This is a genomic window from Qipengyuania flava (assembly GCF_011762005.1).
GTDB classification, from domain to species: domain Bacteria; phylum Pseudomonadota; class Alphaproteobacteria; order Sphingomonadales; family Sphingomonadaceae; genus Qipengyuania; species Qipengyuania flava.
This window is the reverse complement of sequence record NZ_JAASQU010000001.1, coordinates 449,782-506,759: the sequence shown is the minus strand read 5'-3', so window position 1 is coordinate 506,759 and position 56,978 is coordinate 449,782. Positions and strand designations below refer to the sequence as shown.

At 63.1% G+C, this 56,978-nt stretch carries 52 protein-coding genes and 1 tRNA gene (2 of these 53 only partly in view); 24 read left to right on the top strand and 29 right to left on the bottom strand.

Features of this window, described 5'->3' with window-relative positions; all coding sequences use genetic code 11:
• The 7 genes from hflX to dusB form a co-directional block, all read right to left on the bottom strand.
• Window positions 1-669: the 5' portion of a GTPase HflX gene (hflX, locus tag FHS69_RS02480; protein WP_166776274.1), read on the bottom strand. Its footprint begins 627 nt before the window's first position; 669 of the gene's 1,296 nt are visible here — the first part of the coding sequence; it begins with the start codon at window positions 667-669; its stop codon lies off the left edge, out of view.
• Window positions 670-686: 17 nt separating this feature from the next.
• On the bottom strand, window positions 687-1,226 hold the full coding sequence (gene hfq, locus FHS69_RS02475; protein ID WP_166776272.1) for an RNA chaperone Hfq: 540 nt from the start codon (window positions 1,224-1,226) through the stop codon (window positions 687-689).
• 175 nt (window positions 1,227-1,401) lie between these two features.
• Complete coding sequence (gene ntrX, locus FHS69_RS02470; RefSeq protein WP_166776270.1) at window positions 1,402-2,787, bottom strand: nitrogen assimilation response regulator NtrX; 1,386 nt, start codon at window positions 2,785-2,787, stop codon at window positions 1,402-1,404.
• Between the two features lie 6 nt (window positions 2,788-2,793).
• Complete coding sequence (locus tag FHS69_RS02465; RefSeq protein ID WP_166776268.1) at window positions 2,794-5,025, bottom strand: sensor histidine kinase; 2,232 nt, start codon at window positions 5,023-5,025, stop codon at window positions 2,794-2,796.
• 83 nt (window positions 5,026-5,108) lie between these two features.
• Window positions 5,109-6,521: a nitrogen regulation protein NR(I) gene (gene ntrC / locus FHS69_RS02460; RefSeq protein ID WP_166776267.1), complete on the bottom strand. Its 1,413-nt coding sequence runs from the start codon at window positions 6,519-6,521 to the stop codon at window positions 5,109-5,111.
• Between the two features lie 10 nt (window positions 6,522-6,531).
• Window positions 6,532-7,593 (bottom strand): ATP-binding protein, encoded by a 1,062-nt coding sequence (locus FHS69_RS02455; protein ID WP_166776266.1) that lies wholly within the window; start codon window positions 7,591-7,593, stop codon window positions 6,532-6,534.
• A complete protein-coding gene (gene dusB, locus FHS69_RS02450) occupies window positions 7,590-8,609 on the bottom strand; it encodes a tRNA dihydrouridine synthase DusB (protein WP_067676408.1) in 1,020 nt (339 codons plus the stop codon). Before dusB ends, FHS69_RS02455 begins: the two co-directional genes overlap by 4 nt.
• Before the next feature lie 80 nt (window positions 8,610-8,689).
• Between dusB and FHS69_RS02445 the strand changes: the two genes are divergently transcribed.
• From FHS69_RS02445 to FHS69_RS02435, 3 genes are read left to right on the top strand one after another with little or no spacing between them, the layout of a single operon-like run.
• Entirely contained in the window at window positions 8,690-9,832 is a 1,143-nt protein-coding gene (locus tag FHS69_RS02445) for a bifunctional 2-C-methyl-D-erythritol 4-phosphate cytidylyltransferase/2-C-methyl-D-erythritol 2,4-cyclodiphosphate synthase (protein ID WP_166776264.1), read from the top strand.
• 4 nt (window positions 9,833-9,836) lie between these two features.
• The gene (locus FHS69_RS02440) at window positions 9,837-10,373 is read left to right on the top strand and encodes a hypothetical protein (protein ID WP_166776262.1); all 537 of its coding nucleotides are present in this window, start codon (window positions 9,837-9,839) and stop codon (window positions 10,371-10,373) included.
• Complete coding sequence (locus FHS69_RS02435; protein ID WP_067466619.1) at window positions 10,370-10,870, top strand: CinA family protein; 501 nt, start codon at window positions 10,370-10,372, stop codon at window positions 10,868-10,870. The genes FHS69_RS02440 and FHS69_RS02435 overlap by 4 nt, the downstream gene beginning before the upstream one ends.
• On the opposite strand, the gene FHS69_RS02430 is transcribed toward FHS69_RS02435, so the two are convergent.
• Window positions 10,867-11,322 carry a type II toxin-antitoxin system RatA family toxin gene (locus FHS69_RS02430; RefSeq protein WP_094063064.1) on the bottom strand — a complete coding sequence of 152 codons (456 nt, stop codon included), beginning with the start codon at window positions 11,320-11,322 and terminating at the stop codon, window positions 10,867-10,869. The two genes, FHS69_RS02435 and FHS69_RS02430, sit on opposite strands and share 4 nt — an antisense overlap.
• Window positions 11,322-12,263 carry a lipoyl synthase gene (gene lipA / locus FHS69_RS02425; RefSeq protein ID WP_166776260.1) on the bottom strand — a complete coding sequence of 314 codons (942 nt, stop codon included), beginning with the start codon at window positions 12,261-12,263 and terminating at the stop codon, window positions 11,322-11,324. The genes FHS69_RS02430 and lipA overlap by 1 nt, the downstream gene beginning before the upstream one ends.
• 99 nt (window positions 12,264-12,362) lie before the next feature.
• Between lipA and FHS69_RS02420 the strand changes: the two genes are divergently transcribed.
• Together FHS69_RS02420 and FHS69_RS02415 are read left to right on the top strand one after the other, a co-directional pair.
• Window positions 12,363-13,001 carry a carbonic anhydrase gene (locus tag FHS69_RS02420; protein WP_067676414.1) on the top strand — a complete coding sequence of 213 codons (639 nt, stop codon included), beginning with the start codon at window positions 12,363-12,365 and terminating at the stop codon, window positions 12,999-13,001.
• Window positions 13,002-13,037: 36 nt separating this feature from the next.
• Window positions 13,038-13,757, top strand: coding sequence for an NYN domain-containing protein (locus FHS69_RS02415; protein WP_166776258.1), 720 nt, complete (start codon window positions 13,038-13,040; stop codon window positions 13,755-13,757).
• A gap of 77 nt (window positions 13,758-13,834) precedes the next feature.
• Here FHS69_RS02415 and FHS69_RS02410 read toward each other — a convergent pair whose 3' ends face one another.
• Entirely contained in the window at window positions 13,835-15,127 is a 1,293-nt protein-coding gene (locus FHS69_RS02410; protein ID WP_166776256.1) for a tetratricopeptide repeat protein, read from the bottom strand.
• Window positions 15,128-15,431: 304 nt separating this feature from the next.
• Here FHS69_RS02410 and gyrA point away from each other — a divergent pair, with 304 nt between their 5' ends.
• Entirely contained in the window at window positions 15,432-18,269 is a 2,838-nt protein-coding gene (gene gyrA / locus FHS69_RS02405) for a DNA gyrase subunit A (RefSeq protein ID WP_166776254.1), read from the top strand.
• A 71-nt stretch (window positions 18,270-18,340) separates the two neighbouring features.
• Here gyrA and FHS69_RS02400 read toward each other — a convergent pair whose 3' ends face one another.
• On the bottom strand, window positions 18,341-19,009 hold the full coding sequence (locus FHS69_RS02400) for a lysoplasmalogenase family protein (protein ID WP_166776252.1): 669 nt from the start codon (window positions 19,007-19,009) through the stop codon (window positions 18,341-18,343).
• A 53-nt stretch (window positions 19,010-19,062) separates the two neighbouring features.
• On the opposite strand from FHS69_RS02400, the gene trmFO reads away from it, so the two are divergent.
• On the top strand, window positions 19,063-20,430 hold the full coding sequence (trmFO, locus tag FHS69_RS02395) for a methylenetetrahydrofolate--tRNA-(uracil(54)-C(5))-methyltransferase (FADH(2)-oxidizing) TrmFO (protein ID WP_166776250.1): 1,368 nt from the start codon (window positions 19,063-19,065) through the stop codon (window positions 20,428-20,430).
• Here the strand turns inward: trmFO and FHS69_RS02390 are convergent.
• The 5 genes from FHS69_RS02390 to FHS69_RS02370 all read right to left on the bottom strand — a co-directional run bounded on the left by FHS69_RS02390 (window position 20,427) and on the right by FHS69_RS02370 (window position 24,507).
• On the bottom strand, window positions 20,427-20,885 hold the full coding sequence (locus FHS69_RS02390) for an EF-hand domain-containing protein (protein WP_166776248.1): 459 nt from the start codon (window positions 20,883-20,885) through the stop codon (window positions 20,427-20,429). The genes trmFO and FHS69_RS02390 overlap by 4 nt on opposite strands.
• Window positions 20,886-20,917: 32 nt before the next feature.
• A complete protein-coding gene (locus FHS69_RS02385; protein WP_166776246.1) occupies window positions 20,918-21,583 on the bottom strand; it encodes a hypothetical protein in 666 nt (221 codons plus the stop codon).
• Between the two features lies 1 nt (window position 21,584).
• Window positions 21,585-22,982, bottom strand: coding sequence for a pyruvate dehydrogenase complex E1 component subunit beta (locus tag FHS69_RS02380; RefSeq protein WP_166776244.1), 1,398 nt, complete (start codon window positions 22,980-22,982; stop codon window positions 21,585-21,587).
• Window positions 22,983-22,985: 3 nt separating this feature from the next.
• The gene (gene pdhA / locus FHS69_RS02375) at window positions 22,986-24,062 is read right to left on the bottom strand and encodes a pyruvate dehydrogenase (acetyl-transferring) E1 component subunit alpha (RefSeq protein ID WP_166776242.1); all 1,077 of its coding nucleotides are present in this window, start codon (window positions 24,060-24,062) and stop codon (window positions 22,986-22,988) included.
• A gap of 130 nt (window positions 24,063-24,192) precedes the next feature.
• On the bottom strand, window positions 24,193-24,507 hold the full coding sequence (locus FHS69_RS02370) for an FtsB family cell division protein (RefSeq protein ID WP_067466583.1): 315 nt from the start codon (window positions 24,505-24,507) through the stop codon (window positions 24,193-24,195).
• 171 nt (window positions 24,508-24,678) lie between these two features.
• Here FHS69_RS02370 and hppD point away from each other — a divergent pair, with 171 nt between their 5' ends.
• The 5 genes from hppD (at window position 24,679) to FHS69_RS02345 (ending at window position 29,447) form a co-directional block, all read left to right on the top strand.
• The gene (gene hppD / locus FHS69_RS02365; RefSeq protein ID WP_130586610.1) at window positions 24,679-25,800 is read left to right on the top strand and encodes a 4-hydroxyphenylpyruvate dioxygenase; all 1,122 of its coding nucleotides are present in this window, start codon (window positions 24,679-24,681) and stop codon (window positions 25,798-25,800) included.
• Window positions 25,797-26,369, top strand: coding sequence for a VOC family protein (locus FHS69_RS02360; protein WP_166776240.1), 573 nt, complete (start codon window positions 25,797-25,799; stop codon window positions 26,367-26,369). Before hppD ends, FHS69_RS02360 begins: the two co-directional genes overlap by 4 nt.
• A gap of 61 nt (window positions 26,370-26,430) precedes the next feature.
• Window positions 26,431-27,309, top strand: a complete 879-nt coding sequence (locus FHS69_RS02355) for a mechanosensitive ion channel domain-containing protein (protein WP_166776238.1) — start codon at window positions 26,431-26,433, stop codon at window positions 27,307-27,309.
• A gap of 48 nt (window positions 27,310-27,357) precedes the next feature.
• Complete coding sequence (locus tag FHS69_RS02350) at window positions 27,358-28,272, top strand: haloalkane dehalogenase (RefSeq protein WP_166776236.1); 915 nt, start codon at window positions 27,358-27,360, stop codon at window positions 28,270-28,272.
• Entirely contained in the window at window positions 28,269-29,447 is a 1,179-nt protein-coding gene (locus FHS69_RS02345; protein ID WP_166776235.1) for an MFS transporter, read from the top strand. The genes FHS69_RS02350 and FHS69_RS02345 overlap by 4 nt, the downstream gene beginning before the upstream one ends.
• Before the next feature lies 1 nt (window position 29,448).
• On the opposite strand, the gene FHS69_RS02340 is transcribed toward FHS69_RS02345, so the two are convergent.
• The 4 genes from FHS69_RS02340 to grxC form a co-directional block, all read right to left on the bottom strand.
• A tRNA-Arg gene (locus FHS69_RS02340) sits at window positions 29,449-29,525 on the bottom strand.
• 37 nt (window positions 29,526-29,562) lie between these two features.
• Window positions 29,563-30,027 carry a DUF1178 family protein gene (locus FHS69_RS02335; RefSeq protein ID WP_166776233.1) on the bottom strand — a complete coding sequence of 155 codons (465 nt, stop codon included), beginning with the start codon at window positions 30,025-30,027 and terminating at the stop codon, window positions 29,563-29,565.
• Between the two features lie 9 nt (window positions 30,028-30,036).
• Window positions 30,037-30,855: a carbon-nitrogen hydrolase family protein gene (locus FHS69_RS02330; protein WP_166776231.1), complete on the bottom strand. Its 819-nt coding sequence runs from the start codon at window positions 30,853-30,855 to the stop codon at window positions 30,037-30,039.
• On the bottom strand, window positions 30,855-31,118 hold the full coding sequence (grxC, locus tag FHS69_RS02325; protein WP_166776229.1) for a glutaredoxin 3: 264 nt from the start codon (window positions 31,116-31,118) through the stop codon (window positions 30,855-30,857). Before grxC ends, FHS69_RS02330 begins: the two co-directional genes overlap by 1 nt.
• Window positions 31,119-31,283: 165 nt before the next feature.
• On the opposite strand from grxC, the gene FHS69_RS02320 reads away from it, so the two are divergent.
• The gene (locus FHS69_RS02320; protein ID WP_166776227.1) at window positions 31,284-31,763 is read left to right on the top strand and encodes an Hsp20 family protein; all 480 of its coding nucleotides are present in this window, start codon (window positions 31,284-31,286) and stop codon (window positions 31,761-31,763) included.
• Window positions 31,764-32,095: 332 nt separating this feature from the next.
• On the opposite strand, the gene FHS69_RS02315 is transcribed toward FHS69_RS02320, so the two are convergent.
• The 3 genes from FHS69_RS02315 to tpiA all read right to left on the bottom strand — a co-directional run bounded on the left by FHS69_RS02315 (window position 32,096) and on the right by tpiA (window position 35,045).
• On the bottom strand, window positions 32,096-33,730 hold the full coding sequence (locus FHS69_RS02315) for a CTP synthase (RefSeq protein WP_067466554.1): 1,635 nt from the start codon (window positions 33,728-33,730) through the stop codon (window positions 32,096-32,098).
• Window positions 33,731-33,836: 106 nt separating this feature from the next.
• On the bottom strand, window positions 33,837-34,205 hold the full coding sequence (gene secG, locus FHS69_RS02310) for a preprotein translocase subunit SecG (protein WP_166776225.1): 369 nt from the start codon (window positions 34,203-34,205) through the stop codon (window positions 33,837-33,839).
• 78 nt (window positions 34,206-34,283) lie between these two features.
• Window positions 34,284-35,045, bottom strand: a complete 762-nt coding sequence (gene tpiA / locus FHS69_RS02305) for a triose-phosphate isomerase (RefSeq protein ID WP_067502965.1) — start codon at window positions 35,043-35,045, stop codon at window positions 34,284-34,286.
• Between the two features lie 196 nt (window positions 35,046-35,241).
• Between tpiA and FHS69_RS02300 the strand changes: the two genes are divergently transcribed.
• From FHS69_RS02300 to lexA, 8 genes are all read left to right on the top strand, one after another.
• Window positions 35,242-37,176, top strand: coding sequence for a peptidylprolyl isomerase (locus FHS69_RS02300; protein ID WP_166776223.1), 1,935 nt, complete (start codon window positions 35,242-35,244; stop codon window positions 37,174-37,176).
• The gene (trpE, locus tag FHS69_RS02295; protein WP_166776221.1) at window positions 37,130-38,683 is read left to right on the top strand and encodes an anthranilate synthase component I; all 1,554 of its coding nucleotides are present in this window, start codon (window positions 37,130-37,132) and stop codon (window positions 38,681-38,683) included. The genes FHS69_RS02300 and trpE overlap by 47 nt, the downstream gene beginning before the upstream one ends.
• Entirely contained in the window at window positions 38,680-39,510 is an 831-nt protein-coding gene (locus tag FHS69_RS02290; protein ID WP_166776219.1) for a phosphodiester glycosidase family protein, read from the top strand. The genes trpE and FHS69_RS02290 overlap by 4 nt, the downstream gene beginning before the upstream one ends.
• Window positions 39,507-40,469, top strand: coding sequence for a prolyl aminopeptidase (gene pip, locus FHS69_RS02285; RefSeq protein ID WP_166776217.1), 963 nt, complete (start codon window positions 39,507-39,509; stop codon window positions 40,467-40,469). The genes FHS69_RS02290 and pip overlap by 4 nt, the downstream gene beginning before the upstream one ends.
• A gap of 91 nt (window positions 40,470-40,560) precedes the next feature.
• Window positions 40,561-41,175, top strand: coding sequence for an anthranilate synthase component II (locus FHS69_RS02280; protein WP_166776215.1), 615 nt, complete (start codon window positions 40,561-40,563; stop codon window positions 41,173-41,175).
• Window positions 41,172-42,164 (top strand): anthranilate phosphoribosyltransferase, encoded by a 993-nt coding sequence (gene trpD, locus FHS69_RS02275; RefSeq protein WP_166776213.1) that lies wholly within the window; start codon window positions 41,172-41,174, stop codon window positions 42,162-42,164. The genes FHS69_RS02280 and trpD overlap by 4 nt, the downstream gene beginning before the upstream one ends.
• Before the next feature lies 1 nt (window position 42,165).
• On the top strand, window positions 42,166-42,951 hold the full coding sequence (gene trpC, locus FHS69_RS02270) for an indole-3-glycerol phosphate synthase TrpC (RefSeq protein ID WP_166776211.1): 786 nt from the start codon (window positions 42,166-42,168) through the stop codon (window positions 42,949-42,951).
• Window positions 42,952-43,095: 144 nt separating this feature from the next.
• A complete protein-coding gene (gene lexA / locus FHS69_RS02265; protein ID WP_166776209.1) occupies window positions 43,096-43,791 on the top strand; it encodes a transcriptional repressor LexA in 696 nt (231 codons plus the stop codon).
• A 19-nt stretch (window positions 43,792-43,810) separates the two neighbouring features.
• Here lexA and FHS69_RS02260 read toward each other — a convergent pair whose 3' ends face one another.
• Entirely contained in the window at window positions 43,811-45,898 is a 2,088-nt protein-coding gene (locus FHS69_RS02260; protein ID WP_243844506.1) for a ComEC/Rec2 family competence protein, read from the bottom strand.
• A 121-nt stretch (window positions 45,899-46,019) separates the two neighbouring features.
• Between FHS69_RS02260 and gltX the strand changes: the two genes are divergently transcribed.
• Window positions 46,020-47,468: a glutamate--tRNA ligase gene (gene gltX / locus FHS69_RS02255; RefSeq protein ID WP_166776205.1), complete on the top strand. Its 1,449-nt coding sequence runs from the start codon at window positions 46,020-46,022 to the stop codon at window positions 47,466-47,468.
• Window positions 47,455-48,765 carry a citrate synthase gene (locus FHS69_RS02250; protein WP_067466517.1) on the top strand — a complete coding sequence of 437 codons (1,311 nt, stop codon included), beginning with the start codon at window positions 47,455-47,457 and terminating at the stop codon, window positions 48,763-48,765. Before gltX ends, FHS69_RS02250 begins: the two co-directional genes overlap by 14 nt.
• 100 nt (window positions 48,766-48,865) lie before the next feature.
• On the opposite strand, the gene FHS69_RS02245 is transcribed toward FHS69_RS02250, so the two are convergent.
• Genes FHS69_RS02245 through FHS69_RS02235 form a run of 3 tightly spaced genes read right to left on the bottom strand, consistent with a single transcriptional unit; the run spans window position 48,866 to window position 52,424 of the window.
• Window positions 48,866-50,266: a sensor histidine kinase gene (locus tag FHS69_RS02245; protein ID WP_166776203.1), complete on the bottom strand. Its 1,401-nt coding sequence runs from the start codon at window positions 50,264-50,266 to the stop codon at window positions 48,866-48,868.
• 2 nt (window positions 50,267-50,268) lie between these two features.
• Window positions 50,269-51,225, bottom strand: coding sequence for a hypothetical protein (locus FHS69_RS02240; protein ID WP_166776201.1), 957 nt, complete (start codon window positions 51,223-51,225; stop codon window positions 50,269-50,271).
• 41 nt (window positions 51,226-51,266) lie between these two features.
• A complete protein-coding gene (locus FHS69_RS02235; protein ID WP_166776199.1) occupies window positions 51,267-52,424 on the bottom strand; it encodes a hypothetical protein in 1,158 nt (385 codons plus the stop codon).
• Window positions 52,425-52,679: 255 nt separating this feature from the next.
• Between FHS69_RS02235 and FHS69_RS02230 the strand changes: the two genes are divergently transcribed.
• The gene (locus tag FHS69_RS02230; RefSeq protein WP_166776197.1) at window positions 52,680-55,304 is read left to right on the top strand and encodes a coiled-coil domain-containing protein; all 2,625 of its coding nucleotides are present in this window, start codon (window positions 52,680-52,682) and stop codon (window positions 55,302-55,304) included.
• On the opposite strand, the gene FHS69_RS02225 is transcribed toward FHS69_RS02230, so the two are convergent.
• Entirely contained in the window at window positions 55,305-55,583 is a 279-nt protein-coding gene (locus FHS69_RS02225; RefSeq protein ID WP_166776195.1) for a DUF1467 family protein, read from the bottom strand. It abuts the gene before it with no gap.
• 11 nt (window positions 55,584-55,594) lie between these two features.
• Window positions 55,595-56,978, bottom strand: partial view of a ribonuclease J gene (locus FHS69_RS02220; protein ID WP_166777035.1) — the 3' portion only. 254 nt of this gene lie beyond the right edge of the window; only the last 1,384 of its 1,638 coding nucleotides appear in the window; its start codon lies off the right edge, out of view — the gene reads right to left on this strand; the stop codon is at window positions 55,595-55,597.

Sequence of the window (56,978 nt, the reverse complement as noted above, 5' to 3'; positions counted from 1 at the left end):
GCCGGTCAGTCGATTGAACAAGGTCGATTTTCCGGCATTGGTATAGCCGACGAGCGCGACCACCGGCCACGGTGCGCGTTCCCGACGCTCGCGATGCAGGCCGCGCGTCTTGCGAACCTGCTCGAGCTCCTTGCGTAGCCGCCCCATCCGCTGGCGGATCATCCGGCGGTCGGCCTCGATCTGAGTTTCACCCGGACCACCGAGGAAGCCGAAGCCGCCGCGCTGGCGTTCGAGGTGGGTCCAACTGCGTACAAGCCGGCTCTGCTGGTAATCCAGGTGCGCCAGTTCGACCTGCAACCGGCCCTCGGCAGTTGCTGCCCGTTCGCCGAAAATCTCCAGGATCAACCCGGTACGGTCGATCACCTTTCGCGCCAGCTTGTCTTCTAGGTTGCGTTGCTGGATCGGGGTCAGCGCACCGTCGACAACGACCAGTTCAGCTTCGTGCTGCTCGCAGGCAATCCGGATGTTGTCGACCTGGCCTGCGCCGAACAGCAGGTTCGGTCGTACATCGCGCACTGGCAGCACGAAGCTATCGGCGATGACCACGCCGATTGCCAATGCGAGCCCTTCCGCTTCGGACAGGCGCGATTGCGCATCGAGATCATAGGCCATCCCGCGGATGTCCGGACACACGACGAGTGCCCGCGCACCGCGAGTGACCTCGCCCATCAAATCATCGTCGAAGCTCAGTTGTCGTCCTCTTCCCACTCTTCGGTCAGGTCGACCGGGGTGGCGGGCTGGATCGTCGAAACGGCGTGCTTGTAGGCGAGTTGCACGTAACCGTCGCGCTCGAGCAGCATGCAGAAGAGATCATAAGCCGCGATACGGCCCTGCAGCATCACGCCGTTGACGAGGAACATCGTCACCTGCGCTTCGGCCTGACGCACACGGCTCAGGAAGACGTCCTGCAACAGGCGCTGCTTGGCGTTCGATCCCTGGCTCGAAAACTGTTCCGTATCGACCGGTTGGGCAGGCATGATTGTGCTGATCGCGTGCTTGTAGACAAGCTGCGACTGGCCGTCGCGGCGCAAGAGGATCGAGAAATTGTCGAACCAGGTCACAATCCCCTGAAGCTTGACGCCCTTCACCAGGAACATGGTCACTGGCGACTTGTTCTTGCGCAGAAGATTGAGGAAGGCGTCCTGCAGATTGACGGGACGGCTCTCTGCTGCGGGTTCGGGCGGCTTGGGTCGTGGTCGTGCCGAAAGTGTTCTTTCACCGGACATTGCTGTTTTCCTGTTTCTTGGCGACACCGCTAAGTGCCGCAATCTGGGCGCCCACCGCGCCCGAATGCATCCGCATCGCTGTACGGATACCTTTAATGTGGGATATTATTTCATACGACGCAATCCATTCCTTGTTTTGTCAGGAAATGCGCAACTTTCGTGATCGTGCCCCGGCCTATTTCTTGCCATCGCCCGGTTTGCGTTCGACCATGCCAAGCAGTTTCAGCTTCCGATGCAATGCAGAGCGTTCCATGCCGATGAACGTCGCGGTTTTCGAAATGTTGCCCGAGAAACGACGGATCTGGACGGTGAGATACTCGCGTTCGAAATTCTCGCGGGCCTCGCGTAGCGGCGCGCCCATCATGGCGCCGACACCCCCATTGCCTCCGTGCTTGCCTCCCAGAACCTCCTCCGGGAGCATTTCGACCTCGATCTTCTCGAGCTTGTCGCGCGGCGTGAGGATGATCGTGCGTTCGACGACGTTGCGCAGCTGGCGGACGTTGCCAGGCCAATCATATGCCTGCAGCGCGGCCATGGCTTCATCGGTGATGGTCGGCGGACGCAGACCCTGTTCGGTCGCATAACGCGCGAAGAAACCGTCCGCGAGCGTGGGAATGTCGTCGCGCCGCTCTGCCAGCGACGGCACCTCCACCGGGACGACGTTGAGCCGGTAGAAGAGATCCTCGCGGAAGCGCTTCTCTTCCATCTCATTGGCCAGATTGCGCGAGGTGGAGGAAACCACACGCACATCGACGCCGATATTGCGCGTTCCTCCGACGCGCACGAAGCTTTGTTCGGTCAGGACGCGCAGTATTCGTGCTTGGGTCGACAATGGCATGTCGGCGACTTCGTCGAGATAAAGCGTGCCCCCATCGGCGGTTTCGAGCAGTCCGGGGCGGATCAGCTTGCCGTCCGACTCCTCGCCGAAAAGTTCTTCTTCGAACCGCTCGGGCGTGATGCGCGCCGAATTGACGATCACGAACGCCTTGTCGGCGCGAGAGCTCCAGCTGTGCAGCAGCCGCGCGGCGACTTCCTTCCCCGCCCCTGCCGGTCCGGTCACGAGCACGCGGCTGCCAGTGCCCGCAACGCGCTTCAACGTCGCGCGCACTGCATTGATCACGGCCGAATTGCCGGTGAACTCATCCCCCTGCACCTGATTTTCGCGGAGCCGGGTGTTCTCACGCCGCAAGCGCTCGGTCTCGGTCGCACGCTCGACCAGATGCAGCAGGCGCTCTGCCTCGAACGGCTTTTCGATGAAGTCGACCGCCCCGCGGCTGACCGCGCTGACCGCGGTATCAATATTCCCGTGGCCCGAGAAGATGATCACCGGCAGGTCGGGCTCGCGCACCTTGATGGCATCGAGCACTTCGAGCCCGTCCATCGCGCTGCCGTGCAGCCACACATCGAGAAGGACCAGGCTTGGCCGTTTCTCGTCGACCGCCGCCAGCGCGGCATCGCTATCCGCCGCAGTCCGGCAATCATAGCCCTCGTCGCTCAAGACGCCGGCGACCAGTTCGCGAATGTCGCGCTCGTCGTCGACGATCAGAATATCCAGCGCCATGCGTCCCTATCCTTCGTTCTTCAAGCTTGGTTGCGCGTCGCCATCTGCGGCGAGCGGATCGCGCGCAAACCGCATGGTCACGCGCGTGCCCCCGGTTTCAACCGAGGTGAAAGTCATTTCACCGCCGTGTTCCTCGACGATCTTGTTCACGATCGCGAGCCCCAGTCCGGTGCCCTTTTCGCGGGTCGTGACATAGGGCTCGAGGATGTTCACGCGGTCCTGCGGCAGGCCGATGCCGTTGTCCTCTATCGAAACCGAGACATTCTCGTCGGCTTCCTCGATCCGGACGGTGATCCGCCCGCGATAATCCTCGCCACCCGACTGGGCCTTCGCCTCAATCGCCTCATAGGCATTCTTGAGCGTATTGGTGAGCGCCTGTCCCAATTGGTGCCGGTCGCATTGCAAGCGCAGCGGGCCACCTTCCGGCGCGATCAGTCGATAATCGACCGCCGGATGCGCGACTTCCTGGAGGAAAAGCGACTGGCGCACGAGGTCGAGCGCGTTCTCGGGGCGGAAGGTCGGCTTGGGCAGGCGTGCAAAACTCGAGAACTCGTCGACCATCTTGCGCAGGTCGCCGACCTGCCGGACGATAGTGCTGGTGAGCTCGTCGAACAGCTCTCCGTCCTTTTCGATCTGCTTGCGATAGCGTCGCTTGAGCCGCTCGGTTGCCAGCTGGATCGGGGTCAGCGGGTTCTTGATTTCATGCGCGATACGACGCGCAACATCCGACCACGCCGCCTGCCGCTGGTCGAGCAATTGGCGCGTGATATCCTCGAAGGTGATCACATGGCCATCGCTTTCAGGACCGATCTTGACCGCGAAGGTAAGCAATTCTCCGTTGCGACTGTGCGAGATCACGCCCTGCGACAAGCCGGCACGCACCATGGCACCGATCTGCGGGGCCAGGTCGTCGAGGGTCACCGGCGCTTCCGCGGGATTTGCACCGCTGCCGAGCATCGATTGTGCGGGCGCGTTCATCAGCAGGACGTTCAGATCGGCATCGACCGAGATGATCCCCGCGCTGACCGATTCCAGCACCGCTTCGATGAAACTCCGGCGCTCCTCGAGTTCGGTATTGGCCGATAACAGTGCATCGGTCTGTTTCTCGAGCTGCGCGGTCATGCGGTTGAAGGCGCGATTGAGCAGGCCGATCTCATCCGCTCCCGTGCGCCCCTCCACCCGCAAGGCGAAATTACCCGCGCCAACCTTGCGCGCTGCGGCCACCAGGTCGGTCAGCGGCTCTACCTGCCGGTCGGCGAAGCGCAGCGCGAACCAGACCGCCACACCGACAAGCGCCAGCGACACGAAGAACAGCGCGAGGTTGAACCGCAATTGCAACGCGCGCGCACGCTTGGTCAATTCGTCATAGGCGGTCGAGATCGACCGGGCAGATTGCCAGCTTCGGAAGGTCGCTGCCTCGGCATTGCGCGCGGTATACAGATAGATTCCCGCAGTCCGGTCGATCGGTGCGACCGCTTCGATCCGCTCGGGACTGCCGCGTACCGCCACCTGTTCGCCCTGCGACAGCCGTTCGAGCGAGGCTTGCGCGAAAGCGCGCGGATCGCTCGCCTCGCTCAATCCGTAGACCACCGCGGTACGCATGCTTTCATCGGGCATCGCCTGCAGGATGGCGCTTTCGATCACGTCGCGTGGTTCGGCCTGATATTGATAGACCAGCGCGAAATTGGGATCGGTGACCTCGACCCGCGCGAGTATCGCGCGCATGTCCATCGCCATCGAGATCGTCTCATTGGCGAGATCGAGCTGGTTTTCCTCGTAATAGCCCTCGGCAAGCCGATTGGCATTCTCCATCAGGCCACGTGAGTTGTCCGAGAACCAGAAGTCGACCCCCGACTGGAACAGGAAAGCAGCAAAGCCGGCCACCAGCAGCGTGGGTACCGCGGCGATCATCGAGAAGAAGAACACGAGTCGAACGTGCAGGCGCGCGGTGCTGCCCGCTGCACGTCTGAGCGCTATGCGGCGACCCGCGAGCACCAGCAGGGCCATTGCGGGGATCAGGGTGCCGATCAGCAGCGCGGCAACCTGGCGAGACGGCAGCAAAGCGCCGTCCGGGGGTGCATTGGTAAAGGTCGCCCAGGTGCTTGCCACCATGACAAGGAAGGCAATCGCAGCGAATACCTCGATATAACCGACGATGTTCTCTCGTCGCGAAGTCACGATGAAGCGGCGCCACCACCGCGGCGCCTGTCGCCGTGCTTCTGCTATACCTGTCGCCATCGTGACATGCTTACAACGCCACTGTTGCAGATATGCAAGAGGAAATTCGACCAGCGGAGCCCCACGGCCGCCAGTGCGATAGCCTATCCGCGCCGACTGAACGCTTCGGGCGCGATGTCCAACTCGGACAAGCGCTTGCGCAAAGTGTTGCGATTTATACCCAGCAGGCGAGCCGCACGCAACTGATTGCCTTCGGTCCGGTCGAGCGCGAGCTCGAACAAGGGCTTCTCGAAGGCGGCCAGCGCCGCGTGGTAGACTGCGCCATCGGCCGGACGTGCCTCCGCAATCCAGGTTTCGACAGCGGTTTCGAACCCATTCCCCGTTCGCTCGGCGTCAGTCTCGCGTATCGGCGGCAGGATGTCCTCTACCGCTACGCGATCGATCACGTCCTCGCGTGCCATCAACGCAAGCCGGAAGACCGCATTGCGCAATTCGCGCACGTTACCCCGCCAGTCGCGCGTCTCGAGTGCGGCGATTGCATCGCGATTGGCCTGGCGCGCGGGCAAACCCTCGTTTGCGGCCTGCCCCAGAAAATGCCGCACCAGAGCGCCAATATCCTCGTGTCGCTCGCGCAAAGGCGGGAGATGGATCGGCACGACATTGAGGCGGTAATAGAGATCTTCGCGGAACCGGCCCTCGGCGATCATCGGGGCGAGATCCTTGTTTGTCGCCGCGACGATCCGCACGTCGACGCCGATTTCCTGCCGCCCTCCGACCCGCCGGATGCGCCCCGACTGCAGCGCGCGCAACAGCCTGGTCTGCGCTTCGGCCGGCATGTCGCCGATTTCGTCGAGAAACAGTGTCCCCCCATTCGCCTGTTCGAACTTGCCGATTTGCTGGCCGACCGCTCCCGTGAAGGCACCGCGCTCATGGCCGAAGAGCTCGCTTTCGAGCAGGTCGTGCGGGATCGCCGCCATATTCACCGCGACGAAGGGGCCGGTCTTGCGCGAACCGAGCTGGTGGATCGCCTCGGCGACCAGTTCCTTGCCGGTGCCGCTTTCACCGGTAATCAGCACGGTTAGATCGTTGCGCAGCACCCGTGTGATCATCCGGAACACGCCCTGCATGGCGGGACTGCGTCCGATCAGCGGCAAAGCGCTGTCTTCGTTTTCCCCCGCGCCTTCGACCTGCGGACGACTGGCCACGGCTTGCGAGACTGCCTGCGTCAGTTCGTCGAGATCGAACGGCTTGGGGAAATATTCGAAAGCTTCGCTATCGCTAGCGCGCACCGCCGTATCGAGCGTGTTCTGAGCCGACAGCACGATTACCGGCATGTCGGGAGCCATTCGTCGGACCGCGTCGATCGACGCCAAACCGTCGCCATCGGCAAGCATGACGTCGGTCAGCATCACATCGAAAACGCCATCGCCGAGAAGAGCGTCTCGCCGCGCTATCGTGTCGCAGGAAACGACTTCGAACCCTTCTTCGCGCAACGCCTCGGTGATAACCGTCGCGATGCTCCGGTCGTCTTCGACCAGTAAAACCGATTGTGCCATTCTGAGCCCCCTACCCTGCGACCGGCAGGTTGATACGGAAATGGGTTTCGCCCGCGCGTTCATCGCGCTCGTGCGAGATGCGTCCGCCCATGTCGCGCACAAGCTTGCGCACCAGCGCCAGTCCAAGTCCCTGTCCATGCGGTTTGCTCGAAACGAAGGGTTCGAACACGTGATCGCGCAATGCCGGGTCGATCCCGGGCCCGCGATCGGTCACTGTAATCTCGATCGGCAGCCGCGTCGCCTTGCCCAGTCTGATTGTGTTGAAGACCAAGCCGCTGACGAAACGCGTGCGCACGGTCACACTGGCGTGTTCCTGCGCCATGCCGGCATCGCAGGCGTTTGCGATGAGGTTGATCAGAACCTGCTCGAGGGCGCCCTGCTCCGCCGCCACCGCTGGCAGTGACGGATCGAATTCCTCGACCAGTTCGCAGGGATCCTCGCGTCCGGCACGAACCGTGGCCATCGCGTTGCGGATCGCTTCGTGGAGGTTGCACGGCCCGGTAATCTCGATCGGCTTGGCACCCAATTGCTGCATGCGATCGATCAATTGCGCGATCCGGTCGACCTCGGCGGAAATCATGCGCGCGAGCGGCTTGTCTTTTCCCGCCACCCGCCGTGTCAGCAGTTGGCTGGCCCCGCGGATAGCGGACAGGGGGTTCTTGATCTCATGCGCCAGCACCGCGGGTGCGCGCAATTCGACGCGCTGGTCGTCATCGTCGTCATTCTCAGACTGGCCGGCGTCGGAGAGCGTGACCACGCGCCAGCCCGGATTGCCATGCATGGGCGAACTGCTGATGTTCACGCGCCTGTCGCCGATAGCGGTGGCAATCGTAACACCCCGCGCGATCACTTGCGCGTCAGATAGCGACAGCCGGTCGCCCAATCGATGGTCGGCGATACCGACAACGTCCCAGAAACGCTTCTCTGCAAGTTTGCGAGCGCTGCGCCCGAGCATTTCCTCTGCCGCGTGATTGGCCTCGACGATCCGATCGTCCTCGTCGAGCAGAAGAACGGCGAAGATAAGCGCCGCGAGTTGCGCACGCGCATCGGGTGCGCCGGCGATCGTGTTCACGCAGCCCGACGCCGCAAGAACGGTTCGTAGAAACGCTCGATCTCTTCAAGCACCTTGCGCGGATCGTCGATGAAGTTGACGAAATTGCGGAAGTCTGCGGATCCATGAAGGCCCTTGGTGTACCAGCCCAGATGCTTGCGCGCGATCTTGGTCCCGACCCCTTCGCCGTAATGGTCGAGCATCGCCGTATAGTGTTCGACCAGCACGTCATATTGCTCGTCAAAGCTGGGCGTATCGAGGACCTCGCCAGTGCGCCACCAATGCATGATCTGGCCGAGCAGCCACGGCTTGCCATAGGCACCGCGCCCGATCATGATGCCGTCCGCGCCCGATTGCTCCAGCGCCTTCGCCGCATCGTCGACCGTGCAAATGTCGCCATTGGCGATGACCGGGATCGACACCGCATCCTTTACCTTGCGGATGAAGGCCCAGTCCGCGCTACCCTTGTACATCTGGTTGCGCGTGCGCCCGTGGACGGTGACCATTTTGATCCCGAGATCTTCGGCGATCCGCGCCAGTTCGGGTGCGTTGAGATCGGCATGATCCCAGCCCATGCGCATCTTGACCGTCACGGGGACGTCGACCGCCTTGACCGTGGCTTCCATCAGCTTGGTCGCCAAGGGCACCTCACGCATCAGCGCGGAGCCGGCCAACTGTCCGACGACCTTGCGCACCGGGCAGCCGAAATTGATATCGATGATCGCTGCACCATTGTCCTGCTGCAGCTTGGCGGCATCGGCCATGCTCTGCGGATCGCAGCCTACCAATTGCATCGATACCGGTTCTTCGATGGCGTCCCAGGCAGCCTTCTGTACGCTCTGTCGCGTCTCGCGAATTGCTGCCTCGCTGGCGATCATTTCGGTGACGTTGAGACCCGAGCCATAGCGGCGCACCAACTTGCGGAACGGAAGGTCTGTTACCCCAGTCATCGGCGCAAGCACGACCGGCGTGTCGATCGACACATCGCCGACCTGGATCGGCTGCGGCGCAACCGGAGGGAGAGGAGGGTTCGTCATGCTGATATCAATGCCTAAATATTGGGCAGCCACATAGTGCGTTGCAGCGTGATCGGCAAGCCGCTAGCGCGCTGCACGCCATGTCGACCACCCCTCCCCTTCCCGCATTCGCTGCAGTGGTCGTGGCGGCGGGCAAGGGTCTGCGCGCCGGGCAGCCGTTACCGAAGCAATTTGCGATGTGGCGCGGCAAGCCGGTGCTGCGTTATTCGGTCGAGGCATTGCTCGCCTCCGGAGCAGAACCTCTGATCGTGGCGATTCCCGAAAATGGCGAAGCAGCGGCAAAGCAAGCGCTCGAAGGTCTTACCGGCTACGAATTGGTAACCGGCGGGGCGACCCGGCAGCAATCGGTCGCGCGCGCCCTTTCTGCCATCGGATCGGCCGACCGCGTACTCATCCACGATGCCGCGCGGCCAGACTTGCCCGAAACCGTGATCGCCCGGCTCCTGGATGCGCTTGACGATGCACCCGGCGCAATTCCAGTCCTTCCCGTCGTCGACAGTCTCTCGCGCGACGAGAACGGCTTGATGGTCGGCACCGCCAGGCGAGAAGAACTGCGACGGGTCCAAACCCCGCAAGCCTTCCGCTTCGCCGATATTCGCGGCGCGCACGCGGCATGGGAGGGCGACCCGGTGGCGGGAGACGATGCACAGGTGCTGCGTGCAGCCGGTGGCGACGTAGCGCATGTCGCGGGTGACGAACGTCTCGCCAAACTGACTTTCGCGGAGGATTTCATGATTGCCTTGCCCCCCATGCGTGTCGGGATGGGATATGACGTCCATCGCCTCGCTGAAGGCGAAGAACTGTGGCTCGGCGGAATCCGGATCGAACACGATCGCGGCCTTGCAGGTCACAGCGATGCCGATGTCGCGTTGCATGCGATTGTCGACGCGTTGCTCGGCGCGATCGCCGATGGCGATATCGGCAGCCACTTCCCGCCCAGCGACCCGCAATGGAAAGGAGCGAGCAGCAACCGTTTCCTGGCCCATGCCGCCAGGCTGGTAACCGATGCCGGATATGCGGTCGGCAATATCGATCTCACGATCATCTGCGAAGCCCCCAAGATCGGTCCGCACCGGCAAGCCATGCGCGAACGCATCGCCGACCTGCTCGGCGTTGACATCAACGCGATATCGGTAAAGGCCACCACTACCGAACGGCTCGGCTTTACCGGCCGCGGCGAAGGCATTGCTGCACAGGCGATCGCCTCGGTCATCAGGGAGTAAACGTATGGCCACGAAACGGCACCACAAGTTGAGTACGGCACTGGTGGCCGCAATTGCGCTGTGCCAGGCGCAGGTCGCCCAGGCACAGGCGTGTCTCGCTCCCGACGACGTGACCGATGCCGACATCTATGCGATCCCCGTCGTGGCCGACGGCTTCCGCGCATCATGCGCGCCGCATCTTGCCGCAGACGGTTTCTTCGCGACGCAGGGCGCGGACTTTGTCGCTCCCTACAGCGCTATGCAGAACGAACGCTGGCCTGGTACGCTGCGCGTCTTCTTGGCATTGGCCGCCGGCGGCGGGGCCGATGAGCAAGCCGATGCGCTGGGCGAGCTACCCGGCGACGCGCTCCGACCGATCGTCGACGCGTTCTTTGCGCAGAAGATCGGCGAGGAAATCAAGCCGCAGGACTGTTCGAAAATCGAGCGGGCGATGGAACTCCTTGCTCCCTTGCCGCCCGAAAACCTCGGCGGCCTGCTGACCTTCATCCTCGACGTTACCGACGTCAAGGAACCGGCGATCTGCGAAACGGAAAACCCATGAGCGACGCCCTCCTGCCGCCCGAGATCGAAGACCTTGCAAAACGCGTGGTCGACGCGAACCGCGCAGCGGGCCGCAAGGTGACGGTGGCGGAAAGCTGCACCGGCGGTCTGGTTGCCGCCGCGCTGACCGAGGTACCCGGGTCCTCCGCCGTGCTCGATCGGGGTTTCGTGACCTATTCGAACGAGTCGAAGATGGAGTGTCTCGATGTCTCGCTCGAGATCATCGAGACATTTGGTGCCGTTTCGATCGCCTGCGCTTGGGCAATGGCGAAGGGTGCGCTCGAAAAAAGCCACGCCGATGTCGCGGTCGCGATCAGCGGTGTCGCCGGTCCCGGCGGGGGCACAGATCTCAAGCCTGTGGGAACCGTGGTGTTTGCCAGGGTGACTCGTGGTGACGGCACCGAACCCGAAGGCGAACTGAAGCGCTTCGAACCGACATCGCGCGCGGATATCCGCCGCGAGGCGACCATCTGCGCGCTCGAACTGCTGCTGCCCTAGAGATTTGCGGCGGCGTTCTCGCGGCCGTAAAGTTCGTCTGCACGGTCTTCGAAGGCCTGCACCATCTTGCGGAACGCGCGGTCGAAATACTGGCCTGCCAGCGCTTCGAAGACGGCATTGCGGAATGTGAAATCCACACAGAAATCGACCTCGCACCCGCCATCCTCGGTGGGCGTGAAGGTCCAGTTGTTGTCGAGGTCCTTCAATGGGCCGTCGACATAGAACACTTCGAGATGTTCGGGTCGTTGCTTCACCACGCGCGAAGTGAACTTTTCGCGGATGGCCTTGAACCCGACAAGCATGTCCGCGACCATTTCGGTTTCGCTATCGCTACGCACACGGGTCGCGACGACCCACGGCAGGAACTTGGGATAATTGGCGACGTCCGCCACCAGATCGAACATCTGCTGCTGGCTATAGGGCAGCCGCCGTTTCTCGCGAATGCCGGGCATCAGGCGCCTTGCTTGGTGAGCTTCGCTTCGCGCGCGGCGCGCATTTCGGCGAAATCGTCTCCGGCGTGATAGCTCGAACGGGTCAGCGGGCTGGACGCGACCTGCAGGAACCCCTTGGCCCGCGCGATCGAGCCATAGGCCGCAAACTGCTTGGGCGTGACGAATTCTTCGACCTTCGCGTGCTTCGGCGTCGGCTGCAGATACTGGCCCATGGTGATGAAATCGATGTCCGCGCTGCGCATGTCGTCCATCACCTGATGCACTTCGAGGCGCCCTTCGCCCAGTCCGAGCATGATGCCGGATTTGGTGAAGATCAGCGGGTTGTGCACCTTCACCTCTTCGAGCAGCCGCAGCGATGCATAGTAGCGCGCGCCCGGTCGGATCGTCGGATACAGGCGCGGCACCGTCTCGAGATTGTGATTGAAGACATCGGGACCGGCTTCGCAGATCTCGGCGATGGACTGCTTCATCCGTCCCTTGAAGTCGGGCGTGAGGATCTCGATCGTGGTATTGGGCGTCTCGCGCCGCAAAGCATTGATTACCTTGACGAACTGCCCGGCACCGCGATCAGGAAGATCGTCGCGGTCGACACTGGTGATCACGATATGCTCCAGCCCCATCGCCGCCGCAGCGGTCGCCGTATGTTCGGGTTCGAGCGGATCGACGGGCATCGGCATACCCGTCTTGATGTTGCAGAACCGGCAGGCGCGGGTGCAAGTATCGCCGAGGATCATCACCGTCGCATGCTTCTTGGTCCAGCATTCGCCGATATTGGGGCAGGCAGCCTCTTCGCACACCGTATGGAGGTTGAGCTCGCGCATCAATTTGCGCGTTTCCTGATAGCCTTGGCTTACAGGTGCCTTGACCCGGATCCAATCGGGCTTGCGCTGCATCTTGGGGCGTTCGCCCTCGGGGCGGGGAGCGGAAGAGAGGTCGTTCATGTCGCCGCCCATCTAGGCCCCCTGCCCCGCCGCGGCAACCCGCATAGCAATGCGCGCGGGCACTTGCATCGCTGCGCAATTCGGGGCAGCGGATTTGTCATGAAGACATTCGAACAGATGATCGAAGGCTACGCCCGCTTCCGCCAGGGCGACTGGCAGAAACAGCACGACCGCTGGGAACAGCTCAAGGAAGGGCAGTCACCGCAGGTCATGGTGATCGCGTGCTCGGACAGCCGTGTCGATCCGGCGCAGATTTTCGACGTCGACCCGGGTGAGATTTTCGTCGTGCGCAATGTCGCGGCACTGGTGCCGCCGTTCGAGACCACGCCCGGCCAGCACGGCGTTTCGGCGGCTCTCGAATTCGCTGTGCAATTCCTCAAGGTCCGCGAAGTCGTGGTAATGGGGCATGGCATGTGCGGCGGTTGCAAGGCCGCGCTCACGCAGGACCTGCACGGCAATGCGTTGGGCGAAGGCGGGTTCGTCGCCCACTGGATCGACATGCTCGACGAGGTGCGCGAACCGATCGCGGCGCAGCAGGGCACGAGCGGTCGCGAGGCGGAACGCGCGATGGAACTCGCCGCGGTGAAAGTAAGCCTCGCCAACTTGCGGACCTTTCCCTGCGTCCAGGAGAAGGAAGGCGATGGCAGCCTGAAACTGCGTGGCGCCTATTTCGCTATCTCCGACGGCGTGCTGCACCTGCTCGACGAAAGCAGCGGCGAATTCGGCCCAGCTTCCTAGCTTGCGTGGGCGGCTTGGGGCCGCCATGTCGGGCGTATGTCGAACAACGAACAGCGCAACATCGCCCTCCTCATCGATTCGGATAACGCCAGCCCGGCGGGGATCGACCCGGTGCTGACCGTGCTGGCAGAACTCGGCCAGGTGAACATCCGCCGGGCTTATGGCAATTGGCGCAAGGCCAGCCTCAAGGGCTGGGTCGATCTGATGCACCGGTACGGAATCGAGCCGCAGCAGCAATTCGATATCACCAAGGGCAAGAATGCCACCGACATGAAGATGACCATCGATGCGATGGATCTGCTCTACCGCGGCCGGGTGCATGGTTTCGGGATCATGAGTTCGGACAGCGATTTCATGCCGCTCGCCATGCGCATTCGTCAGGATGGCTTTCCGGTTTACGGTTTCGGCGGCGCGAAAACGCCCGAGGCCTTCCGGCAGGCATGCACGCGGTTCATCGACGTCAATGCCCTGATCAAGGCAGAGAAGGACACCCGCAAGGAAGGCGGGCCGAGCAAGGAATCGAATGTCCTCGACGAGTCGCTGCTCGACTTGCTGTTCGATGCCTATGCCGCCAGCAAGCGCGATGAGAACGGCTACGCCAAGCTCTCCGAAGTGGGCCAGCGCGCGGGCAACAGGTCGAGCTTCGATACGCGCAACTACGGTTTCGCAAGGCTCACCGACCTGATCGAGACCATCCCGAACTTCGCGATCGAACGCCGCGCCAACGGGCAGATTTTCGTCAAACGCCTACGCTGACCGGCTGCCATTACACAAGAAAAGGGCGCGAACCCGTGGTCCGCGCCCCTTCGTGAGTTTGCTGTAGGCCGGAACGCTTACATCGCGGCGCCGCCGTCCTGCTGGGTTGCATAGATCGCCCAGAGATTGGCGATCGGTGCGCGGGGCCCCTCCACCTTTTCGAAGGTCGCTTCGGCCTCGGCGAATTTGCCCTGGTCGAATTGTGCAATACCGAGGCGGGTCTGGACCATCTGACGATCGGCTCCCGACATGCTCAGCGCCTTCGTGTAGAATGGTTCGGCATCGGCCGGGCGGCCCATCGCAAGAAGCGTATCCGCTGCCGCGAGTACCGTGTTGATCGAGGCGCCCGACGCGTTCGCATCGGCGATCAGGCCATCCATGTCCGCGCGGTCACGTGCAGTACGTTCGGCTGCCTGCTTGCGCGTGTCGGTCACATAAGGGTCGGTCTTGTCGAGCATGCCCTTGGCGTAACCTTCGTCGATGATGGTGACGACTTCTGCGGGAAGGCGACGATAATCGGCAGCATCGACGTATTCGAGATACAGCTTGCTATCGCGCAATACGCTCGCGCGCTGGCCAAGGCGCAGAAGGTCTAGAATCTCGGGATTCTGATATCCCCCCGTGTTGAGGAGGACCGCGATCGCATCACCCCAACTGGATTCGCCCGGATACTCCGACGCATACCAAGCGGCATACTTGTTCGCTTCGGTGTTGATGTTGTTGTTGTAAGCCTGCGCAAGACCACGCTTGAGCCAGGCCTCATCGACCTTCTCGCCTGCCGCTAGCTTGGCGCTGATCAGTTCGCCGAGATAGGTGAGACCCTGCTGAGGCTGGCTTTCGGCGAAGTAGCTTTCTGCCACAAACAGCAGCGGATCGTTGTCCGCGTAACCAGCGTCGGCCGAAGCCTGGAAATATGGGCGGGCCTTAGCGTATTGTTCTGCATTGTAAGCAAGCTGGCCGGCCACGAAGTTGAACTGACCGACGTTCTCAGCCGGGACCTTGCCGCTTTCGAGCATCATCTCCATGCCCTGCAGTGCAGTGGGGAAATCCTGCTGCTTCGCAGCGTTCGCATAGATGAAGCTGCCCGCGGCATAGCGGTCGTCGACATTCTCGCTGGCCGCGATGAGGCCCTGAAAACCAGCCTTGAGCGACGCGTAATCGACAGGCTCGGTCGTCGCGACAACTTCAAGCGGCTGATAGGCCGCGATAAAGGCCTTCGAGTAGTTCGGCTTCGACTCTTTTTTCTTCTTCTGAGCGAGCGCGGGCGCTTCGAGCGCCGCTGCGCCGATCATGCCGCCGGTCGCAAGCGCAATCGCGAGAGCGAAGGTGGATGCCGCGCCGTTCTTGCGTGCGAGACGAGTGAAAATCATGTGTAGAACTCCCAAGAGTGAAAAGGGGGTTGAGCGCTACGGGCGCTGTTGAACAGGGCTGCGCGGCACATGCCGCGTGTGGGCACTCATTGCAAATTCTTCTACCGGACGCGGGCTGAACAGGTATTGAATGCCACACCGAGGTGGTGGTTTGCGGTTACCTTCGCGATCCAGCGTACCCATATGTGGAAAAGCGCGCCAAACGGCGCATTGGTTCCCGCGCGCGAGTGGCGCTTTGGCGCCCCATGTCCTAGGGTTCCCAATTAGAAAATTATAAGCTTTTCGCAGCACGGAATTACACGTTTTGTCCGACGATATCGACATTCTGGATACCCCCGCCCCCGGCGGTGACGATTACGCGCGCATCGACATCGTCGATGAGATGAAAACGAGCTATCTCGATTACGCCATGAGCGTAATCGTCAGCCGCGCGCTGCCCGATGTACGCGATGGCTTGAAGCCCGTTCACCGGCGCATCCTGTTCTCCAGCCAGGAAGGCGGCTTCGTCGCCGGACGCCCCTATCGCAAGAGCGCCAAGATAGTCGGCGACGTGATGGGCAACTACCACCCGCATGGCGATGCCGCGATCTACGATGCGCTGGCGCGCATGACGCAGGACTGGTCGCTGCGCGTCCCGCTGGTCGACGGCCAGGGCAACTTCGGTTCGATGGACCCCGATCCCCCCGCCAGCATGCGCTACACCGAGGCACGTCTGGCCCGCGTTGCAAACGCGCTGCTCGACGATCTCGACAAGGATACGGTCGATTTTAGCGACAATTACGACGGTTCGCGGCAGGAGCCGACCGTTCTGCCTGCGCGCTTCCCCAATCTGCTGGTCAACGGCGCGGGCGGCATTGCCGTGGGCATGGCGACGAACATTCCGCCACACAATCTGGGTGAGGTCATCGACGGGTGTCTCGCTTACATCGAGAACCCGGCGATCACCTCGGAAGAACTGTTCGAGATCATCCCGGGTCCGGACTTCCCCACTGCCCCCCTGATCCTCGGCAAGTCGGGCGCCCGAGCCGCCTACACTACGGGACGCGGATCGGTGCTGATGCGCGCGCGGCACGAGGTGGAGACCAAGGGCAATCGCCAGTCGATCGTACTGACCGCCATTCCGTATCAGGTCGGCAAAAGCGGGCTGGTCGAGAAGATTGCCGAAGCCGCCAAGGAAAAGCGGATCGAAGGTGTCTCGGATATTCGCGACGAGTCGAGCCGCGAAGGGGTTCGCGTCGTCGTCGACCTGAAGCGCGATGCCTCCCCGGAAGTCGTGCTCAACCAGATCTGGCGCTACAGTCCGGCGCAGGCGAGCTTCCCTGCAAACATGCTCGCCATCCGCGGCGGCCGGCCCGAGGTCCTCACGCTGCGCGATTTCGTGCAGGCTTTCATTTCATTCCGCGAAGAAGTGATCACGCGTCGCACCAAGTTCGAACTGAACAAGGCGCGCGAACGGGCGCACATCTTGCTTGGCCTCGTGGTCGCCGTGTCGAACCTCGATGAGGTCGTGGCGATGATCCGCGGATCGTCCAATCCCGCCGATGCGCGCGCCAAACTGCTCGCGAAGGAATGGCCGATCGGCGACATCGCGCAATATATTGCTCTGGTCGAAGCGATCGAACCGACCGACGAGCAATCGGGCGGAACCTATCGGCTGTCCGAACGGCAGGTGAAGGCGATCCTCGACCTCCGCCTCCATCGTCTCACCGCTCTGGGGCGGGACGAAATCGGCGACGAGCTCAAGGAACTGAGCATCGCGATCGAGGAGTATCTCTCGATCCTTGCCGATCGCGTGAAGCTGTATGGCGTCATGCGCGAGGAGCTTGAGGACATCCGCAATACCTATGCGACGCCGCGCATTACCGAGATTGCGCCCGCCTGGGACGGGATCGAGGACGAGGACCTGATCGAGCGCGAGGAGATGGTCGTTACCGTCACCCATAGCGGTTACATCAAACGGACCCCGCTCGACGCATTCAGGGCGCAGGCGCGCGGGGGCAAGGGCCGCAGCGGCATGGCGACCAAGGACGAGGACGCCGTGGTCGAGATGTTCGTCACCTCGACGCACAACCCGGTGCTATTCTTCACCAACACTGGCCGCGTTTATCGCCTGAAGGTCTGGAAGCTGCCCGAAGGCGGTCCGCAGACCAAGGGGCGTCCGATGGTCAATCTGCTGCCGCTGGGCAACGACGAACGCGTTACCAATGTGCTGCCGCTTCCCGAAGACGAAAACGAGTGGAGCGCACTCAACATCGTTTTCGCCACCGAGCAAGGCATGGTCCGCCGCAACTCGATGGATTCCTTCACCAATGTTCCCAGCAACGGCAAATATGCCATGGGCTTCGTGGAAGGCAGCGGCGACCGCCTGATCGGCGTGCGGCTGCTCAAGGAAGACCAGGAAATCTTCCTCGCCTCGGATGCGGGCAAGGCGATCCGCTTTTCCGCCACCGATGCGCGCGAAACCAAGAGCCGTACGGGCATCGGGGTGCGCGGCATGAAGCTCAAGGACGGCGAGAAGGTCGTCTCGATGGCGGTGCTGGAAACGGGGGAGCGCGACACCGAAGTGCGCGATGCCTATCTGCGTGCTGCGGAATGGAAGAACAACGAAAATATCGCGACGCTCGACCACGCAAAGGTCGATGAGATGGCGGAAGCGGAGGAATTCATCCTCACGCTGACCGCAAATGGCTATGGCAAGATCTCGTCAGCCTATGAATACCGCACCACCGGTCGCGGGGGCCAGGGCCTCACCAATATCGGCGAGCCGACCAGCAATCCGGATCGCAACGGTCCGGTGGTCGCCAGCTTCCCCGTCCGTCACGGCATGCAACTGATGCTGGTGACCGACCGTGCCAAGCTGATCCGGCTGCCGCTCCAGTTCCGCCACCTGGTCGAGAACGGCTTCGAATCGCATGAAGGCTATTCGATCTCGGGACGCGGGTCCTCGGGTGTGCGTATCTTCAATGTTTCCAAGGGCGAGCAGATCGTCGGCGCCGCGCGGATCGACGAAACCGAGGAACCCGAAAACCTCGCGGAAGAAGCAGTGGCCGACGAAATCGCCGAGCGTGGCGGTCTCGACAAGACCGAGCCTTATACGACGCCGCATTCGGACAAGAACATCGACGGCGAAGCCGGCGGCTGACCGATTGGCCGCACATGTCCGGCCTCATGGCCCGGGCATGTGCGCGCCTGGCGTTCTAATTGCCTGTCGTTCTAATTGACGGTCAGACCGCGGTCACTGCGGAGCGTCTGCACGACGCCCGTGGCGATGAGGAACTGCCCCCCGTAATAAAGCGGCCAGATGAGCCAGTCGCCGACCAGATCGGGCACGACCCCGCCTTCCCGGCCGAATATGATGAGATCGCTGACGACGAACAGCACCGCGCCCGATCCCACTTGGTAACGAGGGAAGCGGCTGGTCCATGCCGCGGCAGCCATGGCCCCCACCACGCCGGAATAGACTGCCGCGACTTGCCAATTCTCGACCGGATAGGTGAGCAAGGCCGCGATCAGCGGTGTTATCAACAACAGGCTTGCCCCAGCGAATTTCTGGCTGCCCGTGCTGCTTGCGCGTCGGTTGCGCAGGTAAAGCGCGATTGCCAGTCCATGACCCGCTGCAAAGAAGCCACCGCCGATCAGGAAGCTGATTTCGAGCGTCACGTCCCCGAGCGCGCACAGCGTCAGAGCCAGGGCGATGAGCAGCCCGTCGAACCCGCGCGTCCGGAATGCGGCGTAAATCGCGAGAAAGCCGACCCCCGCCCCCTTCCAGAGCATCAGCCACGCCCCGCCGATGGGCGCGTCGGACACGAAGAAATAGCTTATCCCCGCGACGAGGCTTGCGAGCAACCAGGGGCGGTGCTTGATGAGAGCGCGATGAGGCATCGGAAGACGCTAGGCCTTGTCGAAGCCCCCATGCAAGCACTAGGGCGCGCGCGATGACCCACGATATCCACATCATCGGCGGCGGCCTCGCTGGCAGCGAAGCCGCTTGGCAACTCGCGCAGCGCGGCTTCCGCGTGAAACTGTCGGAAATGCGCGGCAGCGGCGAGATGACGCCGGCACACCAGACCGATGGCCTCGCCGAACTGGTCTGTTCGAACAGTTTTCGTTCGGACGACGACACCAAGAACGCGGTGGGTTTGCTTCACCATGAAATGCGGCGGCTGGACAGCATCGTCATGCGCGCCGGTGAGGTCGCACGCGTGCCTGCAGGTTCGGCGATGGCGGTCGATCGCGACGTCTTCTCGGCCGAAGTGCAGCGCACGCTGTATGAGCATCCCAACGTCAGCGTGGTACGCGAACGCGTCGACGCGCTGCCCGCCGATGGTCCTGCTATCGTCGCCACGGGGCCACTGACTGCGCAATCGCTGGCCGAAAGCATCGTCGGCGCGACCGGACAGGACCGGCTCGCCTTCTTCGATGCCATCGCGCCAATCGTGCATCGCGACAGCATCGACATGAGCAAGTGCTGGATCCAGTCGCGCTGGAACAAGCGCACCGAGGCCAGCAATGAGGATGGCGATTACATCAACTGCCCGATGACCAAAGAGCAGTATCTCGCCTTCCACCGAGGCCTGATCGAGGGTGACAAGACCGAGTTCAAGGAGTGGGAAGCCGACACGCCCTATTTCGATGGCTGCATGCCGATTGAGGTAATGGCCGCGCGCGGTGTCGAGACGCTTCGCTACGGGCCGATGAAGGGCGTCGGGCTCGATAATCCCTACGACACCAGCGAGGAACACCCGCAGGGGCGCTGGCCCTATGCGGTGGTCCAACTGCGACAGGACAACAAGCTGGGCACTCTGTGGAACATGGTCGGGTTCCAGACCAAGCTGAAATATGGCGCTCAGGTCGAACTGTTCCGCACCATTCCCGGGTTAGAGAATGCCGAATTCGCGCGACTGGGCGGCTTGCATCGCAACACTTTTATCAATTCGCCGCTGGTGCTCGACCGCCAGCTGCGGCTCAAGAATGGCGAGCGTATCCGTTTTGCCGGGCAGATCACCGGCTGCGAGGGCTACGTCGAAAGCTCGGCAGTGGGGCTGATGGCCGGGCTGATGGCGGCGGCAGAGCTCGGTGGGCGAGAATGGACGGCGCCGCCGCGTACGACCGCTTTCGGCGCGCTCCTGGCGCATATCACCGGCGATGCCGAAGCTTCGACATTCCAGCCCATGAACGTGAATTTCGGGCTCTTTCCGCCGTTGCATGACGTCGGCAAGAAGGTTCGCAAAAAGGCCTATACCAATCGCGCGAAGGAGGATTTCGGCGAATGGCTCGGGGCAATGGAAGCAGTGCCCGCCTAGCAGGCGCAGCGCGGTTTGCGGCGGGGCTTGGGCGCGGTCGTTGCGAATTCCGCTGGTGTCAGACGGTTGTCGCCATCGGCGTCCGCACCTTCGAACTTCGTGACCGTGGCCACGGCCCATTCCTCGAAATCGAGCAGATTATTGCCGTCCTTGTCGAGCTTGCGGAAAGCATCCGTCCGGCTCGACAGCATTTCAGTACGCGTAATGCGCCAGTCACGGTTCCGATCGTAGCGAAAGAAGCGCCGTTGCTCCTTGGTCAGCTCGCTGGCTTCGGGTGGTGCGGGACCGACCATGTCGCCGGGCTCCGATGGTGGAAGTTCGGGCAGTACCTCGGTCGTTGCCAGCGGTTCGGGTGGCGGGGCTGCGCGTTCGACCTGCGCCCGGCCTTCCCACCAAAAGGTGCCGAGACCGGCCAGCGCCAGCGCGACGAGTGCTCCGAGTACCATCCGGTTCATGGCCCACGCTCCCCCGAGTGCAGGCTTGCAGTCTAACGCCCGAACAGTCCCAATCGCAAGGCCACCAGCGGACTGAACCGGTCACCCACCATTGGCACCCCGCCTCGGCGCAGTGATCGCCCAGCCAGACCGCCCACGACCGACAGAGGACGCAGCTCGCGTGGAAGGCGCGGCAATGACGCAGTTACGGAAAGCGCGTGCTCGCGCTCGGAAGCGTCCCCGGCATAGGCGGCGAGATCCGCCCTCGCCCAAAGACGTGACGCCTCCGCAGCCGGTTGGGCGCTTTCGGGTTGCAGCAGGCGTTGGGCCACCCCGGACCCAAGCGCCCCTCTTCCATTGAGGAACCTCTGCATCGCCGGTTCCGACAACGGGCGTTCGCCCAGCAGCGCCTCCCAACCGTCGACGAGGTCGCTCAAGGCGCGCTCGTGCCCGGCCCATTCGGTCCCGATCAGGTCGAGCAGCGGATCGCCCTGCGGGCGTGCCGATCCCGGCACTGCAAGCTGATCGCGCCACCAGGCGAGCCGCATCTGCCCGAGCAAAGGGTCGCTCGCGCCGAGCACCATCCGGCCAATACGACCATCGAGTGCGAAGGCGGCCAGCCAAACTGCGCGATTGCGCCCCGCGCTGGCCAACGCAATGCGGGCCACCTCGGTGCATTCCTCGAGCAGGTCCTCCGCAGGCGCGGGAGCCGAAGCCATGTCAGTCGCGATAGCAGACCTTCTTCGCCGCGGCGACGATGCGCGGCGTGTCGATCAGCGCCAGCTTCTCGAGATTTGCGGCATAGGGCAGCGGAACATCCTCGTTGCACACGCGCGTGACCGGTGCGTCGAGATGGTCGAACCCCTCTTCCATGCAGATCGCTGTCACTTCGGAGGCGATCGAGCAGGTCGGCCAGCCTTCTTCGGCAATGACGAGGCGATTGGTCTTCGCCAGCGAGGTCAGGATCGCTTCCTTGTCGAGCGGGCGCAACGTACGCAGATCGATGACCTCGGCGTCGATGCCCTCGCCTGCCAGTTCCTCGGCTGCCTCGAGCGCGAGCCCGACGGCGATCGAATAAGCGACGATCGTGACGTCCGAACCCTCGCGCATGATCCGCGCCTTGCCGATCGGCAGGACGTAATCGTCGAGATCAGGGACGTCGAAGCTGCGGCCATAGACCAGTTCGTTCTCGAGGAAGACCACCGGGTCCTCGCAGCGGATGGCGGCCTTCATAAGGCCTTTCGCGTCCGCCGCATCATAGGGTGCGATCACCACCAGGCCGGGCACGCTCGCGTACCACGGGCCATAATTCTGGCTGTGCTGCGCGCCGACACGGCTGGCCGCGCCGTTGGGGCCGCGGAAGACCACCGGACAGCGCATCTGGCCGCCCGACATGTAATTGGTCTTCGCTGCCGAGTTGATGATGTGATCGATCGCCTGCATGGCGAAATTGAACGTCATGAATTCGACGATCGGACGCAGGCCGCCCATTGCGGCACCCGTCCCGATCCCGGCGAAACCGTATTCGGTGATAGGCGTGTCGATCACGCGCTTGGGCCCGAATTCGTCGAGCAGTCCCTGCGTGACCTTGTAGGCCCCCTGGTATTCGGCGACTTCCTCGCCCATCACGAAGACGCGATCGTCCGCACGCATTTCCTCGGCCATGCCATCGCGCAGCGCCTCGCGCACACTGGTCGAAGTGAAACCGGTGCCTTCGGGAACCTCGGGGTCCTTCACATCGGTCTTGCGCGCGGGCTTGGTGATTTCCGCTTCGCTCGTCGCGTCGCTATCCGGCCGTCCGACATTCTTGCCCTCGCCGGGCACGTCCGCGACCGGTCCACCGTCGGCAGGCGCCTCGATATCGGACGCATCCTCGCCTTCACCGGCGAGCATGGCGATCACGGTGCCGACCTTCACGCCCTCGGTGCCCTCCTCGATCAGGATCTTGCCAAGCGTGCCCTCGTCGACCGCTTCGAATTCCATGGTCGCCTTGTCGGTCTCGATCTCGGCGATGATGTCACCCGCGACGATCTCGTCACCCTCGGACTTGAGCCACTTGGCGAGCGTACCTTCTTCCATGGTAGGCGAAAGCGCGGGCATTTTGAGTTCGATAGCCATGACTCAATACTCCTCCACCAGCACGTCGGTGTAGAGTTCAGACGCCTCGGGCTCTGGCGAATTTTCTGCGAAATCAGCAGCTTCGGTCACGGTCTTGCGAATGTCCTTGTCGATCGCCTTGAGCTCGTCCTCGGTCGATCCGTTTTCGAGCAGCACCTTCTTGATCCCTTCGATCGGATCCTTGTGTTCGCGAATGTCCTGCACCTCCTCGCGCGTGCGATACTTCGCCGGGTCCGACATCGAGTGGCCGCGATAGCGATAGGTGTTGCATTCCATCAGCACCGGTCCCTTGCCGTCGCGCACATGCTTGAACGCGATTTCGGCTGCCTGCCGCACTTCGAGCACATCCATGCCGTTCACATCCATGCCGGGGATGCGGAAGGCGGTGCCGCGCCGATGGAACTCGGTTTCGGCCGAACTGCGACCGACCGCGGTGCCCATCGCGTACTGGTTGTTCTCGACCACGAACACGATCGGCAGCTTCCACAGCGCCGCCATGTTCATGGTTTCGTAGACCTGTCCCTGGTTGGCCGCGCCGTCGCCGAAATAGGCGAGGCACAGTCCGCCGTCGTCGTTGTACTGGTGTGCAAGCGCGAGCCCGCCTCCCAGAGCCACCTGCGCGCCGACGATACCATGGCCGCCGTAGAACTTATGTTCGGTCGAGAACATGTGCATCGAGCCGCCCTTGCCCTTGGAGATCCCCGCCTCGCGACCGGTGAGCTCGGCCATGATGACCTTGGGGTCGATGCCATAGGCGAGCATGTGGCCATGGTCGCGGTAGCCGGTGATGACGCTGTCCTTGTCGCCGTCCAGCGCCGACTGCAGGCCGATCGCGACCGCTTCCTGCCCGATGTAGAGGTGGCAGAAGCCGCCAATAAGGCCGAGCCCGTAGAGCTGGCCGGCGCGCTCCTCGAAACGGCGGATTAGGAGCATCTGCTCGTAAAAATGGAGCAATTGCTCCTTGCTGGCGCCGTAACGCCGATCCTTCTCGAGCGCGTCCTGCAGCGAGTGGAGGATGAAATCGCTATCCTCGACGGGCGACTTCGAGGGGGCTTTCTTGCTCCGGGGGGCTTTGGCCAAGACTTCGGATCCTTGTTCTTCCGGGGAGGAATGATGGTTGCGCCTATAGGCACAGCCGCACTCGTGGCGCAACGCCGGAGCGCCTGTGCATACGAAAACCCTTACGGAACACAGCGGTTTCCGCGAGAGGTCAGTCTTCGAGCTTGATCACCACCTCATCGGGGTGGACGACATTCAGCTGACTGCGCAGCAGTTCGCCGACCATATCGGGATCGGCATGGTTCGGATCCAGCAGGGCCACGCGGTTCTCAAGCGCTTCGCGTTCCGCCTCCAGCGTGGCGAGCTGCGCTTCGCGCTGGTCGAGCAGGCGCAAGTTCTCGCTCCAAGCGAGCAGGCCCGAAGGCCCCGCGATGGCAAGCCCACCCATCACGAGCAGAGCCGCAAGCGCCGCATGCTGCGTCACTTTCGCCCGTTGAATCGCCGTGGTGGGAGCCATCATTCGCATCGTGGTACAGAATCACAGTTAACCCCCTCGCGCAAGGCAATTCTTCGCGGCTCACGACCGATCGCACTGGCGCCACGGCACATGGATTGACGCCCCCGATTTCTTGACATGCCTCGCGCAAAAGCGTAATTAGTTTCCATTGAAACCAATCGCAAAATCCTGAGGACTGCCATGCCCGATCTCTTTGAAAATCCCATCGGCCTCGACGGCTTCGAATTCGTCGAATTCTGCGCTCCCGAAAAGGGCGTGGTCGAACCGGTCTTCAAGGCGATGGGCTTCACCCATGTGGCATCGCATCGCTCGAAGGACGTCGACCTGTGGCGGCAGGGCCAGATCAATCTGATCCTCAACTACGAACCGCGCAGTGCCGCATGGTTCTTTGCCCGCGAACACGGGCCCTCCGCATGCGGCATGGGTTTTCGCGTTCGCGACGCGCGCAAGGCGTATGACGAGTTGATCGAACGCGGCGCCGAGCCTGTCGCGGTCGAGACCGGTCCGATGGAACTGCGCATACCCGCCATCCGTGGTATCGGCGGTGCGATCGTCTATCTGATCGATCGCTATGCCGACGAGAACGGCGACGGCCTTTCGATCTACGACATCGATTTCGAATATCTCGACGGGGTCGAACACTGGCCCAAGGGCGCGGGCTTCGACGTTATCGATCACCTGACCCACAATGTCTACAACGGCCGGATGAAGTACTGGGCGGACTATTACGAGACGCTGTTCAACTTCCGCGAGATCCGCTTCTTCGACATCAAGGGCGAGTACACCGGCCTGACCTCGAAGGCGCTGACCGCGCCCGACGGCAAGATCCGCATCCCGCTCAACGAAGAAGGCGAAGGCGGCAAGGGCCAGATCGAAGAGTTCCTGCGCGAATTCAACGGCGAAGGCATCCAGCACATCGCGCTGATCTGTGACGACCTGGTGAAGTGCTGGGACAACCTGAAGCAACTCGGCGTGCCCTTCATGACCGCCCCGCCCGAGACCTATTACGAAATGCTGGCAGAGCGTCTGCCGGGCCATGGCGAGGACGTAAACGAACTCAAGATGCGCGGCATCCTGCTCGACGGCACCACCGAGGGCGGACATCCGCGCCTGCTGCTGCAGATCTTCGCCGAGGCGCAGGTTGGTCCGGTGTTCTTCGAATTCATCCAGCGCAAGGGCGATGAAGGCTTCGGAGAGGGCAATTTCAAGGCGCTGTTCGAAAGCATGGAGCGCGACCAGATCAAGCGCGGCGTGCTGAGCGTGGAAGACGCGCAGACCGTCGAAACGGAGCCTGCGGAATGAGCGCGACCACCAATCATCCCGTCAAGTTGGGCGGCGTCCACCACGCCGCTTACCGCTGCAAGGATGCCAAGGAGACCGTCGAATGGTACGGCAAGGTCCTCGGCATGGATTACACCACCGCCTTCGCCGAGGATCACGTGCCCTCGACCGGTGATTACGATCCCTACATGCACGTCTTCCTCGACGCGGGTAACGGCAATATCCTCGCGTTCTTCGAACTGCCCAACCAGAAGGACATGGGCCGCGACGAAAACACGCCGGCATGGGTGCAGCACCTCGCTTTCAAGGTGGACAGCGAAGAAGAGCTGCTCGCCGCGAAAGACCATGTCGAGAGCCTCGGGATCGACGTGCTGGGTCCCACGCACCACGGTATCTTCAAGTCCATCTATTTCTTCGATCCCAATGGCCACCGCGTCGAACTGGCGACCGATATCGGCACGGACGAACAATATGCCGAGCTGAAGCGGGTCGCGCCGATCATGCTCGAAGAGTGGAGCAAGACCAAGACGGCCCCGCGCCACGCGGACTGGCTGCACGAGATCGCGCGCAAGGAACACGGCGCCGCATAAGCGTTGCACAGCGGAACTTCGGCCTTTGTGTTGCGTTGCAGCGCAAAGGAGTTCCACAAGCGTGAATTATATCGAGACGCTGCGCGATCAGCTGCAGGACATGGGGGAGGGTTTTGTTGAAAGCCTCCCCAGCCTCGCCATCGCGATCTTCATTGTCTTCCTGACGTGGATCGTCGCCCGCTTCGGCGCGCGTATCTCGGACATGATCGTAGGGCGCACCGAACTGCGCGCCAGCCTCAAGACGCTGATCGATACGCTGGTAAAACTCGGAGTCTGGCTCGCCGGCCTGTTCATCGCAGCGATCGTCGTCATGCCCGGACTGACCGCCGCCAGCCTGCTGGCTGGCCTCGGCATCGGCGCGGTCGCAATCGGCTTCGCCTTCCAGGACATCTTCGAGAACTTCCTTGCCGGCGTGCTGATCATGCTGCGCGAGAAGATGCGGATCGGTGACGTCATCGAATGCGAAGGGATCACCGGCAAGGTGGAGCACATCACCCTGCGCGAGACGCATGTCCGCAAACTGTCCGGCGAGTTGACCGTCGTGCCAAATTCGATCCTGTTCAAAAACCCGGTCGAGATCCTCACCGATGACAGTCAGCGCCGCCACGAGGTCGTGGTTGGCGTGTCCTACGATACGCAGCTCGATCGCGCGGCGGAAGTGATCCGCCAGGCGGTCGAGGATGTCGAGGACGTACTCGCCAGTAAGGGCATCGACATCTTCGCGCAGGAGTTCAATTCGAGCTCGGTCGACTTCCTTGTTCGCTGGTGGGCGGGTTCGACCCCGCGCGACGGTTGGGAAAGCAAGGACAAGGTCGTGCGCGCGGTCAAGGCGGCGCTGGACGAAGCCGGGATCGAAATCCCGTTCCCCTATGTCACGCATACCTTCAAGGAAACGGTACCGGTCAGCCACTTGGGTGACACCAGTCGCTCGACGCCTTAAGGTTTCGAATCAGGACCGGAAATATCGGTCGTCTGAGAGGAGAGACCGATGCAGATCCTGCGTACACCGGCCGAACGGTTCGCCGACATTCCCGAGTATCCCTTCGCCGAGAACTGGTTCGAAATCGATCTCGGCGATGGGCTTAGCGCACGCATGCACTATATCGACGAAGGCCCTCGCGATGCGCCCCCCGTGCTGTTATTTCACGGCGAACCGAGCTGGTCGTTTCTCTATCGCAAGATGATTCCGCTGCTGGTCGATGTCGGGTTCCGAGTGCTGGCGCCCGATTTGATTGGATTCGGCAAGAGCGACAAACCCGACGATATCGACTTCTATACCTACGCGCGCCATGTCGACTGGCTGCAGCAATGGCGCCACGCAGTCGAGCCGCGGCCTGCCGCGTTGTTCTGCCAGGACTGGGGCGGCCTGCTTGGCCTGCGCATGGTCGCGCACGACCCCGACCTATTCTCCTGCATCGTGGCAAGCAACACGTTCCTGCCTGCCGGCGGTAAGCCTAGCGAGGCATTCCTCGCCTGGCGCGAGTTCGCGCGTAGCTCTCCCGAATTTCGTATCGGTCCGCTGCTCGACCGCTCGACCTCCACCCCGCTCAGCGAGGCCGAGATCGCGGCCTATGACGCCCCCTTTCCCGACGAAGCCTCGAAAGCGGGCGCGCGCGCATTCCCCGCGCTGGTACCGATCGAGGACGGCATGCCCGGGGTCGAGGAGAACAAGCGTGCCTGGCCCGCGCTCGCGGCCTTCGACAGGCCTTTCCTCACACTGTTCGGCGAAGACGATCCGATTACCAGGGGAAGCGAGAAATTCCTGATCGAGCGGATAGCGGGCGCCAAAGGCCTGCCGCATGCGACGCTGCCGACCTGCGGGCATTTTTCACAGGAAGACCAGCCCCAAACGCTCGCACAGGGCGTTATAGACATGGCGCGCAAGGCAGGCGTGCTCGCTTGAACCCTGCCCGAAGACTGACCCCGGCGCAGGAAAACTCGCTCGCCATCGCCGCTGCGGTGGTGACCGCCAATGCCTATTATATCCATCCGATCATCGCGCTGGTGGCGGATCACTTCGGGGTCAGCCATGCACGCATCGGGCTGGTACCCGCGCTCAACCAGCTTGCGCTCGCGGTCGGCATTTTCCTGCTACTGCCACTCGGCGATCGTTATTCGAACCGTCGCCTCACTATCCTGTTCGCCAGCGGACAGACGGTCTCGCTCGCGCTCATGACGCTGGCCTCGGGCTTCGGCGCCTTCGTGCTGGGTTCTACGCTGCTCGGATTTTTTACCATCGCGCCCTATCTGCTGCCTGCTTATGCGTCGAAGCGCGTCGCCCCCGAGCGCCTGGGGCAGGTCACTGCGAAGCTGACCGCCGGAGTCATCCTCGGCATTCTCGTCGCGCGTGTCGGCGCGGGCGTCATCGCGGAGCATTTCGGTTGGCGCGCTGTCTACTGGCTCGCTACGGGCCTCATGGTCGCCGTCACCCTCGGCCTGCCGTGGCTTATGGAAGGCGGCGAGCGCTCGACAAGCGGGCGCCAATCCTATCTGCGGCTGATCGGATCGGTTTTCCCGCTGATCGGACAGTACCGCGAAATCCTGATCGCGGGCGTGATCCAGGCACTCAACTTCGCGCAGTTCATCGCGCTCTGGCTCGGGCTGGCACTTTACCTCACCGCCCCGCCAATGGGGTATGGCACCGACACGGTCGGCTATCTCGCGGGTCTTGCAGCGGTTAGCATCGCTTCGACGCCCTGGCTGGGCCGCTGGTCCGACACCGTAGGCCCCCGCACCGCGCGGACGGTCTTCGCTTTCATCCAGCTGGTCGGAATTCTGTTGCTGTGGCCGCTGGGGGGTACACTTTGGGGGCTGCTGATCCCGTTGTTCATCGCCAATCTGGTCGGCCCCGGGATAGATGTCACGGGGCGCATGACCTTCCTCGCGCTCGATCCCTCGGTGCGAACGCGCCTGACTACGGTCTACGTCGTGCTGATGTTCATCGGGGGCGGACTGGGGAGCTATGCCGGGACGCTAGCCTACGATGGCTGGGGCTGGGCCGGCACCTGCATGCTGCTGGCCGGTTGCTCGATCACCCTGACCGGCCTCGCCTGGCTGGCACGCAGATATGGCAGCTAGATGGTGCGCCCGACAGGATTCGAACCTGTGGCCCCCAGATTAGGAATCTGGTGCTCTATCCGACTGAGCTACGGGCGCCCGCGGGTGCGTTTAGCAGAGGATCGCGCGCAGGCAATCAGTTGAGTTCGTCGGGTGGCGCGACAGGCACGAGCAAGGGCGCGACCGCGATGCCTTCGGCGACCATCTCTTCCGCCTCGTCGCGGGTGGCCCGACCATGGATCGGGGTCTCGTCGGCTTCGCCATAATGCATTTCGCGCGCCTTCTCGGCGAATTTGTCCCCAACCCAGGTACTGCTTTCGAGGGCCTTTGCCTGCACCTTGGCGAGTGTCGCCAACGCCTGCTTGACCGCCTTTGGCATTTCGCCTGTTGTCATCTGCGTTGTCGGCGCGGGCGTCTGCCCGCCTCCAGTCTCGCGCTTGGAGGGGACCGCGGGCGCCATCGGTGCCTTGCCGATCGCGTCGCATCCGCAGGTCGGGCATTCGAGCAGGCCCTGCTCCTTCTGACGCGCGAAATCGTCGGACGAACCGAACCAGCCTTCGAAACGATGGCCCTCGCTGCAGGAAAGGTCGAATACGATCATGTCGCGCGCCTAATTGGCGATTTGGCGACGGTTGGCAAGGCTGGGAACCTGCGCACGCACCTCCGCAATGCGCGCCAGGTCGATATCGCAGAATGCGAGGCCGGCAGCGTCACCGCCCATGTCGAGCAGGACCTCGCCCCACGGATCGACCACGAGGCTGTGGCCATAGGTGCGGCGGCCATCGGCATGTTCGCCGACCTGCGCTGCCGCGACCACGAACGCGCTCGCCTCGATCGCCCGCGCGCGTTGCAGCACGTGCCAGTGCGCCTTGCCGGTCGGGACGGTGAAGGCAGCGGGAATGGCGATGACATCGCACCTTTCGCGGCCCAGCGCATCGAAGAGGGCCGGGAAGCGGATGTCGTAGCAGATCGTCAACCCCAGCCTGCCCAGCGGCGTATCGGGGACGCTCACCGCTCCTCCCCCTGCCTTGTAGGCATTCGATTCGCGCCAGCTTTCGCCGCTATCGAGATCGACATCGAACATGTGAATCTTGTCATAGCGCGCACGGATCGCGCCCTCACCGTCGATCGCGAAGCCACGATTTGCCCAGCGCCCTTCGCCCGTGTCCAGCGCCAGCGATCCGAGCGAGACCCAGATATTGCGCGCCTGTGCAGCCTCGCGCAGTGCGGCTAGAACGGGGGAACGCGCCTCGGTCGTAACCGCCGCTGCCGCGCGCTTGCGGTCGCGATCCAGCAAGCCCGACATCTCGGGCGTGAACAGCATCGTGGCACCCTGCTCGGCCGCCTGTCCGATCGCCTCGACCAGCGTTCGGGTATTGGCATCGGGATCGATACCCGATGTCATTTGCAGCAGCGCGATCTTCGGCATCAGCCCGTCAGCAGTGCGTCGAGCTTGCCTTCGCGTTCGAGCGCCGCCAGTTCGTCCGAGCCCCCGACATGGGTTGCGCCGATGAAGATCTGCGGCACGGTGCGCGCGGTCGGAGCCCGCTCGAGCATTTCCTCGCGCTTCGGTCCGCCCATGGTGATGTCGTGCTCGGCGTAATCGACGCGCTTCTCATCGAGCAGGCGCTTGGCCCGATAACAATATCCGCATCCGAACTTGGTGTAGATGTCGACTTGGGGTTGGCTCATCGATTTTCCCTTGTTTTCAGTGCGGAAGCTAACTCGCATGAGGGAGACTTGAAAGCCCCCGCAGCATGCCTATTTCAAATTTGTCGCCACGATGGGTGTGGCGGCGACGGGGTGCCGAAAGCGGGCCCCGCCACCATAGAATCGCTCACAAGAGGATTTGTTTCGATGAACCGTATGGACCTTACCCCCTTCCGTCGCTCCACCGTTGGCTTCGACCGCGTGTTCGACCTGATGGAACGCCAGGCGCGCAACGCCGGCGGCGACAACTATCCCCCCTTCAATATCGAACGCCGCGGCGATGACGACTATCGCATCACGCTCGCAGTCGCGGGTTTCCGCAAGGGCGATCTCGATATCGTCGCGCAGCAGAACCTGCTGGTAGTAACCGGCAAGAAGCGCGATGAACTCAATGATGGCGAGATGCTGCATGTCGGCATCGCCAATCGCGGCTTCGAACGCCGTTTCGAACTGGCCGATTATGTCCGCGTGGCCAATGCCGATCTCGCCGACGGCCTGCTGGTGATCGACCTCGTGCGCGAAGTGCCCGATGCGATGAAGCCCAAGAAGATCGCGATCGGCGCGCAGAAGCCGCTCGAGGTCGTAAAGGACGACGAAACCGACTCCAGCGACCGTAGCGCCGCCTGATCGCGGAATACGCAAGAAGACCGGACCAGAAAGAATAGGGGGCGGAACTTGGGTTCCGCCCCCGCGACGTCTGACGCCGCCGAGCCCCGATATCGGTTGTCCGGGTCGCAGAAGACAACCGTCATCGAGGCAAGCCCCTCACCCCCATTTTCAGGTGAAGCTATCTCTCGAAATCTGCACCGTTCGGCGCAGCGGATGCACATTCTGGCCCAGATATAACAAAAGATAAACCCGCCGGGCGCGGACGCGGTAATTTTGTCGCGTGCTTACAAATGTGAGCGCGAAAAATACGTTTTAATTGAAGCGCTTGGCGCGCGAACTGTGAAAAGTACTTAGACCAGTCGTGCCTGCTCGAGCGCTGCGCCGACGAAGCCCGCGAACAGCGGATGCGGATCGAATGGCTTGGACTTGAGCTCGGGATGGAACTGGACACCGACGAACCAGGGATGGTCGGGTCGCTCGACGATTTCTGGCAGCAGTCCATCGGGCGACATGCCCGAGAAGATCAGGCCCTGCTTTTCGAGCGGTTCGATATAGGCGCCATTGACCTCGTAACGATGCCGGTGGCGCTCGGAGATACCGGTGGTCCCGCCATAGATCTGCGAGACATGGCTGTTGGCGGCCAGTTTGGCGTCGTAGGCACCGAGCCGCATCGTTCCGCCGAGATCACCGCCGGCTTCACGCTTCTGCAGCCCCTCTTCGGTCATCCATTCGGTGATGATACCGACCACCGGCTCATCGGTTTCACCGAATTCGGTGGAGGACGCCTGCGCATAACCGGCTTCGCGCGCGGCTTCGATGCAGGCCATCTGCATACCCAGGCAGATGCCGAGGAACGGCACCTTGCGCTCGCGTGCGAAACGCACCGCGGCGATCTTGCCCTCGCTCCCGCGCTCGCCGAAGCCACCGGGCACGAGAATCGCGTGCATCGGTTCGAGCTTGGCGGCGATGTCGGAATCCTCGCTCTCGAAGATCTCGGCATCGATCCACTTCACATTGACCTTGACGCGGTGCGCCATCCCGCCGTGAACCAGCGCTTCGTTGAGCGACTTGTAGGCATCCTGCAGGCCGACATATTTGCCGACGACGCCGATGGTAACCTCGCCTTCGGGATTGGCGTGGCGATCGGCCACGTCGTACCAGCGCGACAGGTCGGGATCGGGGGCATCGGTGATGCCGAAAGCGCGCAGCACTTCGGTGTCGAGGCCTTCGCCGTGATATTGCAGCGGCACCGCATAGATCGAGGGCGCGTCTAGCGCGGGAATGACCGCTTCCTGCCGGACGTTACAGAACTGCGCGATCTTGCGGCGTTCGCTGTCGGGGATTGGATGTTCCGCGCGGCACAGCAGCACGTCGGGCTTGATCCCGAGGCTCGCCAGTTCGCGCACCGAGTGCTGCGTGGGCTTGGTCTTGAGCTCGCCCGCAGCCGCAATATAGGGCACGAGCGTGACGTGGACGCTGAGCGTCTGCCACGGCTCGAGTTCGTTGCGCAGCTGGCGGATCGCCTCCATGAACGGCAAGCCTTCGATATCGCCCACCGTGCCGCCGATCTCGCACAGGATGAAATCGTGATCGTCCTGCCCTGCAAGCGCGAAGGCCTTGATCTCGTCGGTGACATGCGGAACCACCTGCACCGTCGCGCCGAGATAGTCGCCGCGCCGCTCCTTGGCGATGATATCCTGGTATATCCGACCAGAAGTGATGTTGTCGCCCTGGTGCGCCGAAACGCCGGTGAAGCGTTCGTAGTGGCCGAGGTCGAGATCGGTCTCGGCCCCGTCATCGGTCACATAGACCTCACCGTGCTGATAAGGGGACATCGTCCCCGGATCGACGTTGAGATAGGGGTCGAATTTCCGGATACGGACCTTGTAGCCACGCGCTTGGAGGAGGGCAGCAAGCGATGCTGCCATGAGACCTTTGCCAAGCGAGGAGACCACGCCGCCGGTGATAAAGATATACCGCGCCATGGGGGTCGGGCCTTAAGCTGAAGGGTTGAGTCGGGGCAAGCGCAAACACGCGCAAATCGCGCCGCCGGAGCAGCGCAATCCACAGGCTTGCGTCGAATGGGTGGTGTTATTCGGTCGCGCCGGACAGCGGATCGGCGTCGGCCGGCGCGCTCGCGGGTGCCGCCTCGCCGGTAGTTGCCGGGCCGAGCGGATCGGCCGGAGCCGCCGGGGCGACCGTACGGTCGAGCGTCGATTCGATCGCATCGCTGCCCGTGGTTTCGACCGCGACCGCAGCCAACGCGATCGACAGGACAACGAACAGCACCGCCAGCCACTTGGTCGAACGGGTAAGGAAGTCCGCTGCCCCGCGCGCGCTCAGCATGCCCGACGGGCTGCCGCCGATACCCAGGCCACCGCCCTCGGAACGCTGCATCAGAATGACGCCGACAAGCGCGGCTGCGATGATCGCCTGGACGACGGTGAGAAACAGGAACATGCGGTTACTCTTGGATTGGCTGTAGCGGGCTCACGCGCATCTAGGCGCGCAGGCGGCAAACGGCAAGGTTGGGTGCGATCAGGACTCGTCGGATTCGGAAGCGCCGACCACGATACCCAGGAAACTTTCCGCCGACAGGCTGGCACCGCCCACGAGCGCCCCGCCCACTTCGGGCGTGGCAAGGATTTCGCGGGCGTTCTCGGGCTTGACCGAACCACCGTAAAGAATCCGGACCATCGCAGAGGCTTCTTCGCCATAGGTATCGACCAGCAATTGGCGGATCGCGCCATGCATGGCGGCGATATCGTCAGCGGTCGCCGTACGACCGGTGCCGATCGCCCAGATCGGCTCGTATGCCACGGTTAGGCGCTCGGCAGGGTCCTCGAACTTCGGCAGCGCGGCCTTGAGCTGGCCCAGCACGAACTCCTCGGCCTTGCCCGCATCGCGCGTTTCAAGCGTTTCACCGCAACACAGGATGACGCGAAGACCCGCATCGATAGCCGATTCGATCTTCGCGTTGATGCACTCATTGGTCTCGGCATGGTCCTGCCGCCGTTCGCTATGACCGAGGATCACGAACTTGGCGCCGGCATCGGCAACCATGGGTGCATTGATGTCGCCAGTGTGCGCGCCTTCGGGTCCGGCATGGCAATCCTGCGCGCCGACGCCGATCTGTTCGGCCTCCTTATGCACCGCGTGGATCAGCGTGTAAGGCGGGGCAACGGCGACTTCGACCTTCATGTAGCGTTGCGCTGCACGGTCGATGGCGCGTGCTTCGGAAAGCATGGCGCGCGTGCCGTTCATTTTCCAGTTTCCGACGATGTAGGGCCGTTCGGCCATGTCTAGGTCCTGCGAATTATTGGAATGTGTGGCCCGATATATGGGGCGGGGGATGCGCTCCGCTAGAGAAGGTTTCTTCGCACGTCAAAACCCTTTCCAACCTGTTGCCGCGAGGTCGCAGGGCGGATAAAGCGCCCCAACCCATCCCGGTCGGTTTCGACCGACCACTGCCATCCAACCGGAATTTCCGTCTATCATGTTCCAGTTCTTCCGTAATTTCTTCAAGACCAAGCTCGGGCTCGCGATCGCACTCGCATTCCTCGGGCTGATCGCGCTTGCCTTCGCCAGCGCGGATGTTTCGAGCACGGGGACGTTCGGCGGGATCGCCGGGGGAGATCGCGTGGCAGTCGTGGGCGATGAAAAGATATCCACGGCTGATCTGGTGCGCGGGGCGAACAACGGCATCGACCGGATTCGCGAAGAGCAGCCGACCATCACCATGCAAAGCTTCTTGCGCCAGGGTGGGCTGGAATCGGCGCTCGATGCGCTGATCAACCGTGCAGCGCTGAAGGGCTATGCCGACAGGCTGGGGCTGCGAGCCGGCGATAATCTGGTGAATAGCGAGATCCGCATGATCCCTGCCTTCCGCGGACCCGACGGCAATTTCAGTGAGGACACCTATCGCCAGGCGCTTTCGCTTCAGCGTCTGACCGATGCCCAGGTTCGCGAAGATCTGGGTATCGGGCTGTTGTCGCAGCAATTGCTGATCCCCGCCGGTTTCGGCGCGACGGTCCCCGACAAGCTCGCCTACCGCTATGCACAATTGTTCAAGGAACGCCGGAAAGGCTCGATCGCGCTGTTGCCCGCGGCGACGTTCGCCCCCAGCGGCGAGCCCGATGCCAAGGCACTGCGCGCCTATTACGACAAGAACCGCGACTTCTTCGTCCGCCCTGAACGTCGTACGCTTCGCTACGCGACCTTCGATGCGGCGGCGCTGGGCGATCGGGCCGAACCGACCGATGCGGAAATCGCTGCGCGCTACGAACGCGACGCCGAACAATATGCCGCTGCCGAAACGCGCGACTTTACCCAGTTGATCGTCCCGACCGAGGCGGCCGCCAAATCCATTCGCGACCACGTTGCAGGCGGTGCCTCTTTCGAACAGGTCGCGCGCGAGGCCGGCCTGCGCGCCGCACCGGTCGTCGATGTGGTCCGTGAAGGTCTCGCCAGCCAGGCGTCACCCGCAGTCGCCGCAGCCTATTTCTCGGCAGATCGCGGTGAGATGACTACGCCTGCGCGCAGCCCGCTCGGTTGGCATGTCGCGCGGATCGATGCCGTCGATGCCACCCCTGCCCGCAGCCTTGCCCAGGTTCGCGGCAAGATTGCCGACACGATCCGCCAGGAAAAGCGGGTGCGCGGCCTCGCCGATCTGGCAAGCGAAATCGAGGAACAACTCGGCAATGGCGCGACGCTCGCGGAAGTTTCCGAAGATCTGGGTCTGGAACTTGAAACCGTTGGTCCCGCACTGGCCGACGGCCGCCTGTTCGACAACCCGCAGGCTCAGCTTCCCGGGGTACTCCAGCCTGCTCTGGCGACCGCATTCCAGATGCAGGAAGAAGAACCCGAGATTGCGGCGATCGAAAGCGGTCAGACCTATCTGGTCTATGAAGTCGCCGACATTACGCAGGCAGCTGCCGCACCTTTCGCCGACATCGAGGACGTGGTCGCCGCTCGCTGGCGTGCCACCGAAGGCATGAAGGCCGCACAGGCCGCTGCCGACCGTGTGATGAAGCGGATCGCGGATGGGCAGTCTATTGCGCAGGCGCTGTCCGCCGAGGAACGCCGCGTGCCGCCCGCGCAGTCGATCGATATGACGCGCGAGGATCTTGCCCGTCAGCGCGAACGCCGGATCCCGCCGCCGATTGCGCTGCTGTTCAGCATGGCCGAAGGTACGACCAAAAAGCTCGAAGCGGGGGGCAATGCGGGGTTCTTCGTCGTCAAGGTCGACGATATCGCGATGGACGACATCGCCGAAGACGACCCCCTGATTGCGCAGGCGCGGCGCCAGATGGGCCCGCTGCTGGGCGACGAATACGCCGAACAATTGGGCGTGGCCATGCGCGAGGAACTTGGCGTGTCGCGCAATGCCGCGGCGATCGAAGCCGTGCGTAAGCAGCTCGCCGGAAGCTGAGGCGCGATTGTCTACCGGTCTGAACGGCGCCGATAGCGCGCGCGCAGCACTGGCGCAGGGCAAGCCTGCGTTGGTCTGGCGCAAGGTCGTCGCCGATACCGAGACCCCCGTCGGGGCGGCGCTCAAGCTGTTCGAGGACGGGCGCGGCGATTTCCTGCTCGAGTCGGTCGAAGGCGGTGAAGTGCGCGGGCGTTACAGCCTGATCGGGCTTGATCCCGACCTCGTCTTTCGCGCCACCGGCAATGACGCCGCGATCAACGCGCAGTGGCAATTCGCCCGCGACGCTTTCGAGCCTTGCGCGGCGGACACGCTGGAGAGCCTGCGATCGCTGGTCGAGAGCTGTCGCTGCGAGGTTCCCGAGGAACTGCCCCCCGCCCTTGCCTGCCTCGTCGGCCATTTTGGCTATGAGACCATCGGGCTGGTCGAGAAACTACCGCGCCCAGAGCAAGGCGAGGTTGACGTTCCGGACATGCTGTTCGTGCGGCCGACGGTGCTGCTGGTGTTCGACCGGTTGAGCGATGCGCTGTTCTGCATTTCGCCGGTATGGCTCGACGGTTCGATCGACCGCGCCGAAGAACGCATCGACGAAGTGCTGCGCAAGCTTTCTAGCCCGGTCGCGGCAATCCAGTATGCGGCGCCCGACCATCCCGAGCCTGCACTGACACCGACCATGGCGGCCGCAGATTACGAAGCCATGGTCCTTCGGGCGAAGGATTACATCGCGGCAGGCGACATCTTCCAGGTCGTCCTCTCGCAGCGGTTCGCGACGCCCTTCACCCTGCCGCCGATGGCACTATACCGTTCGCTACGGCGGGTGAACCCTTCGCCTTTCCTGTACTTTCTTGACATGCCCGGTTTCGCGATCGTCGGCTCGAGCCCTGAAATCCTCGTTCGCGTGCGCGAGGGTGAAGTTACCATCCGCCCGATCGCGGGCACCCGCCCGCGCGGCGCGAATGCAGCAGCCGACCGCGCCGCCGAACAGTCTCTGCTGGCCGATCCCAAGGAGCGCGCGGAGCATCTCATGCTGCTCGATCTGGGACGCAACGACGTCGGCCGCGTGGCGCGCGCAGGTAGTGTGACCGTCACCGAGAGCTTCACCGTCGAGCGCTACAGCCATGTCATGCATATCGTCAGCAATGTGACCGGCGAACTCGATCCACGGAAGGACGCGATCGATGCATTGTTCGCAGGCTTTCCCGCGGGCACGGTCAGCGGTGCGCCAAAGGTCCGCGCATGCGAAATCATCGCCGAACTCGAACCCGCCACGCGCGGTCCCTATGCCGGCGGCGTCGGCTATTTTGCACCCGACGGCTCGGTCGACAGCTGCATTGTTCTGCGCACCGCGGTGGTGAAGGACGGCACGATGCATGTGCAGGCGGGAGCGGGGATAGTCGCGGACAGCGATCCCGCTTATGAACAGAGAGAATGCGAAGCGAAGGCGGGCGCCCTGCTCGCTGCGGCGAAGGAAGCCGTTCGCCTCGCCAAGGAGCCCGGATTCGGTCAATGAAAACGACACTCGCCGCGCTGGCCCTGCTTGCGCTGACGGCCTGCGAAGCTCAGCCCGAGGGCGAACCCGTCGCCCGCGCGCGGATCGACGGCAAGACCGGCCCCTCTTCGGGCACCCCGACCCCGGCTGCGACGCTCGCTAGCCAGGTCGAGAGCGCCTGTCGCTCGATCATTTTCGAGGACACGCCGATCACGCATTGCCTTGCGGTCCCGGATCGGCACAGCATCGAGACCGCGCTCGCTAATGGCGATACGCGTTATCGCAGCCTGAAGGACTATGCCGCCGCGCATGATGGCGAGACCGTGGCCTTCGCGATGAATGCGGGGATAGCCGATGAAGACGGTACGCCGGTCGGCTATTTCGTCGAGGACGCCAAGCGACTGCACGAGTTGCAGACCGGTTCGGGTTCGGGCAATTTCTACATGAAGCCCAATGGCGTGTTTTACGGCACCGGCGGTAAATGGCACGTGCGCGATACCGATTGGTTTCTCGCCAACGTCACCGATCGACCGCAGTTCGGAACGCAATCGGGACCGATGTTGATAATCGATGGCAAGATCCATCCCGAAATCGTGCATGACGGACCCTCGCGGAAAGTCCGCAACGCAGTCGGCATCGACGGCGAAGGACGGGCGCATTTCGTCATCACCAACGCGCCGATATCGTTCGGCAAGCTCGCGCGGTTCTACAAGAACGAACTCGAAGTGAAGAACGCGCTGTTCCTCGACGACACCGTTTCGCTGTTGTGGAATCCCGCCACCGACCGCCTCGATACGGGCAAGCCGATCGGGCCGATCCTCGTTGTCAAGAAGAAGGCCAGCGAATGACCGAGACCCGCCGTACGCTCTATCCCGAGATCGAACCCTACGAGACCGGTATGCTCGATGTCGGCGAAGGACATTCGCTTTATTACGAGCGTGTCGGAACGCCCGGCGCAAAACCCGCGGTGTTCCTGCATGGCGGCCCCGGTGGCGGGATGGCTCCCGACCACCGCCGCCAGTGGGACCCCGAACTCTACGACGTGCTGCTGTTCGACCAGCGTGGCTGCGGCAAGTCGCTGCCCTTCGCCGAAATCGAAAACAACGACACCTGGCGGATCGTCGAGGATATCGAGCGGCTGCGCATGATGTGCGGGCACGAGAAATGGCAGGCTTTCGGCGGTAGCTGGGGATCGACCCTCGCGCTCGCTTACGCCCAGAAATATCCCGAGCGGGTCAGCGAGCTGGTGCTGCGCGGCGTTTTCCTTGCACGCCAGCAGGAGAAATCCTGGCTCTATGGTTACGGCGCCAGCGAGATCATGGCCGAGCAATGGGACCAGTTCACCGGCATCATTCCCGAAGCCGAGCGCGGCGATCTCGTGCGCGCCTATTACGAACGCCTGACCAGCGACGACGAAGCGACGCGGCTGGAAGCGGCCCGCGAATGGTCGCTGTGGGAAGGCCATGTCGCGACGCTGCTGCCCAATGAAGAGCTGCTCGACAGTTTTGGCGATCCGGCCAAGGCAGTGCCCTTCGCGCGCATTTGCGCCAAGTTCTTCCTCGAGAACTTTTTCCTCGAAGAGAACGAACTGCTAAACAATGTCGATAAACTGGCCGGGATCCCCGGGATCATCGTCCAGGGCCGCCACGACATCTGTACCCCGCCCGGCGCTGCCTGGGCACTGAAGAAAGCTTGGCCCGAGGCCGAGTTCTGGATCGTCCACGACGCAGGTCACAGTGCCGGCGAACCGGGGATCATCGATGGCCTCGTTCGTGCGACCGACAGACTGGCGGGCAAGGAAGGCTGACTCCGGCGCAGCGCACAGGCGGATCACCGCGCTGCCCGGAAAACCTTTCCTTGCTTGAAAGCGAGCCGCCGCGCCGCCATTGACGCCAGCAATGACCGATCGCCGATCCATCCTCGTAATCGACAATTACGACAGCTTCACCTTCAACCTCGTCCATTACCTGATGGAACTGGGCGCGGAAGTTGAGGTCGTCCGCAATGACGCCATCACTGCAGAGGAGGCGCTGGACCGGAACCATGGCGGCTATCTCATCTCGCCCGGCCCATGCACCCCCAATGAAGCAGGCGTGAGCCTCGGGCTGGTCGCCGCATGTGCACAGGCGGCGAGGCCCCTGCTCGGCGTATGTCTTGGGCATCAGGCCATCGGCCAGCACTTCGGCGGTCGCGTGGTGCGTGGCGGATTGATGCACGGAAAAACCTCCGCGGTAACGCATGACGGCAGCGGCGTCTTCGCGGACCTGCCCTCGCCCTATATCGCAACGCGCTATCACTCGCTGGTGGTCGAGGACATTCCCGATTGCCTCGTCATCAATGCAACGAGCGAGACCCCCGGCCTCGACGGGTCTAGCGTAATGGGATTTCGCCATCGCGAGTTGCCGATCCACGGGGTCCAGTTCCACCCCGAGAGCATCGCGACCGAGAACGGTCACGCGCTGCTCGCGAATTTCCTCGAACTGTGCGGCATTGCCGCGAAGGTGCCCGCATGAAGCCATTACCCGACGCAACCCAGCATTTGGGTGAAGCCGAGGCGGAGGAAGTCTTCGGCTGGATTCTCGATGGCAAAACCAGTGACGAAGAGATCGCCCGCTTCCTTGTCGACATGTCGGCCCGGAGCGAAACGTCGGACGAGATCGCGGGGGCCGCGCGCGCTTTGCGTGCACGTCTGATCCCGATCGCCGCGCCCGACGGGACGGTCGATTGCTGCGGGACGGGTGGCGATGGCCATCACACACTCAATGTCTCGACCGCGGTCAGTCTCGTCGTGGCGGCGTGTGGCGTACCGGTCGCCAAGCATGGCAATCGCGCGGCAAGCAGCAAGGCCGGCGCGGCGGATACGCTCGAAGCGCTGGGCCTCGACATGGAAGCCGCCGGAAGAAGCGCCGAGAAGACATTGGCAGAGCTTGGTATTTGCTTCCTGTTCGCCAAGAACCACCATCCCGCGATGGGGCGCATCCAACCGATCCGCCAGAAGCTTGGTGTGCGGACCATTTTTAATCTCATGGGCCCGTTATCCAATCCGGCCGGTGTTACACGTCAACTGATCGGGATTGCGCGCCCCGCTTATGTCCCGATCTATGCCGCGGCAAAGGCAAAGCTCGGGACCGAGCGCAGCTTCATCGCGTCGGGCGACGAGGGCCTCGATGAACTCAGTCTCGCAGGCGGGAACGAACTGGCCGATGTGACAGGCAATGATTTCGAGATGCGCCGCGTGTTCGCGGTGCAGGCAAATCTTCCGCATGCCCCGGTCGAAGCCATCCGCGGGGGCGACCCGCAGCACAATGCCAAGGCATTGCAGGCCCTGCTCGAGGGAACCCCCGGTCCCTATCGCGACGCCGTGCTGTTCAATGCTGCCGCCACTCTGATCGTTGCCGGGCGGACCGGGGACTGGGCCGATGGCGCAGACTTGGCCGCCGAGGCGCTCGATTCGGGCAACGCCAAGAACCTGCTCGAAAACTGGATCGCGATGGCCGCCTGAAATGAACAAGCTCGAAGAAATCTGCGCGACCAAGCGCAAGGAAGTCGCTGCACGCAAACAGCAGCAGTCGTCGAGCGAACTCGAGGCTGCGGCAAGCGCTCAATCCGCCCCGCGCGGGTTCCAAGCCGCGCTTGCGCGCGCGCAGGAGAGCGGTTTCGGCCTGATCGCCGAAATCAAGAAGGCTTCGCCCTCCAAGGGACTGATCCGCGAGGACTTTCACCCTGCCGAGCATGCCCGCGCCTATGCTGCGGGTGGCGCATCCTGCCTCTCGGTCCTGACCGATAACCCCTACTTCCAGGGACACGAGGATTACCTAGTCGCCGCGCGCGGGGCGTGCGAATTGCCTGTCCTGCGCAAGGATTTCATGGTCGACCCCTGGCAGGTGACCGAAGCACGCGCCCTGGGGGCCGATGCGATCCTGATCATCGTCGCGGCGCTCGACAACGCGCTCATGCAGGAAATCGAAGCGGAAGCGATCGTCCAGGGCATGGACGTGCTGGTCGAGGTTCATGACGAAGTCGAGATGGAGCGCGCGCTCGCGTTGCAATCCCGCCTGATTGGCGTGAACAACCGCGATCTGCGGACTTTTACCACTGATCTGTCGACCACCGAAAGGCTAGCGGCACTCGCGCCCAAGGACACCTTGCTGGTCGGCGAAAGCGGCATTGCCGTTCATGCGGACTGCACCCGCCTAGCGCGATCGGGCGTACGCAGTTTTCTCGTCGGCGAAAGCCTGATGCGCAAACGCGATGTCGCTGCGGCGACCCGTACCTTGCTGCAAGGCTAGCCCATCGCCGAGACCAAAGCGGGAACAGGCGTTCTCCAGCAGCGGTCGCCAAACGGCTGAAATGCTTGACTTCGCGAATCGGGTTGCTTACTTGTTCCGCATTCGTTCACAGCTTTGTGAACAGGCGATACGGGAGTTCGCACAATGCTGACCGCCAAGCAGCACGAATTGATCCGCTTCATCCAGCAACGTCTGGAAGAAACCGGCATTTCCCCCAGTTTCGAGGAAATGAAGGAAGCGCTCGACCTCAAGAGCAAATCGGGTGTTCATCGACTGATCTCGGCATTGGAGGAACGCGGCTTCATCCGCCGACTGCCTAACCGTGCGCGCGCGCTTGAAATCGTGAAGCTTCCCGAAAGCGCGGTCAGCAGTTCGGCCGCGGCGCCAAGCGCGGCAAACGATGCGATCAGTACCGCCATGCCGGCGAAGGCGCCCGCCCCCGCCGCGCCTGCCAACGATATCATTGATGTTCCCTTGCATGGCCGGATTGCTGCCGGGGCCCCGATTGAGGCGATCGAAGGGCAATCGAGTATGCCGGTTCCCGCGGCCCTCCTTGGTCCGGGTGAACACTACGCGCTCGAAGTGTCGGGCGATTCCATGATCGAGGCAGGTATTTTCGATGGCGATTTCGCACTGGTGAAGCGCACCGAGAGCGCGCGGGACGGCGAGATCGTCGTTGCTCTGGTCGACAATGAAGAGGCCACGCTCAAATATCTGCGCAAGGATGGAGGCCGCGTTATTCTCGATCCCGCGAACGGGGCCTACGATCCACAGATCTACGAAGCGCATCGCGTACAGGTCCAGGGCAAGCTGGCCGGGCTTTTGCGCCGCTACCATTAAGGCGATGACGGTGGTGCGGTCAGTCCCGTCCGCGCCACCAGCCATGTTCACCCTGGTCCGCGGCGACAGTGTCGACGCGTGACTCGTCTAGGTGGATTGCCAGACCGCCTTCCCGCGTAAGGAAGCCGCGATCGGCTTTGAGCCAGCGGGGTTGGCAACTGCGGGGCAGGTAGCGCGCGGCGATCACGATATCCACGCGTGCGCAGGCAGCTGCCAAGGCGCGCTCGGCTACCTGATCGCGATTTCTCGCGACCAGAACTTCCCAATTCCGCTCCAAGCCATCCAGCGAAAGCCTACAGAATTCTCTACTGCAGTGGCTTCGCGGCCATTCCGCAAGCTCAAGCGGCGCCTGATCGGTACCGGCCAGTTCGAGCAGGTTTTGTTGCGCGTATCCGCCTTTGCCCTGCCGCAGGACCAACAAGCGATCTGCCTGGTTGGCAATGCCGATATCGCGGCCATCACGCGTGACCAGCAAATCGGGAACCGGCGCGATAACGATCAGACCAGCGGATAGGACAAGCGGCGCGAGCCCCCACATCCGCGCCCTTCCCTGCCACAGTGCCAACCACAGTGCTCCACCGAGGTAGAGCAGCATCGTTCCCATCCCGATACGCGGTGCCAGTTTCACCGACCCGGGTCGCTCAGCAAAGAAATGTGCAATCCCGAGCAACAGATCAAGCGATTGCCCGACAAGCCACCAGACTGGCGCCCCAACTCCGACAAGATCGAGAAACAGCGCCAGGGCGACCAGCGGCATGGTAACGAAGGTCACCAGCGGAATTGCAAAGAGGTTCGCTGCGGCACCATAGAGACCCGCCCGATGGAAGTGAAACAGGACGATCGGCATCAGCGCAAGTTCGATAACCAGCCCGGTCAGGAAGAGGATTGCCGCCCGCCTGCCGAAGCGGCGCAACCAGCCTTCCTCTCGCGGCGCGAGGAACTGGCGAATACGCTGGACATTGTGCAGCGAGACAATCGCAATGACCGCTGCGAAACTCATCTGGAAGCTCGGTCCTATGAGGGCTTCGGGCCACAGTGCCAGCACTGCACACGCCGCCACGGCGACCATGCGCAGTGAGAGCGGCTCGCGTCCCAGCGCGAGAGCGGTCAGCACCAACAGCGCACCGATGCAACTGCGCACCGTCGGCACCTGCGCACCGGTCAGCAGCGTGTAAGCGATCCCGGCAAGTGCGGCCGCTGCAGCGGCGACCAGCGGGAGACGGACACGAAGTGCAAACCATGGCCACAGCGCCAAAAGCCTGATCGCCAGCAGATAGGTCGCGGCGATGATCGCGCTGACGTGGAGACCGCTGATCGACAGCAGGTGGGTAAGACCCGCATCGCGCATTGCCTCCTCATCGTGCTCGGGAATGGCGCCGCGGTCTCCGCTGGCGAGCGTCGCCGCGATGGCGCCGGGGGTGTCGTCCAGCCTATCGCGGACATGAGCGGACAATTTGCGCTGGATCGCGGAGATGGTGAAAGCGGCGTCAGGAGCGGCCTCGACGAGTTCGACCTCGCCGACGACCGAACCTGTCGCCGCAAGGCCATCGAACCAGGCACGGCGCGCAAAATTGTACGCACCCGGCACGATCGGTGGTGATGGCGGCATGAGCCGGGCGGCGAGCCGGACCCGCGCCCCTTCGCGCAACCCGGCATGGTCCTGCTCTTCGGGCAGGTTCACCCGATAAGCTATCGGCGTCCCGCTCTCGCGCTCGCGCGCGGCCAGCACCAGCCTGGTACGCCCCTCCGCAGGCTGCTCCTCGCGCTCGAGTATTCTCGCGTCGATCCGTTCGAAGCGTGGATGCGGGATCGGTTCGGCTCCGACCATGGCCGATCGCGCCCAGACCAGTGCCAGTCCAGCGACGAGCGCCAGCGACACTGCTATCACACTGGCTTTCAGGTAATCGCGCCTGTCCCGATTGCGCCAGCGCAGTATCGCCAGTCCGCCGACTGCGAGCGAGGCGAAGATGGTGGCGGTCCAGTAGTCTGGCGACGGCAGGTAAAACCATAAGCCGATGCCCAGCGCGAACGCCACTGCAAGCCACGGTCCGCGATCGAATTCCGCGCCTGCGAGAAATGCCTCGCAACGGTCGGCGAAACTGGACATCGCGCCGCGCATGCGCCAAGGGCGCGACACTATTTCGCGGGCATTTTCGCCTGCCTCCCCCATCGGTACCGAAGGCGTCCCCCGTGTCGCCATACACATGTTTGAAAGGAAGCGAGAGACAATGGCAAGCGATAGTGGCAGCGAGACCCCTCCGGTCGTCACCCGCTTTGCTCCCTCGCCCACCGGATATCTGCATATCGGCGGTGCGCGGACGGCGCTGTTCAACTGGCTTTACGCTCGCCATCACGGTGGTCGCGCGCTGCTTCGCATCGAGGATACCGACAAGAAACGCAGCACCCAGGACGCGATCGACAAGATCATCGAAGGCCTCGACTGGCTTGGCCTCGATTTCGACGACGCCCCCGTATTTCAATCCGACCGCGCCGAACGACACGCCGAAGTGGCGAAGAAGCTGCTCGAGGCGGGGCATGCTTACAAGTGCTTCGCCACCCCCGAGGAACTCGAGGAAATGCGCGCCCAGCAGCGCGCCAGCAAGCAGCCGATGCGTTACGATCGGCGCTGGCGCGACCGCGATGAGAGCGAAGCGCCTGCGGGTGCCCCCTATGTGATCCGCCTCAAGGTCCCGACCGAGGGCGAAACCACGATCCACGACCAGGTGCAGGGCAAGGTCACGGTCAAGAATGCCGAGATCGACGATTACGTCCTGCTGCGCGCAGACGGCACGCCGACCTATATGCTCGCTGTGGTGGTCGACGATCACGACATGGGCGTGACGCATATCATCCGCGGTGACGACCACCTCAACAATGCCTTCCGCCAGCTTCCCGTGGTTCGGGCAATGGATGCGATCGAAGGCGGCTGGCCCGATCCGGTCTACGCGCATGTTCCGCTGATTCACGGCCCTGACGGGGCCAAGATGTCCAAGCGCCACGGTGCGGTGGGTGTCGAAGGCTATCGCGACGAAGAAGGCGTGCTTCCGGAAGCACTGTTCAACTATCTGCTGCGGCTCGGCTGGGGTCATGGCGACCGCGAGGAGATTTCGCGCGAGGAGGCTGTCGAGCTGTTCGACCTCGATGGCGTGGGCAAGGGTCCGGCGCGTTTCGACATCAAGAAGCTGCAGAACCTCAACGGCCATTATATCCGCGAAGCGGACGACGCACGGCTGGCTGGGATCGTTGCCGAGCGCATCGGGCCCGACGCCGATCTGACGGTGCTGACCGAAGCAATGCCCGTACTCAAAACGCGTGCGAGGTCCATCAATGAACTTGTTGACGGTGCAGGATTTCTATTCGCCAAGCGCCCTCTTTCGATGACCGACAAGGCGGCGGGACTTCTCGACGAAGAGGCACGCGAGCGGTTGGCCGGTTTGTCCGAAATGCTGCACGTGCAAAATGACTGGACAATCGAAGCGCTGGAAGCCACTACGAAGGCCTATGCCGAGCAGCTCGAACTGGGTCTCGGCAAGCTCGCGCAGCCCATGCGCGCGGCGCTGACGGGGACGACAACGTCGCCCGGCATTTTCGATGTGCTGGTCCTGTTGGGCAAGGAAGAGTCGCTCTTGCGTATCGATGCGCAGGCCTCGCCCACAGGCACCGATGAGAACGAGTGAGGAGACACGCGTGGCCGACAAGCAGGCAACCCTCGATCTGGGCGGACAGACCCAGGAATTCCCCGTGCTGGAAGGCAGCGTTGGCCCCGATGTGGTCGACATCCGCAAGCTGTACGGCACCACCGGCAAGTTCACCTACGACCCGGGTTACAAGTCGACCGCAAGTTGCGAAAGCGCGCTGACCTATATCGACGGCGAAGCCGGCGTTCTGCTGCACCGCGGCTATCCGATCGGTCAGTTGGCGGAAAACTCCTCTTTCATGGAAGTGAGCTACCTGCTGCTGAACGGCGAATTGCCGACGCAGGAAGATCTTGACGACTTTACCTACACGATCACCCGCCACACCATGGTCCACGACCAGTTGCGCCAGTTCTATCAGGGTTTCCGCCGTGATGCGCACCCCATGGCAATCATGTGCGGCGTGGTTGGCGCGTTGTCGGCTTTCTACCACGACAGCACCGACATCTCGGATCCTGAACAGCGCAAGATCGCCAGCCATCGCCTGATCGCGAAAATGCCGACGATTGCCGCGATGGCCTACAAATATTCGGTCGGTCAGCCGTTCATGCAGCCCAAGAACGAGCTCAGCTACACGGGCAATTTCCTGCGCATGACCTTCGGCGTCCCGGCTGAGGAATATGAAATCCACCCCGCCATCGAAAAGGCGATGGACCGGATCTTCATCCTTCACGCCGACCACGAACAGAACGCCTCGACCTCCACCGTACGCCTCGCTGGCTCCTCGGGCGCCAACCCCTTCGCCTGCATGGCGGCCGGCATCGCCTGCCTGTGGGGACCGGCGCATGGCGGCGCCAACGAGGCAGCGCTCAACATGCTGCAGGAAATCGGCTCGCCCGACAAAATCCCGCACTATATCGAGCGCGCCAAGGACAAGAACGACCCGTTCCGCCTGATGGGCTTCGGCCATCGCGTCTACAAGAACTACGATCCGCGTGCGACCGTGATGCAGCAGACGCTGCGCGAAGTTTTCGAAGCGCTCAACGTCAACGACCCGGTGTTCGAAACCGCGCTGAAGCTCGAAGAGCTTGCGCTGAACGACGACTACTTCAAGGAAAAGAAGCTTTTCCCGAACGTCGACTTCTACTCGGGCATCATCCTCAATGCGATCGGCTTCCCGACCACCATGTTCACCGCGCTGTTCGCGCTGGCACGTACGGTCGGCTGGGTCGCGCAGTGGAACGAGATGATCTCGGACCCCGCCCAGGTCATCGGTCGCCCGCGTCAGCTCTACACTGGCCCGACCGAGCGCGATTACGTGCCCATCGGCCAGCGCTGAGCCGCAACCCGATCAAGCGGGTCCTGCGCACCGGTTTCGGCCGGTCGCAGGGCCCGTTTTTCGTTGGGGGAAAATGAAACGGCGGGAGGCCGCTAGTCTCCTAGCGCGCCACCTGGCGCAGGTCGTCCGCCGCAGGAACCGAAAGCGTGAAACGGGCACCCTGCCCCGGCGCGCTCTCGACCGTGAGATCGCCGTCCATCGCCCGCGCAATACGCCGCGAGATGTAGAGGCCGAGCCCCGAACCGCCATCGCCACTACGCCCGAGCCGTTCGAATTTTTCGAACACGCGTTCCTGTTGTTCCTCGCCCAGCCCGTGCCCTTGGTCGGCAACCGTGATGAGCGCACGGCTGCCGATCCGGTCGAGCCGAATCCACACCTGGCTCTCGTCGGGCGAATAGCGGATGGCATTGCCGACCAGATTGAGCAGGATCTGCAGCACGCGGCGGAACTCGGCGATCGCAAGCTGGCTCTCGCCCTCGGGAGGAGCGACGAGCGTGATACCCTTTTCGCGAGCGCGCACCCCGAGAATACCGCAGGCCCGCCGCGCGACGTCGGCCAGTTCTATCCGGTCGGGAGCGGTCGCGAAATCTTCCGATTCGACCACTTCGAGGTCGGATAGGTCGTCGATCAACGCGAGCAGGTGCTGCGCTGCCGTCGCGATATCGGCGGCATAGGAACTGTATTCATCTGCCAGCGGGCCGGCGAGCTTGGTGCGGATCGTCTCCGCATTGGCAATGATCCGGTTGATCGGCTGGCGAAGCACCGGCGTCAGATCGCGGCCGAATGACGGCCCCTCGGCGCCATCTCCTTCCGCATCTTCACCAGTGGTGGCGAGAGGCCGCTCAGCGGTAAGATAGAGGACGAAACCCGCACTACCGGGCTGCGGTTGCCCCAACGGTTCGAGATGCGCTGTCCAGCGCCGGTTCGATCCGGCGATCTCGCAGGTCGCACCGTCGAGCAGGCGCCAATGCATCGGCTGCTGGTGCGCAGTGCCGGGAAGATCGACGAAATCGGTCCAGGGCTTGCCGACATTGGCCAGCGCGCGTTCGGAAAACTCGGCGAGGTCGGGCGCTTCGGTCTCCAGAGAGAGCAGGCGCTGGTTCGAGTCGAGCCGCGCAGAGCAATCGGCGAGGTGACGGTTGATCTCGACCCTCCGCCGAGCGGAATCGATGTCGTTCTCGGGCGGAAGCTCTTCGGTCTGCCAACTCACCACGTCGATGGTGCAACCCTCTGTGCTTCCGTCGGCATCGGTGAGAGGCGCGATTTCGACCCAGGCGGTGATCCGGTTCTCGCCGTCTACCGCCTCGAACTGGCGGGCAAGCCGCAGGCCGAAGCGCAGCGATTTGTCGACCAGCGCCAGCAATTCGGGGATTGCGATGCGGGTACCGATCGCCCCACCGCAGGCACGCTGCAGCCGGGCGACGAGGTCATCGGCCTCGACGAGCATGCCATCGGCATCGGCGCGCGCATGGGCAAGATAGCGGGTTCCAACCGAAGCCATGGTCAGCTGTTCTCCTGCAGGGGTAGATCGGCCAGCAGACGCCGCGCCTCTTCCGGAGCCAGTTCGGATATTCCGGTCGGCGGATCGGCTTGCGGATTGATCCGGAGAATCTGCCTCTCGACATCCGCGCTGTCGAGCCCCGCTGCGCGCAGCCCCAGCGCTAGCCGGACGGTCTGGCGGGGATGCGTCGACAAGACGGTGGCAATACGCGTTTGCCCCGATCGTGCAGCCAGCGCTGAAAGGAAGAGTGCTGCGCCGGCGCGGTCGATATCGAGCGCGCGCAGTCCCCCCTGCCCCATTCCTGCAACCACGCGGGCCATCAGCGACAGCCTGCCGGCGCCCTCGTCGAAATTGTTGCGCAACTTGGCCTCGGCGCGGATCATCGCGTCCGAGCGCAATTGATCGCTGTATTCGCGCCACGCCAGAAGCAGGTCGTGAAACAGATCTCCGGGCAATTCGCTGAGCGGCAGTTCCATGCGCCGCTGTGTCTGGGCGAAACGCGCCTGGGCGGTCAGCGAGGCCATTGCCGCCGAAGCAAGTGCGTTGTCGTCTGCGGCGATAAGATCCTGAACCTGCGGGGCTAGGACCGGGTCGATGCCGTATCGCGCTTCGAGCGTTTCGGCCAATTGCCACTCGAGCGCCAGCGCGTGGCAATGCGACAGGAGAGCCGGGCTCGAGACGAAATGCTCTGCCAGAGCCTCCCCATGGCGATCGGCGAAGGTCTCGCGTTCCGATTGTCCCGCAGCCTCGGCCTGCGCGCGCAGCACCTGCCACGCGAGATGGTGGCACATACCGCGAATGCGCGCGACGATCTCGTCGCTGAACAGCGAATGATCGGGTGTTGCGAGCAGGTGCAGCAGGATCGGTCCGATCCGGGCGAGCGCGGAATTGTCCTGCGCCAGCGTATCGCGCAGCGAATCGCGATCGGCTGCAACCGGGGAGGATGCGGAATCAGGCATCGGCATGGGCTCGGCTTAGCATCGCCATGGTTAAATGCCCGTTAGTCGCGCGGCTGCGAAGTCAGGAAAAGCGTAATCATTACGACTAGCGCCACAAAGGCTACGAAAGGCTGGATCACGCCGAACAGGGCGGCGGGCACAAACAACACACTGAGCAGCACGCGATCCTGATAGCTCCGGCGCCAGCGGGGCACGGCCAACCGTTCTCCGAGGTGCAGCAGGCCGATAAGCACGACCGGCACGAACAGACGCAGCCATTGTGTGTCCTCGGGCGAGGCAACCGCGACCATCAGGACGAATATCGGGTCCATCAGCACGGTGAGCGCCTGCACGAGCAGCGAGACCCGCGGCCGGACCTGGCCGGCAGTCGAAACGCGCCGTACCACCGCCTCCATCGCGAGAAGCAATGCTGCCAGCACCGCGAAACCGAAACCCGGCGCTATCCAGCCAGCCAGTGCCAGACCCAGCCCGAGGACCCCTGCGACGCCCGATCCGATCGCCAGCGCGCGAGACAGGCCGCTACCCAGCGTATCGCGCGCCAGGCGCGCGCCCATCCGTTCGGCAACCGCCAGCCCCGGAGCCGAGAACGGCGCGACGTCGGCATGGCCCGCCACCCAGCTGCGCTCGCGTGCGGAGATCTGTTCGGGGGAGGGATCGCGCAGCCAGATATCGTCATCGAGCAGGCGCGTTTCCAGCGGGTGGGGACGCGTGCCGCATTGCAAGGCGATGCGCAGCAAGGCCGAAGGTGTGTCGACGTCGGCTGGCAATTGCGCGAGCTGTTCCAGCGCATTGCCGCGTACCAGCAGCACGCCCGCCCACGCGAAATTCGCGTCGATCCGTTCATACCCCCGCTGGACGGCCGGGTCCTCGGGAAAAGTGAGTACGCCCGGGCGCGCAAGGTGCCGTAGGACCGCATCTTCCTCGGGCAGGATCCCCGGCGCCATGACCAGCAATTCGTCTTGCGCGGTTACCATGCCCGATAGCTTGCGCGGTTCGCGAATGACAATGAATCGCGCTCCCGCCGCTTCTGCGCGATGCTGCAACTCGATCACTTCGCGGCCCACCGTCAGTGCGAGGCAGGCAATCGTCTCGCAACCGGCTGCCAGCGCGATATCGAGCTGTCGCTCGACCAGTCGCGCACCGGCCACCACCCGAAACGGCGCAGGCAGGGTGCGCGGCCGGGACTGATTGTCGAGCACGGATAGCAAAGCGACGCGCACCGAAGGTCTCCGAATTCGAATTGGACCGCCTCGCCAATGTCTAGGGCGAGCTGGCGGCCGAGGCCAAGTCTTGCTGGGCGGTTTCCCTCAAGGAATAACGCTTCGGTTCGGGGTGATCGCAAGAAAGCAGCCTGCAATCATGCTTTGACGCGGGTGACACGCTCAGGCCACAGCCCGCCGAAAATGGTTAATATCGGTTTGAGTGCCGAGGCTTTGGTGATAGTTTTCTCGGTTATGAGAAAGCGTCCCGTAATCCAGGCCGTCGAACACGAGAACGACGAAGCTTCGCTGGAATCACCGATTTCCGAAGAACTTGGCGGGGACACCTCGACCTCGGTCGAGGAGGATACTGCCCTGGAATGGGAAGCCGAACCGCTCCCCGCCCGAAACTTCGGATGGTTATGGCCGTCTCTGGCCGTCAGCGTCATCCTAGGTTGGACCGCGTTCTTCGGTTGGGCGCATCGGCCGCAGGATGGCGCTTTGCCCTCCGCGCGCGACTGGACCGCACTGATCGCTCAATGGGCGATCCCCGTGCTGTTGGTGGTCGGTCTGTGGCTGCTCGCGATGCGCAATTCTACCCGCGAAGCACGCCGCTTTTCGGACGTTGCACAAGACCTCTCGGCCCATTCGGTCGAACTCGAGGCGCGCCTGGCAACGGTCAATCGCGAGTTGAGCCTCGCGCGCGAGTTCCTGTCGAGCCAAACACGGGATCTCGACTATCTCGGCCGCAGCGCAAGCGAGCGGATATCGGAGCATGCCGAACGCCTCCAATCCCTGGTCCACAGTAACGGTGAACAGGTAGATTCCATCGCACGCGTCAGCGTTACCGCGCTGGAAAACATGGATAAGCTGCGCGACAGCCTGCCCGTAATCGCGACCTCGGCCAAAGATGTCTCGAACCAGATCGGCGGGGTCGGTCGCGAAGCGCAAGGCCAGCTCGATGCACTCGTCGAAGGGTTCGAGAGGCTCAACGATTTTGGCGGCGCCAGTGAGCGGCAGGTCGCCTCCTTGCGCGAGCGCGTCGACGAGGCGCTTACCGCGTTCACCGCTCAGGCGGAGCAGTTGACGACGATTGCCGACAGAAGGTTCGCCGAATTGCGCCAACAGAGCGAAGGCTTCCGCAGCGAATTGGATACGCGCGAAGTGGATGCGCTAGCCGCGATCCGGACTCGGTTCGACAGCCTGCGCAACGAGTTGGCCGAAACCGATGCCGTCGCCGCCAGCGAACGCGAAGCCGCGATGGACAGTCTGCGCGAACATCTGGCTGCGCTGCGCGAGGAAAGCTCGGATACCGCGCAACGGATACGCGAAGGAGAAGCGAATGCGCTGACGGCGTGGCGTGTCCAGATCGATGCGATGCAAAAACGTCTCGCCAATGCAGTGGCGGAAATTGCCCGGATGGACGACAAGGCGGTCGCCGATGCAAACGCCAAGTTGACGCAACTGGCAGGCGAGGCCGAACGGTTCGACACGCAGATCGCCGAGCGCAACCAATTGTTCGCGAAGCAGACAGCAGACCGGCAACGCGCGATGGACGAGGCGGAAGAAAGTGCACATGCACGCCTGACCGAACGACTCGCCGTGCTGGACGAGGCGATCGCCGATCGTCGTGCCGCGCAGGCCGAGCAACTCGCCCTGTTGGCCGCCGAGGGCGACGAACTGGGTGACCGTATTGCAGCGCTGGGAACGGTCTTCGAGACTATCGTTCAGCAGGGGCGTGAAGCCCGTACCGAATTGACCGACGGAATTGCCGCGCTTTCGGGCAAGCTGGCCGAAAGCCGAACTGCCCTGGACGGGACCGGCGAAGCGGTGGGCGAACTGACCGACGCGAGCGTCCGCCTGCTCGAACTGATCCAGGCGAGCGCCAAGCACAGTCGAGACGACCTGCCCGTCGCCATGGAAGCCAGCGAGCAACGCCTCGTCCAGATCGAACAGCGCGCCGAGGAGGTCAAAGCGCTGCTCGACCGTGCGCGAACCGCGGGCGAAGCGTTGACGGCGAGCATGGACAGCGCCGAGCAACGAAGCCATGCAGCCATCGACGCGGTCGAGACTTTCCAGGCGCGCTTTGGCACGACCAGCGAACACCATGCCGGCGAAATCGATCGGCTGCGCGCTAGCGTCGCCGCATTGGGCGCGGAAGGCGAGAATGTCTCCGAACGCGCACAGGGAGAATTGCGCGATGCCATAGCCGCGCTCGAAACCAGCGCGCGCGAGGCACTTGCCGCGATCGAGACCGAACAGGCCGAACGGATCGCGCAAATCGCCGATAGGGTGGGCGAACAGAGCGCAGAGGCGATCGACCGGGCATTGCGGAACAATACGGCCGAAGCCATCGGCGCGCTCGACCAGGCGACCGAGCGCTCGGCCGCCGCGGGGCGCGAGATGATGCGCCAGCTGCGCGACCAGCTGGCCAAGGTCAACGAGCTTACCGGCAATCTGGAGAATCGCATCGCACACGCCCGCGATCGCGCGACAGAGGATGTCGACAGCGATTTCTCGCGCCGCGTGGCACTGATCAGCGAAAGCCTGAATTCGAACGCGATCGACATCGCCAAGGCGCTTTCGACCGAAGTCACCGACACGGCCTGGGCCAGCTACCTGCGGGGTGATCGCGGAATTTTCACGCGCCGCGCCGTGCGGCTGCTCGACAATACCGAGGCCCGCGAGATCGCAGAGCTATATGATGGCGACAGCGAGTTCCGCGAACACGTCAGTCGCTACATTCATGATTTCGAGGCGATGCTGCGCACGATGCTGTCGACGCGCGATGGGCACGCGGTGAGCGTCACTTTGCTCAGCAGCGACATGGGCAAGCTGTATGTCGTGCTGGCGCAGGCGCTCGAACGGTTGCGACAGTAATCACTCGGCGCCGGTCGAAGGTCCCCACAGGATCAAATCCTCAACTGTGATCCAGCCATTGATGTAATTCGCCACATACAGCGCGGTCACCACCAGCGCGAGGATCGCCGCACGCAGCAGCAACCGCCCCGCCCGGAACTCGACCGGCGCGCTTTCCGCCTGTCCGGGAATTTTCTCTACTCCCACCTCGTCATGCGTGCGCACGCCAAAGGGTAGAAGCACAAAGGCGCTGAACACGAAGAACAGGAAATAGATCGCGAGCATGCTGGTCCACTGCATCGCTCTGGCTCCTAAAGGTTCGGGACGATGACACGCACTTGCGGACGCTTGCCCGACCAGCGCTGCGCCGCGCGTCTTGCCGCAAGCCGCGCTGCTTCGTGCACGCTCGCTTCGTCGCGGCGATCTCTGCCGCGCAGTTTCCCGATCGCCGCCCGGATGTCCGCCGTCGCCTCGGCAACGAAGTCCTCGTAATCCTCGTCGAGCGGCAGCCCCAAGCTTTCAATCCGCGGATTGAATTCGCCATCAAGCGCCACGATCACCACTCCTTCGCGCATGATCCGGCGGCGCATGGCAATCGCCTCGCCATCGGCAGGAATTATCAGGTCGCCATCGAGAACGAGCCTCCCGGCGCGAACCTCCCCGATCTTGCCCGGCTTGCCCGGAGCCAGGCGGACCATGTCGCCATTCTGCTGGACGACCTGGTCGGGGATACCGCTGGCCTTACCCAGCCTTCCCTGCTCCTGCATGTGACGCATTTCACCGTGCACGGGAACGAGGATTTCCGGCCGCAACCAGCCATAAAGCGCTTCGAGTTCGGGACGCCCGGGGTGGCCAGAGACATGGATCATGCTTTGGCGATCGGTGACCATCGTAATGCCGCGCGCCGCGAGCCGGTTCTGGACCACGCCGATCGACAATTCATTGCCGGGAATCTGCCTTGTGGAGAACAGCACGACGTCGCCACTGACGAGTTCGAGCGGATGATTCTCTTCGGCGATCCGCGAGAGCGCCGCGCGTGGTTCGCCCTGCCCTCCCGTCGCGAGGATCAGCAGTTCACCGCGCGGGAGGCCCATCGCCGTGTCGAAGTCCACCGGCTCGGGAAAATCGAGCAGGTAGCCATTGTCCTGCGAAACCTCGATAATGCGATCGAGCGAGCGCCCGGCAACGCAAATCTGCCGGCCGGTCTCGCGCGCGACATCACCGAGCGTCTGCAACCGGGCGACATTGCTGGCGAATGTGGTCACCAGCACGCGCTTGCCCGCATGGCGCTGCACTTCTTCGAGCAGCCCTTTGTGGACCGCGCCTTCGGATCCGCTGGGTGCCGGGTTGAACACGTTGGTGCTGTCGCAGATCAGCGCAAGCACGCCTTCGTCGCCGATCTCGGTGAGCTCCTGTTCGGTGGTTGGCTCGCCGATGATCGGATCCTCATCGAGCTTCCAATCGCCGGTGTGGAATATCCGCCCATGCGGCGTATCGATCAGCAGCGCGTTGCCCTCGGCAATCGAGTGCGCAAGCGGGAGATAGGTGATTTCGAACGGGCCGACCGCGAAGCTGCCATGGTCGTCCGAGATCACATTCACCTCGACCTGATCGAGCAGGCCGGCCCCGTCGAGCTTGCGCCGGACGAGGTCCGCGGTGAAGGGCGTGGCATAGATCGGCACGCCGAGATCGGCT

Coding starts and splice junctions, on each gene's coding strand:
- FHS69_RS02230 (WP_166776197.1), top strand. CDS start 52,680: ATGAGAAAGCGTCCCGTAATCCAGGCCGTCGAACACGAGAACGACGAA.
- trmFO (WP_166776250.1), top strand. CDS start 19,063: ATGACCCACGATATCCACATCATCGGCGGCGGCCTCGCTGGCAGCGAA.
- FHS69_RS02370 (WP_067466583.1), bottom strand. CDS start 24,507: ATGCGAATGATGGCTCCCACCACGGCGATTCAACGGGCGAAAGTGACG.
- FHS69_RS02465 (WP_166776268.1), bottom strand. CDS start 5,025: ATGGCGACAGGTATAGCAGAAGCACGGCGACAGGCGCCGCGGTGGTGG.
- FHS69_RS02225 (WP_166776195.1), bottom strand. CDS start 55,583: ATGCAGTGGACCAGCATGCTCGCGATCTATTTCCTGTTCTTCGTGTTC.
- FHS69_RS02385 (WP_166776246.1), bottom strand. CDS start 21,583: ATGGCTTCGGCTCCCGCGCCTGCGGAGGACCTGCTCGAGGAATGCACC.
- FHS69_RS02245 (WP_166776203.1), bottom strand. CDS start 50,266: ATGGCTTCGGTTGGAACCCGCTATCTTGCCCATGCGCGCGCCGATGCC.
- trpC (WP_166776211.1), top strand. CDS start 42,166: ATGAACAAGCTCGAAGAAATCTGCGCGACCAAGCGCAAGGAAGTCGCT.
- ntrC (WP_166776267.1), bottom strand. CDS start 6,521: ATGGCACAATCGGTTTTACTGGTCGAAGACGACCGGAGCATCGCGACG.
- FHS69_RS02415 (WP_166776258.1), top strand. CDS start 13,038: ATGTCGAACAACGAACAGCGCAACATCGCCCTCCTCATCGATTCGGAT.
- FHS69_RS02435 (WP_067466619.1), top strand. CDS start 10,370: ATGAGCGACGCCCTCCTGCCGCCCGAGATCGAAGACCTTGCAAAACGC.
- lipA (WP_166776260.1), bottom strand. CDS start 12,263: ATGAACGACCTCTCTTCCGCTCCCCGCCCCGAGGGCGAACGCCCCAAG.
- gltX (WP_166776205.1), top strand. CDS start 46,020: ATGGCAAGCGATAGTGGCAGCGAGACCCCTCCGGTCGTCACCCGCTTT.
- FHS69_RS02390 (WP_166776248.1), bottom strand. CDS start 20,885: ATGAACCGGATGGTACTCGGAGCACTCGTCGCGCTGGCGCTGGCCGGT.
- FHS69_RS02330 (WP_166776231.1), bottom strand. CDS start 30,855: ATGCCGAAGATCGCGCTGCTGCAAATGACATCGGGTATCGATCCCGAT.
- FHS69_RS02320 (WP_166776227.1), top strand. CDS start 31,284: ATGAACCGTATGGACCTTACCCCCTTCCGTCGCTCCACCGTTGGCTTC.
- ntrX (WP_166776270.1), bottom strand. CDS start 2,787: ATGGCGCTGGATATTCTGATCGTCGACGACGAGCGCGACATTCGCGAA.
- hfq (WP_166776272.1), bottom strand. CDS start 1,226: ATGTCCGGTGAAAGAACACTTTCGGCACGACCACGACCCAAGCCGCCC.
- grxC (WP_166776229.1), bottom strand. CDS start 31,118: ATGAGCCAACCCCAAGTCGACATCTACACCAAGTTCGGATGCGGATAT.
- FHS69_RS02400 (WP_166776252.1), bottom strand. CDS start 19,009: ATGCCTCATCGCGCTCTCATCAAGCACCGCCCCTGGTTGCTCGCAAGC.
- FHS69_RS02410 (WP_166776256.1), bottom strand. CDS start 15,127: ATGATTTTCACTCGTCTCGCACGCAAGAACGGCGCGGCATCCACCTTC.
- secG (WP_166776225.1), bottom strand. CDS start 34,205: ATGTTCCTGTTTCTCACCGTCGTCCAGGCGATCATCGCAGCCGCGCTT.
- FHS69_RS02430 (WP_094063064.1), bottom strand. CDS start 11,322: ATGCCCGGCATTCGCGAGAAACGGCGGCTGCCCTATAGCCAGCAGCAG.
- FHS69_RS02360 (WP_166776240.1), top strand. CDS start 25,797: ATGAGCGCGACCACCAATCATCCCGTCAAGTTGGGCGGCGTCCACCAC.
- FHS69_RS02260 (WP_243844506.1), bottom strand. CDS start 45,898: ATGTCCAGTTTCGCCGACCGTTGCGAGGCATTTCTCGCAGGCGCGGAA.
- FHS69_RS02420 (WP_067676414.1), top strand. CDS start 12,363: ATGAAGACATTCGAACAGATGATCGAAGGCTACGCCCGCTTCCGCCAG.
- FHS69_RS02335 (WP_166776233.1), bottom strand. CDS start 30,027: ATGATCGTATTCGACCTTTCCTGCAGCGAGGGCCATCGTTTCGAAGGC.
- FHS69_RS02280 (WP_166776215.1), top strand. CDS start 40,561: ATGACCGATCGCCGATCCATCCTCGTAATCGACAATTACGACAGCTTC.
- FHS69_RS02300 (WP_166776223.1), top strand. CDS start 35,242: ATGTTCCAGTTCTTCCGTAATTTCTTCAAGACCAAGCTCGGGCTCGCG.
- FHS69_RS02315 (WP_067466554.1), bottom strand. CDS start 33,730: ATGGCGCGGTATATCTTTATCACCGGCGGCGTGGTCTCCTCGCTTGGC.
- lexA (WP_166776209.1), top strand. CDS start 43,096: ATGCTGACCGCCAAGCAGCACGAATTGATCCGCTTCATCCAGCAACGT.
- FHS69_RS02380 (WP_166776244.1), bottom strand. CDS start 22,982: ATGGCTATCGAACTCAAAATGCCCGCGCTTTCGCCTACCATGGAAGAA.
- trpE (WP_166776221.1), top strand. CDS start 37,130: ATGCCGCGGCGATCGAAGCCGTGCGTAAGCAGCTCGCCGGAAGCTGAG.
- trpD (WP_166776213.1), top strand. CDS start 41,172: ATGAAGCCATTACCCGACGCAACCCAGCATTTGGGTGAAGCCGAGGCG.
- dusB (WP_067676408.1), bottom strand. CDS start 8,609: ATGACGAACCCTCCTCTCCCTCCGGTTGCGCCGCAGCCGATCCAGGTC.
- tpiA (WP_067502965.1), bottom strand. CDS start 35,045: ATGGCCGAACGGCCCTACATCGTCGGAAACTGGAAAATGAACGGCACG.
- pip (WP_166776217.1), top strand. CDS start 39,507: ATGACCGAGACCCGCCGTACGCTCTATCCCGAGATCGAACCCTACGAG.
- FHS69_RS02240 (WP_166776201.1), bottom strand. CDS start 51,225: ATGCCTGATTCCGCATCCTCCCCGGTTGCAGCCGATCGCGATTCGCTG.
- FHS69_RS02290 (WP_166776219.1), top strand. CDS start 38,680: ATGAAAACGACACTCGCCGCGCTGGCCCTGCTTGCGCTGACGGCCTGC.
- FHS69_RS02250 (WP_067466517.1), top strand. CDS start 47,455: ATGAGAACGAGTGAGGAGACACGCGTGGCCGACAAGCAGGCAACCCTC.
- FHS69_RS02445 (WP_166776264.1), top strand. CDS start 8,690: ATGTCGACCACCCCTCCCCTTCCCGCATTCGCTGCAGTGGTCGTGGCG.
- hppD (WP_130586610.1), top strand. CDS start 24,679: ATGCCCGATCTCTTTGAAAATCCCATCGGCCTCGACGGCTTCGAATTC.
- FHS69_RS02440 (WP_166776262.1), top strand. CDS start 9,837: ATGGCCACGAAACGGCACCACAAGTTGAGTACGGCACTGGTGGCCGCA.
- FHS69_RS02350 (WP_166776236.1), top strand. CDS start 27,358: ATGCAGATCCTGCGTACACCGGCCGAACGGTTCGCCGACATTCCCGAG.